The sequence below is a fragment of the Nonomuraea sp. NPDC005730 genome, from assembly GCF_040630865.1.
Taxonomy (GTDB): Bacteria; Actinomycetota; Actinomycetes; order Streptosporangiales; family Streptosporangiaceae; genus Nonomuraea.
Map to the genome: position 1 here is coordinate 56,244 of NZ_JBEXYK010000001.1, position 56,847 is coordinate 113,090.

The 56,847-nt window shown below is 71.1% G+C and carries 51 protein-coding genes (2 of these 51 running past the window's edge); 32 read left to right on the plus strand and 19 right to left on the minus strand.

Going from position 1 to position 56,847, the window contains the following annotated elements; all coding sequences use genetic code 11:
- The 4 genes in view from ABZ444_RS00265 to ABZ444_RS00280 are tightly spaced (at most 49 nt apart) and all read left to right on the plus strand, a layout consistent with a single transcriptional unit that may run on beyond the window.
- Positions 1-39: the 3' end of a phosphomannomutase/phosphoglucomutase gene (locus ABZ444_RS00265; RefSeq protein WP_357990498.1), read on the plus strand. Its footprint begins 1,311 nt before the window's first position; only the last 39 of its 1,350 coding nucleotides appear in the window; its start codon lies off the left edge, out of view; the stop codon is at positions 37-39.
- Positions 36-203 (plus strand): Trm112 family protein, encoded by a 168-nt coding sequence (locus ABZ444_RS00270; protein WP_357990501.1) that lies wholly within the window; start codon positions 36-38, stop codon positions 201-203. The genes ABZ444_RS00265 and ABZ444_RS00270 overlap by 4 nt, the downstream gene beginning before the upstream one ends.
- The gene (locus ABZ444_RS00275; protein ID WP_357990504.1) at positions 200-1,306 is read left to right on the plus strand and encodes an SIS domain-containing protein; all 1,107 of its coding nucleotides are present in this window, start codon (positions 200-202) and stop codon (positions 1,304-1,306) included. Before ABZ444_RS00270 ends, ABZ444_RS00275 begins: the two co-directional genes overlap by 4 nt.
- 49 nt (positions 1,307-1,355) lie before the next feature.
- Positions 1,356-2,282, plus strand: a complete 927-nt coding sequence (locus ABZ444_RS00280) for a cation diffusion facilitator family transporter (protein ID WP_357970234.1) — start codon at positions 1,356-1,358, stop codon at positions 2,280-2,282.
- Between the two features lie 120 nt (positions 2,283-2,402).
- Here ABZ444_RS00280 and ABZ444_RS00285 read toward each other — a convergent pair whose 3' ends face one another.
- Complete coding sequence (locus tag ABZ444_RS00285) at positions 2,403-2,738, minus strand: MerR family DNA-binding transcriptional regulator (RefSeq protein WP_357970237.1); 336 nt, start codon at positions 2,736-2,738, stop codon at positions 2,403-2,405.
- Positions 2,739-2,840: 102 nt separating this feature from the next.
- Between ABZ444_RS00285 and ahcY the strand changes: the two genes are divergently transcribed.
- Together ahcY and ABZ444_RS00295 are read left to right on the plus strand one after the other, a co-directional pair.
- Complete coding sequence (ahcY, locus tag ABZ444_RS00290; RefSeq protein ID WP_357990508.1) at positions 2,841-4,268, plus strand: adenosylhomocysteinase; 1,428 nt, start codon at positions 2,841-2,843, stop codon at positions 4,266-4,268.
- A 64-nt stretch (positions 4,269-4,332) separates the two neighbouring features.
- Complete coding sequence (locus ABZ444_RS00295; RefSeq protein ID WP_357990511.1) at positions 4,333-5,568, plus strand: adenosylhomocysteinase; 1,236 nt, start codon at positions 4,333-4,335, stop codon at positions 5,566-5,568.
- A 6-nt stretch (positions 5,569-5,574) separates the two neighbouring features.
- On the opposite strand, the gene ABZ444_RS00300 is transcribed toward ABZ444_RS00295, so the two are convergent.
- A complete protein-coding gene (locus tag ABZ444_RS00300; protein WP_357990514.1) occupies positions 5,575-6,207 on the minus strand; it encodes a DUF305 domain-containing protein in 633 nt (210 codons plus the stop codon).
- 168 nt (positions 6,208-6,375) lie between these two features.
- On the opposite strand from ABZ444_RS00300, the gene ABZ444_RS00305 reads away from it, so the two are divergent.
- Positions 6,376-7,782: a hypothetical protein gene (locus ABZ444_RS00305; RefSeq protein ID WP_357990517.1), complete on the plus strand. Its 1,407-nt coding sequence runs from the start codon at positions 6,376-6,378 to the stop codon at positions 7,780-7,782.
- A 25-nt stretch (positions 7,783-7,807) separates the two neighbouring features.
- On the opposite strand, the gene ABZ444_RS00310 is transcribed toward ABZ444_RS00305, so the two are convergent.
- A complete protein-coding gene (locus tag ABZ444_RS00310) occupies positions 7,808-8,785 on the minus strand; it encodes an RDD family protein (RefSeq protein WP_357990520.1) in 978 nt (325 codons plus the stop codon).
- Between the two features lie 51 nt (positions 8,786-8,836).
- On the opposite strand from ABZ444_RS00310, the gene ABZ444_RS00315 reads away from it, so the two are divergent.
- Complete coding sequence (locus ABZ444_RS00315; RefSeq protein WP_357990522.1) at positions 8,837-9,829, plus strand: stage II sporulation protein M; 993 nt, start codon at positions 8,837-8,839, stop codon at positions 9,827-9,829.
- On the opposite strand, the gene ABZ444_RS00320 is transcribed toward ABZ444_RS00315, so the two are convergent.
- From ABZ444_RS00320 to ABZ444_RS00340, 5 genes are read right to left on the minus strand one after another with little or no spacing between them, the layout of a single operon-like run.
- Positions 9,826-11,199 (minus strand): DUF58 domain-containing protein, encoded by a 1,374-nt coding sequence (locus ABZ444_RS00320; protein ID WP_357990525.1) that lies wholly within the window; start codon positions 11,197-11,199, stop codon positions 9,826-9,828. The two genes, ABZ444_RS00315 and ABZ444_RS00320, sit on opposite strands and share 4 nt — an antisense overlap.
- 40 nt (positions 11,200-11,239) lie before the next feature.
- Positions 11,240-12,196, minus strand: a complete 957-nt coding sequence (locus ABZ444_RS00325; RefSeq protein ID WP_357970258.1) for a MoxR family ATPase — start codon at positions 12,194-12,196, stop codon at positions 11,240-11,242.
- Between the two features lie 13 nt (positions 12,197-12,209).
- Positions 12,210-13,394: a DUF4350 domain-containing protein gene (locus tag ABZ444_RS00330; RefSeq protein WP_357990527.1), complete on the minus strand. Its 1,185-nt coding sequence runs from the start codon at positions 13,392-13,394 to the stop codon at positions 12,210-12,212.
- Positions 13,391-14,017 (minus strand): DUF4129 domain-containing protein, encoded by a 627-nt coding sequence (locus ABZ444_RS00335; RefSeq protein WP_357990530.1) that lies wholly within the window; start codon positions 14,015-14,017, stop codon positions 13,391-13,393. The genes ABZ444_RS00330 and ABZ444_RS00335 overlap by 4 nt, the downstream gene beginning before the upstream one ends.
- Entirely contained in the window at positions 14,014-15,321 is a 1,308-nt protein-coding gene (locus tag ABZ444_RS00340) for a glycerophosphoryl diester phosphodiesterase membrane domain-containing protein (RefSeq protein WP_357990532.1), read from the minus strand. Before ABZ444_RS00340 ends, ABZ444_RS00335 begins: the two co-directional genes overlap by 4 nt.
- A 268-nt stretch (positions 15,322-15,589) precedes the next feature.
- Between ABZ444_RS00340 and mtrA the strand changes: the two genes are divergently transcribed.
- From mtrA to ABZ444_RS00370, 6 genes are all read left to right on the plus strand, one after another.
- Positions 15,590-16,267, plus strand: coding sequence for an MtrAB system response regulator MtrA (gene mtrA / locus ABZ444_RS00345; protein ID WP_043620615.1), 678 nt, complete (start codon positions 15,590-15,592; stop codon positions 16,265-16,267).
- 18 nt (positions 16,268-16,285) lie between these two features.
- The gene (mtrB, locus tag ABZ444_RS00350; RefSeq protein WP_357990535.1) at positions 16,286-18,022 is read left to right on the plus strand and encodes an MtrAB system histidine kinase MtrB; all 1,737 of its coding nucleotides are present in this window, start codon (positions 16,286-16,288) and stop codon (positions 18,020-18,022) included.
- Positions 18,009-19,733, plus strand: a complete 1,725-nt coding sequence (locus ABZ444_RS00355) for an LpqB family beta-propeller domain-containing protein (RefSeq protein ID WP_357990538.1) — start codon at positions 18,009-18,011, stop codon at positions 19,731-19,733. Before mtrB ends, ABZ444_RS00355 begins: the two co-directional genes overlap by 14 nt.
- A 93-nt stretch (positions 19,734-19,826) precedes the next feature.
- Positions 19,827-20,507 carry a ComF family protein gene (locus ABZ444_RS00360; RefSeq protein ID WP_357990541.1) on the plus strand — a complete coding sequence of 227 codons (681 nt, stop codon included), beginning with the start codon at positions 19,827-19,829 and terminating at the stop codon, positions 20,505-20,507.
- Between the two features lie 626 nt (positions 20,508-21,133).
- Entirely contained in the window at positions 21,134-21,799 is a 666-nt protein-coding gene (gene raiA / locus ABZ444_RS00365; RefSeq protein WP_357990544.1) for a ribosome-associated translation inhibitor RaiA, read from the plus strand.
- A 264-nt stretch (positions 21,800-22,063) separates the two neighbouring features.
- Entirely contained in the window at positions 22,064-22,762 is a 699-nt protein-coding gene (locus ABZ444_RS00370; protein ID WP_352326269.1) for a response regulator transcription factor, read from the plus strand.
- Positions 22,763-23,102: 340 nt separating this feature from the next.
- Here the strand turns inward: ABZ444_RS00370 and ABZ444_RS00375 are convergent, their stop codons facing one another.
- Both ABZ444_RS00375 and ABZ444_RS00380 read right to left on the minus strand, forming a co-directional pair.
- Entirely contained in the window at positions 23,103-24,296 is a 1,194-nt protein-coding gene (locus tag ABZ444_RS00375; RefSeq protein ID WP_357990547.1) for a crosslink repair DNA glycosylase YcaQ family protein, read from the minus strand.
- A gap of 527 nt (positions 24,297-24,823) precedes the next feature.
- Positions 24,824-25,084 (minus strand): HGxxPAAW family protein, encoded by a 261-nt coding sequence (locus ABZ444_RS00380; RefSeq protein WP_357970282.1) that lies wholly within the window; start codon positions 25,082-25,084, stop codon positions 24,824-24,826.
- Positions 25,085-25,309: 225 nt separating this feature from the next.
- On the opposite strand from ABZ444_RS00380, the gene secA reads away from it, so the two are divergent.
- Positions 25,310-28,099, plus strand: coding sequence for a preprotein translocase subunit SecA (gene secA, locus ABZ444_RS00385; protein ID WP_357990550.1), 2,790 nt, complete (start codon positions 25,310-25,312; stop codon positions 28,097-28,099).
- Between the two features lie 80 nt (positions 28,100-28,179).
- Here secA and ABZ444_RS00390 read toward each other — a convergent pair whose 3' ends face one another.
- The 3 genes from ABZ444_RS00390 to ABZ444_RS00400 all read right to left on the minus strand — a co-directional run bounded on the left by ABZ444_RS00390 (position 28,180) and on the right by ABZ444_RS00400 (position 31,660).
- On the minus strand, positions 28,180-29,454 hold the full coding sequence (locus ABZ444_RS00390; protein WP_357990553.1) for a PTS transporter subunit EIIC: 1,275 nt from the start codon (positions 29,452-29,454) through the stop codon (positions 28,180-28,182).
- Positions 29,455-29,533: 79 nt separating this feature from the next.
- A complete protein-coding gene (locus tag ABZ444_RS00395; protein ID WP_357990555.1) occupies positions 29,534-30,850 on the minus strand; it encodes a PTS transporter subunit EIIC in 1,317 nt (438 codons plus the stop codon).
- 69 nt (positions 30,851-30,919) lie between these two features.
- On the minus strand, positions 30,920-31,660 hold the full coding sequence (locus tag ABZ444_RS00400) for a GntR family transcriptional regulator (RefSeq protein ID WP_352349295.1): 741 nt from the start codon (positions 31,658-31,660) through the stop codon (positions 30,920-30,922).
- A gap of 177 nt (positions 31,661-31,837) precedes the next feature.
- Between ABZ444_RS00400 and ABZ444_RS00405 the strand changes: the two genes are divergently transcribed.
- The 10 genes from ABZ444_RS00405 (at position 31,838) to ABZ444_RS00450 (ending at position 39,859) form a co-directional block, all read left to right on the plus strand.
- Positions 31,838-32,872, plus strand: coding sequence for an SIS domain-containing protein (locus tag ABZ444_RS00405; protein WP_357990558.1), 1,035 nt, complete (start codon positions 31,838-31,840; stop codon positions 32,870-32,872).
- Between the two features lie 51 nt (positions 32,873-32,923).
- The gene (locus ABZ444_RS00410) at positions 32,924-33,160 is read left to right on the plus strand and encodes a PTS glucose/sucrose transporter subunit IIB (RefSeq protein ID WP_352349299.1); all 237 of its coding nucleotides are present in this window, start codon (positions 32,924-32,926) and stop codon (positions 33,158-33,160) included.
- Positions 33,161-33,170: 10 nt separating this feature from the next.
- Positions 33,171-33,617, plus strand: a complete 447-nt coding sequence (locus ABZ444_RS00415) for a PTS glucose transporter subunit IIA (protein WP_357990561.1) — start codon at positions 33,171-33,173, stop codon at positions 33,615-33,617.
- 179 nt (positions 33,618-33,796) lie between these two features.
- Positions 33,797-34,060 (plus strand): HPr family phosphocarrier protein, encoded by a 264-nt coding sequence (locus ABZ444_RS00420; protein WP_357970294.1) that lies wholly within the window; start codon positions 33,797-33,799, stop codon positions 34,058-34,060.
- Positions 34,057-35,721: a phosphoenolpyruvate--protein phosphotransferase gene (ptsP, locus tag ABZ444_RS00425; RefSeq protein ID WP_357990564.1), complete on the plus strand. Its 1,665-nt coding sequence runs from the start codon at positions 34,057-34,059 to the stop codon at positions 35,719-35,721. Before ABZ444_RS00420 ends, ptsP begins: the two co-directional genes overlap by 4 nt.
- A gap of 59 nt (positions 35,722-35,780) precedes the next feature.
- On the plus strand, positions 35,781-37,082 hold the full coding sequence (locus ABZ444_RS00430) for a glycoside hydrolase family 3 protein (protein WP_357990567.1): 1,302 nt from the start codon (positions 35,781-35,783) through the stop codon (positions 37,080-37,082).
- 125 nt (positions 37,083-37,207) lie between these two features.
- Complete coding sequence (locus ABZ444_RS00435; RefSeq protein WP_357970302.1) at positions 37,208-37,855, plus strand: HAD family phosphatase; 648 nt, start codon at positions 37,208-37,210, stop codon at positions 37,853-37,855.
- Between the two features lie 31 nt (positions 37,856-37,886).
- A complete protein-coding gene (locus ABZ444_RS00440; protein ID WP_357990569.1) occupies positions 37,887-38,396 on the plus strand; it encodes a hypothetical protein in 510 nt (169 codons plus the stop codon).
- Positions 38,397-38,430: 34 nt separating this feature from the next.
- Positions 38,431-39,057, plus strand: coding sequence for an HAD hydrolase-like protein (locus ABZ444_RS00445; RefSeq protein WP_357990572.1), 627 nt, complete (start codon positions 38,431-38,433; stop codon positions 39,055-39,057).
- Between the two features lie 94 nt (positions 39,058-39,151).
- On the plus strand, positions 39,152-39,859 hold the full coding sequence (locus ABZ444_RS00450) for a haloacid dehalogenase-like hydrolase (protein ID WP_357990575.1): 708 nt from the start codon (positions 39,152-39,154) through the stop codon (positions 39,857-39,859).
- A gap of 45 nt (positions 39,860-39,904) precedes the next feature.
- Here ABZ444_RS00450 and ABZ444_RS00455 read toward each other — a convergent pair whose 3' ends face one another.
- The gene (locus ABZ444_RS00455; protein ID WP_357990578.1) at positions 39,905-41,512 is read right to left on the minus strand and encodes a penicillin-binding transpeptidase domain-containing protein; all 1,608 of its coding nucleotides are present in this window, start codon (positions 41,510-41,512) and stop codon (positions 39,905-39,907) included.
- 86 nt (positions 41,513-41,598) lie between these two features.
- Here ABZ444_RS00455 and ABZ444_RS00460 point away from each other — a divergent pair, with 86 nt between their 5' ends.
- The 3 genes from ABZ444_RS00460 to ABZ444_RS00470 are packed head-to-tail and all read left to right on the plus strand — an operon-like array spanning position 41,599 to position 45,402.
- The gene (locus tag ABZ444_RS00460; RefSeq protein ID WP_357990581.1) at positions 41,599-42,528 is read left to right on the plus strand and encodes a LysR substrate-binding domain-containing protein; all 930 of its coding nucleotides are present in this window, start codon (positions 41,599-41,601) and stop codon (positions 42,526-42,528) included.
- Positions 42,525-43,382, plus strand: a complete 858-nt coding sequence (locus ABZ444_RS00465) for a serine hydrolase (protein WP_357990583.1) — start codon at positions 42,525-42,527, stop codon at positions 43,380-43,382. Before ABZ444_RS00460 ends, ABZ444_RS00465 begins: the two co-directional genes overlap by 4 nt.
- 58 nt (positions 43,383-43,440) lie before the next feature.
- Positions 43,441-45,402, plus strand: coding sequence for an acetoacetate--CoA ligase (locus ABZ444_RS00470; RefSeq protein WP_357990586.1), 1,962 nt, complete (start codon positions 43,441-43,443; stop codon positions 45,400-45,402).
- 10 nt (positions 45,403-45,412) lie between these two features.
- Here ABZ444_RS00470 and ABZ444_RS00475 read toward each other — a convergent pair whose 3' ends face one another.
- Positions 45,413-46,048, minus strand: coding sequence for a GNAT family protein (locus ABZ444_RS00475; RefSeq protein ID WP_357990589.1), 636 nt, complete (start codon positions 46,046-46,048; stop codon positions 45,413-45,415).
- A 657-nt stretch (positions 46,049-46,705) separates the two neighbouring features.
- Between ABZ444_RS00475 and ABZ444_RS00480 the strand changes: the two genes are divergently transcribed.
- On the plus strand, positions 46,706-47,362 hold the full coding sequence (locus tag ABZ444_RS00480; RefSeq protein WP_357990592.1) for a L,D-transpeptidase family protein: 657 nt from the start codon (positions 46,706-46,708) through the stop codon (positions 47,360-47,362).
- Between the two features lies 1 nt (position 47,363).
- On the opposite strand, the gene ABZ444_RS00485 is transcribed toward ABZ444_RS00480, so the two are convergent.
- The 4 genes from ABZ444_RS00485 to ABZ444_RS00500 all read right to left on the minus strand — a co-directional run bounded on the left by ABZ444_RS00485 (position 47,364) and on the right by ABZ444_RS00500 (position 52,932).
- A complete protein-coding gene (locus tag ABZ444_RS00485) occupies positions 47,364-48,902 on the minus strand; it encodes an FAD-binding oxidoreductase (RefSeq protein ID WP_357990595.1) in 1,539 nt (512 codons plus the stop codon).
- An 86-nt stretch (positions 48,903-48,988) separates the two neighbouring features.
- Entirely contained in the window at positions 48,989-50,596 is a 1,608-nt protein-coding gene (locus tag ABZ444_RS00490; protein WP_357970328.1) for an NADH-ubiquinone oxidoreductase-F iron-sulfur binding region domain-containing protein, read from the minus strand.
- Between the two features lie 31 nt (positions 50,597-50,627).
- Positions 50,628-51,452, minus strand: a complete 825-nt coding sequence (locus tag ABZ444_RS00495) for a hypothetical protein (RefSeq protein ID WP_357990598.1) — start codon at positions 51,450-51,452, stop codon at positions 50,628-50,630.
- Positions 51,453-51,507: 55 nt separating this feature from the next.
- Entirely contained in the window at positions 51,508-52,932 is a 1,425-nt protein-coding gene (locus tag ABZ444_RS00500; protein ID WP_357990601.1) for a DUF1996 domain-containing protein, read from the minus strand.
- A gap of 153 nt (positions 52,933-53,085) precedes the next feature.
- On the opposite strand from ABZ444_RS00500, the gene ABZ444_RS00505 reads away from it, so the two are divergent.
- From ABZ444_RS00505 to ABZ444_RS00515, 3 genes are all read left to right on the plus strand, one after another.
- Positions 53,086-53,640, plus strand: a complete 555-nt coding sequence (locus ABZ444_RS00505) for a sigma-70 family RNA polymerase sigma factor (RefSeq protein ID WP_352321706.1) — start codon at positions 53,086-53,088, stop codon at positions 53,638-53,640.
- Complete coding sequence (locus ABZ444_RS00510) at positions 53,640-53,837, plus strand: zf-HC2 domain-containing protein (protein WP_352321708.1); 198 nt, start codon at positions 53,640-53,642, stop codon at positions 53,835-53,837. Before ABZ444_RS00505 ends, ABZ444_RS00510 begins: the two co-directional genes overlap by 1 nt.
- Before the next feature lie 256 nt (positions 53,838-54,093).
- Positions 54,094-56,847, plus strand: partial view of an NAD-glutamate dehydrogenase gene (locus ABZ444_RS00515; RefSeq protein ID WP_357990605.1) — the 5' portion only. Its footprint extends 2,115 nt past the window's final position; only the first 2,754 of its 4,869 coding nucleotides appear in the window; its start codon is at positions 54,094-54,096; its stop codon lies beyond the right edge, outside the window.

Sequence of the window (56,847 nt, forward strand, 5' to 3'; positions counted from 1 at the left end):
GACGAGGTCCTCGCCATCGTGGGAAGGGTGTCACTGTGAAGATCGACGACTGGCTGCTGGAGATCCTGGCCTGCCCGGCCTGCAAGGCGCCCCTGCGCGCCGAGGCCGAGTCCGAGGAACTGGTCTGCACGGGCTGCGGTCTGATCTACCCCGTGCGCGACGACATCCCCGTCCTGCTGGTCGATGAGGCAAGGAAGCCGTGACCTGGGAGCCCGGGCGGCTCGATGACCAGCAACACCTCACCGCGGCCGATCCGGGCGGCATGCTGCTCGCGGTCGCGGCCTCGGCCGCCCAGGTGCGCACGGGTCGCCGTGCCGCGGTCGAGGCCGGCGTCGACCGGCTGTCCGCCCAGGGCCGCCCGCGGGCCGTCGTGGTCGCGGGCATGGGCACGGCGGGCCTGACCGGTGACATCCTCGCGGCGGTGTGCGGCAACGGCGTGCCGCTGCCGATCGTGACGCTGCGGTCCTACCAGCTGCCGGGCTGGGTCGGCGCGACCGACCTGGTCATCGCCGTGTCCGCCACCGGCGACGACGACGAGACGGTCTCCGTCGCCGTCCAGGCCGTCCGGCGGGGGTGCGGGCTGCTGGCCGTCTGCCCGCCGGGCTCGCCGCTGGAGGCCGTGGCCGTGCAGGCGTCGGCGATCCACGTCCCGGTGCGGGTCGAGGGGCAGCCGAGGTCCGGGCTGTGGCTGCTGACGGTTCCGGTGATCATGGCCGCGTCCGCGCTCGGGCTGGTCACGGCCGGGCCCGAGGTGTTCGAGCGGGTGGCCGCGATCCTCGAGGACATCGCCAACCGCTGCCGTCCCTCCAGCGAGTCCTTCGTCAATCCGGGTAAGTCCCTCGCCATGGACCTGGCCGGAAGCATCCCGATGATCTGGGGTTCCTCGCCGGTGGCCTGCGCGGCGGCGTACCGGCTGGCCTGCCAGCTCAACGAGACCGGCAAGTACCCCGCGGTCTTCGGCCAGCTGCCCGAGGCCGGCCACAACCAGGTGGCGGCCCTGGAGGGGCCGCTGGCCGAGCGGGACATCTTCGCCGACGAGGCCGGGCAGACGCTCAGGCTCGTCATGCTGCGTGACGTCGAGGAGCATCCCCAGGTCACGCGGCAGCGCGAGGCGTCGTTGCGGCTCGCGCACGACCGCGACGTGCCGGTCACCGAGCTGACCGCGGAGGGCGTACATCCGCTCGAACGGCTGGCCACGCTCGTCGGCCTGGCCGACTACGCCGCGACCTACCTTGCCCTCGGCCACGCCGTCGATCCGACGCCTGTGGCCACGATCACTGAGCTTAAGGCCAGGATTTCGCAATAGGATCCCATGTCAGGCCTTTGTAGGTGATCTTTATGAGCGGAGACGTCCGGTGAGCGCGAGTGGTGGCACCAAGGCAATCATTGCGGCGCTGAGCGCCAACCTGGCGATCGCGGTGGCGAAGTTCGTGGCGGCGTTCTTCACCGGGTCGTCCTCGATGCTGGCCGAGGGCATCCACTCGGTCGCCGACTCGGGCAACCAGCTCCTGCTGCTGCTCGGCGGGAAACGGGCCCAGCGGGCCAGCGACAAGACCCACCCCTTCGGCTACGGGCGCGAGCGTTACTTCTACGCGTTCGTGGTCGCCGTCGTGCTGTTCACGATCGGCGCGGTCTTCTCGCTCTACGAGGGCTGGCACAAGATCTCCGAACCGGCCGACGTCGAGTCGCCGATCTGGGCGTTCGCGGTGCTGATCTTCGCGATCATCGCCGAGGGCTTCTCCTTCCGCACGGCGGTCAAGGAGTCCAACCCGCTGCGCGGCAAGCAGTCGTGGTTCGCCTTCATCCGCCGTTCGAAGTCGCCCGAGCTGCCCGTCATCCTGCTGGAGGACCTGGGCGCGCTGCTCGGTCTGATCTTCGCGCTGTTCGGCGTGACGATGGCCGTCATCACCGGCGACGGCGTCTGGGACGGCATCGGCACCCTCATGATCGGCGTGCTGCTGGCGATCATCGCGGTCGTGCTGGCCGTCGAGACCAAGTCGCTGCTGCTCGGCGAGGGCGCCTCGCCCGAGGTCGAGGAGCAGATCCGGGCCGCGCTGGAGGGGGCGCCCGAGGTGGCCAGGATCATCCACATGCGCACGCTGCACCTCGGCCCCGAGGAGCTGCTGGTGGCCGCCAAGATCGCGGTCGAGCACGACGACACGGCCGGCGAGGTGGCCCGCGGCATCGACGAGGCCGAGCGCCGCATCCGGGACGCCGTGCCGATCGCGCGGGTGATCTACCTGGAGCCCGACCTCGACCGGCTGCGCACGACGGCCGGCTGACGCTCGTCCCGGAGGCCGGCCGCACGACGGCCGGCTGACGCTCCTCCTGTAAGCCGGCCGCGCACGACGGCCGGCCGGCACTCGGCCCTGAGGCCGACACGCACCACGGCCGGCTGAGGCTCAGCCCCGGGGGCGCAGGAGCCTCAGGGCCTTCTCCTTCTCGAAGTCCAGGGCCCTGCGCGGCACCTGGATGCGGCCGATGCGCACGCCCAGATCGCGCACGGCCGCGGCCACCTGCGGCTCGCTCAGCACGCGCAACGCGAAGGCCAGCTCGGCGGGCGAGACGTCGAACTGTTTCTCCAGCTCCACCCCCTGCGCCACGGCGGCCAGCTCCTCGGGCCCGAATCTGCGGTGCGCGCCCCGCTCACGGACCGGCGGCAGCAGGCCCAGCGCCTCCCGGTATCGGAGCATTCGTGGGGACATGCCGAGCCGCTTGGCTGCTTCCGTGATGCGCATCCTTACATTCTTACGTCAGTTTCGCTGTCTCGGAGATGCGAGGGCGCCCGAGAGCCGCCTAAACTCGTCCGCGACAGCAATCGTGACGCGAGGGGAATCCCGATGGACTTCAAGGTCGCCGACCTTTCACTTGCCGACTTCGGCCGTAAGGAGATCCGGCTCGCCGAGCACGAGATGCCCGGCCTCATGGCGATGCGCAAGGAATACGCGGCCTCCCAGCCCCTCCGCGGCGCGAAGATCATGGGCTCCCTGCACATGACGATCCAGACGGCCGTGCTCATCGAGACGCTGGTCGCGCTCGGCGCCGAGGTCCGCTGGGTCAGCTGCAACATCTTCTCCACCCAGGACCACGCCGCCGCCGCGGTCGTCGTCGGCCCCGAGGGCACCGTCGACGACCCGAAGGGCGTCCCCGTGTTCGCCTGGAAGGGCGAGACGCTGGAGGAGTACTGGTGGTGCACCGAGCAGGCCCTCACCTGGCCCGGCGGTGACGCCCCCAACATGATCCTCGACGACGGCGGCGACGCCACGCTCCTCGTCCACAAGGGCGCCGAGTACGAGAAGGCCGGGGCCGTGCCCCCCGCCGGCGCCGACGACCCGGAGGAGTGGCACGTCATCATCGACCTGCTCACCCGCACGGTCGGCGCGGACAAGCGCTGGACCCGCATCGCCGAGAGCATCAAGGGCGTGACCGAGGAGACCACCACCGGCGTGCACCGTCTCTACGAGATGCACAAGAACGGCCAGCTGCTCTTCCCGGCGATCAACGTCAACGACTCGGTCACCAAGTCCAAGTTCGACAACAAGTACGGCTGCCGCCACTCCGTCATCGACGGCCTCAACCGCGCCACCGACGTGCTCATCGGCGGCAAGGTGGCCGTGGTCTGCGGCTACGGCGACGTCGGCAAGGGCTGCGCCGACGCGCTGCGCGGCCAGGGCGCCCGGGTCATCGTCACCGAGATCGACCCGATCTGCGCCCTCCAGGCGGCCATGGACGGCTTCCAGGTCACCACGCTGGAGGAGGTCGTCGGCATCGCCGACATCTTCGTGACCACCACCGGCAACTTCAACATCATCACCGCCGCGCACATGGCGCAGATGAAGCACCAGGCGATCGTGTCCAACATCGGCCACTTCGACAACGAGATCGACATGGCCGGCCTGGCCAAGCTGCCCGGCATCGTGAAGAACAACATCAAGCCGCAGGTCGACGAGTGGGTCTTCGCCGACGGCCACTCGATCATCGTGCTGGCCGAGGGCCGCCTGATGAACCTGGGCTGCGCCACCGGCCACCCCAGCTTCGTCATGTCCAACTCCTTCACCAACCAGGTGATCGCGCAGATCGAGCTGTTCACCAAGACGGCCGAGTACCCGATCGGCGTCTACACGCTGCCCAAGCACCTCGACGAGAAGGTCGCCCGCCTCCACCTCGACGCGCTCGGCGTCAAGCTCACCGAGCTGACCAAGGAGCAGGCGTCCTACATCGGCGTGCACGTCGAGGGCCCGTACAAGTCCGACCACTACCGCTACTGATCGGCTGGGCGGCTCCGGGAGGGTGGTCCCTCCCGGAGCCGTCCTTTTTCGCGAGGGGCTGGGCATGGATCTCTGGGAAAGCGGCGAGCGGCAGATCTCCTGGGCCGCGCGCTCGATGCCGGTGCTGACCGCCATCGGCGAGCGGTTCGCGCTCGAACGCCCGCTCGACGGGCTCAAGATCGCGGCCTGCCTGCACGTCACCGCGGAGACGGCCGTGCTCATGGGCGCCTTGAAGGCGGGGGGCGCCGAGATCGCGCTGGCCGCCTCCAACCCGCTGTCCACCCAGGACGACGTGGCCGAGGCCCTGCGGGCGTACGGGATCGCCGTGCACGCCCGGGCGGGGGTCGACCGCGCCACCTACTACCTGCACATCCACCAGGCCCTCGACCTCGGGCCCGACCTCGTGCTCGACGACGGCTGCGACCTGGTGAACATCCTGCACACCGAGCGCACCGACCTGCTCGAAGGCGTGAGCGGAGGGTGCGAGGAGACCACGACCGGCATCATCCGGCTCCGGCAGATGGCGGCCGAGCAGGCGTTGCGCTTCCCGGTCGTGGCCGTCAACGACACCCGTACGAAGCGCATGTTCGACAACCGGTACGGCACCGGGCAGTCCACCCTCGACGGGATCATGCGGGCCACCAACACCATGCTCGCCGGCCGTACGGTCGTGGTGGCCGGGTTCGGGTTCTGCGGGCGCGGCGTGGCCGAGCGGGCCAAGGGGCTCGGCGCCCGGGTCGTCGTCACCGAGATCGACGCCGTCAAGGCCCTCGATGCCACCCTGCAGGGCTACGAGGTGCGTCCCATGGCCCAGGCGGCGATGATCGGCGACCTGTTCATCACCGTGACGGGCAACCGGGACGTCATCAGGGCCGAGCACCTGTCCGTGATGAAGGACGGCGCGATCCTGGCCAACGCCGGCCACTTCGACGTCGAGATCGACGTGCGGGCCCTCGACGAGATGGCCCGCGAGGTGCACCGGGGGGTGCGCCCGAACACCGACGAGTACGTCATGCCCGACGGCAGCCGCCTGCTGCTGCTGGCCGAGGGCCGCCTGGTCAACCTGACCGCCGCCGAGGGCCATCCGGCGGCCGTCATGGACATGTCGTTCTCCGCGCAGGCGCTGGCCGTGGCCTGGCTGGCGGGGCAGCGGGCGGGCCTCGTGCCCGGCGTGTACGACGTGCCCGAGGAGATCGACCACGAGGTGGCCAAGCTCAAGCTGGCCGCCGCCGGCATCGGCATCGACACGCTGACCCCGGAGCAGGAGGACTACCTCCACTCCTGGCGGGTCGGCTCCTAGGGGAGGCTAGAGCGCCGCCTGCATCTCCTGCATGCGGCGGATCTCGGCCGTCTGGGTGACGCTGACGTCCGTGGCCAGCTCCTCGATCTTGATGTGCGAGCCCGTGGTCAGCACCCGGTCGGACATCTCGAGGGCGCCCAGATGGTGTTTGATCATCAGCTCCAGGAACCGCCGGTCGAAGTCCTTGCCCGTGGCCGCCTTCAGCGCCGCCATCTGCTCGGGCGTGGCCATGCCGGGCATGTCGCCGTGCGCCGCGTGGTGGTCGGGCACCTTCTGGTCCTGCTCCTTGAGCCAGGTGGTCATGAACTGGATCTCCGGGCCCTGGGCCGTCTTGATCCGGTCGGCCAGGCCCTTGAGCTTGACCGAGTCCGCCCTGGTGGGAGCCAGGATCGCCATGTCGAGGGCCTGCCGATGATGGACGATCATGTCCTGGACGTACGTGATGTCGGCGGCGTTGGCCGTGGGCCCGGGGACGGCGGTGGCCGCCTCGCCCGGGGCCAGCGTGCGGGCCTGCTCGCCCGGACGGCCCGGGGCGAGCACCGGCGCCGTGGAGTCGGCCCGCGGTGCGGAGGACGCGCCGTAGGAGCAGCCGGACAGGGCAATCAGCGTGCCCGCGATGACGATGAGCGCGCCGCGCACTCGGCCTCCTGACTGGCTCGGGACGAGAATGCGGACTCTAGGCCATGTATCGCCCGAACGAAAGAGGTTGAAACGGAACAAGATTTGACACATTGGACACTGGCCAGGTCCTGGGGCCGTGAGCGACGATGACGGAGATTTATGCCCCCTTTATAGGAGGACCACGGAGTGTTCACCCCCCGCAGGGCCCTCATCCTGGTCGCCGCCCTCGTGGCGGCAACGGCCGCCACACTGCCCGCCCAGGCTGCGGACATCCCGGCTCCCGGCGAGATCGTCATGAGCTCCAACATCACGCACGTCACGAACGTGCCCAAGCCGCAGGCGCTGTCCGACATCCACACCGACATGGCCTTCCAGGGCGACTACGCCTTCGTCGGCAACTACTACGGCTTCTCGATCTACAACATCAAGCAGCCGAAGAAGACGTCGCTCGTGAGCTCGGTCGTGTGCCCCGGCGGCCAGATGGACATGTCCGTCTACGGCAACCTGCTGTTCGGGTCCGTCGACTCCTCGCGTAACGACGACTCGTGCAGCAGCACCTCCCAGAGCGCCTCCGTCAAGGAGTCGTGGGAGGGCATGCGCATCTTCGACGTGAGCGACAAGTCCAACCCCAGGTACGTCAAGTCGGTCGAGACCAACTGCGGCTCGCACACGAACACGCTGGTGCCCGACCGCGCCGGCAAGAACGTCTACATCTACGTCTCCTCCTACGGCCCCAACGCGAACTACCCGGACTGCAAGCCCCCGCACGACCTGATCTCGATCATCAAGGTCCCGCTGGACAACCCGGCCGCCGCGGCCGTCATCGCGACGCCGAACCTGTTCCCCGACGGCGGCAACCCCGGCCTGCCGCTGCCGTACCCGAACGGCAAGTCGGCCACCACCGGCTGCCACGACATCACCGCCTACCCCGAGAAGGGCATCGCCGCGGGCGCCTGCATGGGCGAGGGCGTCCTGCTCGACATCTCCGACCCCGAGCAGCCCAAGGTCACGGCGAAGGTGCGCGATGACGTGAACTTCGCGTTCTGGCACTCGGCCACGTTCAACAACGAGGGCACGAAGGTCGTCTTCACCGACGAGCTGGGCGGCGGCAGCCGGGCCACCTGCAACGCGGCCATCGGCCCGAACAAGGGCGCCAACGCCTACTACGACATCGTCGGCGGGCAGCTCGTGTTCAAGGGCTACTTCAAGATCGCCCGTCACCAGGCCGACACCGAGAACTGCGTCGCGCACAACGGCTCGCTGATCCCGGTCAAGGGCCGCGACGTCATGGTGCAGGCGTGGTACCAGGGCGGCATCTCGGTGGTGGACTTCACCGACTCCGCCCACCCGCAGGAGATCGCCTACTTCGAGCGCGGGCCGGACGAGACCGCTCCGCCGCTCGACGGCGGCTTCTGGTCGGCGTACTACTACAACGGCTACATCTACGGCTCGGACTTCAACCTGGGCCTGGACGTGCTCAAGCTCAACGACCCGCGGACGAACCAGGCCAACAGCGTCAAGATGGGCCAGCTGAACGCGCAGACGCAGGGCTCGTACCCCGAGCACGGGCGCGGCGTCCCCGGCGGCAACTGACCCGCCGGCTGACCGCGCCGCCGGCTCACTGCGGCGGCGCGAACCCGCCCGGAGTCGCCCTCGGCGGCTCCGGCGCGGGCCCCGGCTGAGGCCGGTGCGGAGCTCCCAGCGGATGTGCCTGCGGATGCGGCGCCTGTGGATGCGCCTGCGGGTACGGCCCCTGCTGCGGGTACGGCCCCTGCGGCGCATACGGCCCCGGCTGTGGGTACGGCGCGTACGGCGTGGGCCGCGGCGCGCCGCCGGCTGTCAGGGCCGCGGCCTGGCGCGCGAATCGGGCCTCCTCCCGCCGCCGGCGCTCGGCCAGCACCGCGCTCAGGTACGCGTGCGGCGGCACCCCCGCGGGCGCGGCCGGCGACACGAAGGCCGCCGTCTGCGTCGCGATGCGCACCCCCATGTCGTGCTGGACCTGCGGCGTCAGGTCGTGCCAGCGCATCAGGTACTGGCGGGCGGCCTGCGCCACCTCCTCGGGAAGCTGGGAGAGCTCCAGGGTGGCGGCCCACGCGGCCAGCGGCGGCGGCATGAGGATGGCCTGCCCGCTCTCGCGCGGCCCCCGGTCGGAGATCACGATGGTCCCGGCGAAGATGTCGCCGAGCCGCTTGCCCCGCTGGGAGACCAGCGAGGAGATCAGCGCGGGCGCGCCGGAGAACATCCAGAACTCCACCAGCCCGGCCAGCCCGCGGAACAGCGCCTGCCGGAAGCGTTCTGGGCTGCCGTCGTCGGCGACCACCCGCAGGCCGAGCGCCAGCTTGCCGAGGCTGCGCCCCCTGCTGAGCGTCTCGAAGAGCACCGGGTAGCCGATCATGACCAGCACCAGCAGTACGATCATGGCCGCGCCGAGCATGGCGCCGTCCGTGACGACCGCGAACGCGCCCAGGAGCATGTACGCGCCGATCAGCACGACGAGCTGCACCGTCATGTCGATGACGAACGCCATCGCGCGCGAGGGCATCTGGGCCACCCGCACCTCGACGACGACGGCGTCCCCGGTCACAACCTCTGACATATGTGGAGCCTAACGGCAATGCCGCACTGATCGAGCGGCCACAATGGTCGGGTGGACATCGATGCGTTCGTCACGGCACACCGCCCCGTCTGGGACCGGCTCGACCACCTGGTCAAGAACCGCTCCTCGCTGACCGGCGCGGAAGTGGACGAACTGGTCGACCTCTATCAGCGGGTGTCCACGCACCTGTCCATCGTGCGCTCCTCCTCCCGTGACGCGGTGCTGGCCGGACGGCTGTCGGCGCTGGTCGCCAGGGCCAGGTCGGCGGTGACCGGCGCGCACACGCCCGCCTGGCGGGAGCTGGCCCGTTTCTTCACGGTCTCCTTCCCCGTGGTGGCCTACCGGGCGCGGTGGTGGTGGCTGGCCACGGCGCTGGCCAGCATCGCGGTCGCGTGGGTGCTGGGGGCGTGGGTGGCCGCCAACCCCGACGTGCAGGCGGCGATCGCCTCGCCGGACGAGATCGCCCAGCTCGTCGACCACGACTTCGCCGACTACTACTCCGAGCACCCCGCCGCCTCCTTCGCCAGCCACGTGTGGGTCAACAACGCCTGGGTGTCGGCCCAGGTCATCATCTACGCCATCCTGCTCGGCATCCCCATCCCGTACATCCTCTACAGCAACGCCGAGAACGTCGGCGTCTCGGCCGGGCTGATGGCCTCCAGGGGCAAGCTGGACATCTTCTTCGGCCTGATCACGCCGCACGGCCTGCTGGAGCTTACCGGCGTCTTCCTGGCCGCGGCCGTCGGCCTGCGCCTGGGCTGGACGGTGATCGACCCCGGGCCGCGCAGGCGGCTGGAGGCGCTGGCCGAGCAGGGCCGGGCGGTGATGAGCGTGGCGCTCGGGCTGGTCGTGGTGCTGTTCGTGTCGGGCCTGATCGAGGGGTTCGTGACGCCGTCCGGGCTGCCCACGGCCGTGCGGGTGGGCATCGGCGTGCTCGCCGAGGCGGCCTTCCTGGCGTACGTGATCGTCTTCGGCCGCCGAGCCCTGCGCGAGAACGAGACCGGCGACGTCGAACGCGCCCCCGACGTCGCCCCCACGGCCTAGAGCCGGCCCGCGGCCTTCAGCGCCAGGTAGGCGTCCGCCAGCGCGGGCGCGATGTCCTCGGGCGGCGCGTCCACGACCTCGACGCCGTGCCGGCGCAGCCTGGCCGTGATGCGCCGGCGCGCGAGCTGGGCCTGCTCGGCCGCCGCCGCGTCGTAGACCTCCTCGGTGCTGCCGCGCCTGGCCGCCATGGCCGCCACCCGCGGGTCGGACACGCCCGCGACCAGCACCAGGTGCCGCGAGGACAGCTGCGACAACACCGGCATCAGGCCCTCGTCGAGCGCCGCCGCGTTGAGGTCGGTGAGCAGCACGACCAGGCAACGCCGCTTGGCCCGGGACAGGACGGCGGCCACCATGCCCTGCCCGTCGGCCTCGACCAGCTCGGCCTCGATCGGCGCCATCACGTTGACCAGCGACGACAGCAGCTCGGTACGGGACGCGCCGCTCACCCACGCGCGCACCGCACGGTCGTAGGCCAGGAAGTCGACCTGGTCACCGGCCCTGGCGGCGAGCGCGGCCAGCAGCAGCGCCGCGTCCATCGACCAGTCGAGCCGCGGCCAGCCGGGGGCGGGCCGCGGGCCGGGACGTACCAGCAGCCCCGGGCCCTGCGCGGCGGCCCCGGCCAGGGGCACCGGCGCGTCGCCCACCCGGCCCGCCGACGTGCGGCCGGTGTCGAGCACGATCAGCACGCGCCGGTCGCGCTCCGGCCGCCACGTGCGCACGACCACGTCGTTGCGGCGCGCGGTGGCCCGCCAGTCGATGGACCGCACGTCGTCGCCCACCACGTACTCGCGCAGCGAGTCGAACTCGGTGCCCTGCCCGCGCACCAGCGCCGGATGCCGGCCGTCGAGCTCGCGCAGCCGCGCCAGCCTGGACGGCAGGTGCTTGCGCGACAGGAACGGCGGCAGCACCCGCACCGACCAGGGCGAACGGTGGCTGCCCTGGCGGGCGGCCAGGCCGAGCGGCCCGACCGAGCGCACGGTCACCGCCACCGACGACCGGTCCCCGCGCCTGGTCGGGTTGAGCGTGACCACGATCCTGCGCCGCTCGCCGCCCGGCACGTCGAGCTCGGCGACCCGGGGGGCGGCCCCCGCCGAGGGCGGCCAGGCGTCCCTGATCCGGCCGCGCACCCGCCGCCGGCCCGGGTTCTCCACGATCAGCTCCACCGTGGCCGTCTGCCCCAGCCGTACGAGCGTGTCGCCCGAACGGTGGAGCCGCAGCGGCCGCACGGCGCCCGCGAACACCAGGTCCACGATGACCGCGGCGGCCAGCAGCAGGCAGACCCCGGCCAGCGCGGCGCCGGGCTGCGGCGCGAGCAGCACGACCACGATCCCGGCCGCGGCGAGCAGCCCGGCGCGTCCCGTCAGAGCCATCGACGCCTCCCGGCCCTCTCGCGTGCGTCGGAGCGGGCCATCAGCGCGGGACCGGGACCGAGGCCAGGATGCCGTCGAGCAGGCCGTCGGCGGTCGCGCCCTCCAGCTCGGCCTCGGGCCGGAGCTGGACGCGGTGCCGCAGCGCGGGCCTGGCCAGCGCCTTCACGTCGTCGGGCGTCACGTAAGGGCGCCCGGACAGCCACGCCCACGCCCTGGAGGCCGCCAGCAGCGCCGTCGCCCCTCGCGGCGAGACGCCGAGCTGCAGCGACGCCGAGCTCCTGGTCGCGCGGGCCACGTCGACGATGTAGCCGAGCACCTCGGGGGCCACGTGCACCTGGGAGACCGCCTCGCGGCCGGCCGCCAGGTCCTCGGCCGTGGCCACGGGCTTGACGTCGGACAGGTCGCGCGGGTCGAAGCCGCGGGCGTGCCGTTCGAGCACCGAGATCTCGTGGTCGCGCGGCGGCAGCGGCACGGTCAGCTTGAGCAGGAACCGGTCGAGCTGGGCCTCGGGGAGCTGGTAGGTGCCCTCGTACTCGACCGGGTTCTGGGTCGCGCAGACCACGAACGGGTCGGGCAGCGGCCGGGCCGTGCCCTCCACGCTCACCTGCCGCTCCTCCATGGCCTCCAGCAGCGCCGCCTGCGTCTTGGGCGGGGTGCGGTTGATCTCGTCGGCGAGCAGCAGGTTCGTGAAGACCGGCCCCTCCCTGAACTCGAACTCGCTGGTCTTCGCGTCGTAGATCAGCGAGCCGGTCACGTCGCCCGGCATCAGGTCGGGCGTGAACTGCACGCGCTTGAAGTCGAGCGACAGGGCCGCTGAGAGAGTGCGCACCATCAACGTCTTGGCCACGCCCGGCACGCCTTCGAGCAGCACGTGCCCCCGGCACAGCAGGGCGATGACGAGCCCGGTGACCACGGCGTCCTGGCCGACCACGGCCTTGGACACCTCGGCCCGCAGCGCGCCGAGCGCCTCCCTGGCCGCCTCGCCCGAGGGGGCCACGCGGAAAGTCTCCTCAGAGTTCACTGACCTGCCTTTCGATGGAGTCCAAGTACCCGGCCAGCGCGACGAGCGCGGCGTCGTCGGCCGGCGGGGGGCCGTACAGTGCGGCGCCGACCACCTGCGGGTCGTCGGCGATCCGCGCCGCGAGGGCCGCGACCAGCTCGTGCGGCCCGGCGCCCTGGGCCAAACCCAGGCGGGGCGTGAGCCGGTCGACCGTGCCGGCGCGCAGCGAGTCGGCGGCCCGCTGCCTGGCCCTCCTGGCGCGGTAGAGCCTGCCGCGGCCCTCGACCGTCTCGGCGGCCCGCACGACGACGGGCAGCTTCTCGGTCACCACCGGCCCGAGGCGGCGCCCCCGCCAGAACGCGACGAGCGCCACGGTCAGGCAGGTCATCAGGATCGCCCACGGCACGCTCGGGGGCATCAGCTCGTACATCGACCTGCCCTCGGAGCCGGGCAGGTCGAGCGGGGGCGGATTCTCCGGGCGTACCAGCCAGGTGACGGGCCTGCCGGTGCCGACGAGGTTGAGGGCGAGGGCCGCGTTGCCGTCCTCGGGCAGGCGCAGGTTGGTCATGAACGCGCCGTCGCCGACGACCGTGGTGGTGGCGCCGTCGGGGGTGCGGTAGCTGACCAGGGAGTGACCCTCGCCCGCCGGGTAGCAGGCGGCGGCACCCGGCGGGCCGTTCAGCACCAGGCCGCCGACGTACGCGCTGCCGGCCCGCGCGGCGGCGGGCAGCGCGCACCCGGGGTCGCGGGAGCGCACGCGCGACGGCTCGCGCTCGGTGCTCGTCCCCGGGGCCAGCACGTCGAGACCCGGCAGGTCGCCGACGATCAGCCGGTCGCCGGGGATCTCGGCGAGCCGGTGCTCGTCGAGGTAGGTCAGGTCGGTGACCAGCAGCAACCGCCCGCCGCCCGCGGCCTTGGCGGCGGCCGCCTCGACCGAGTCGACCCGGTCGACCTGGACGCCCCGCGCCCGCAGCAGCTCCGCCAGCGCCTTCGACCCGGCGAGCGAGGTGTCGGCGGGGTCGAGGAAACGCGAGGGGCCACGCTGCGGGCCGAACAGCACCGCGGCCACCGCGACCAGGACGACGACCAGGCCGAGCAGGACGATCATGCGGCTCGCCCGCCAGGTGGAGCGGGCGGTGAGGGAGGTGGACGCGGAGGGCCCGGCGGCCCCCGGCGCGGAGGTGGTGACGCTCACGACGGCCCGCCTCCCACGGCGAGCGGGACGGGCCGCGCCTGGCGCAGCCGCTCGTCCAGATCGCTCATCGCCTGGTACGCGGCCTGCGTGCCGGGCACGCCGCCGTAGCTGACGTCGTCGAACGAGCGCGCGGCGGCGGCCAGCTCGGCGGCGAAGCCGGGCAGCGCCCTGCCCGCCTCGGCGGCCAGCTCGTCGGCCGTGCGGCCCGGCATGCCGTCCACCAGCGCGCGTTCCTCCAGGTCACGGGCGATGGCGCGGAGGCGTTCGCGGATGGCCTGCGTCCAGTCGCCCTCGGCGGCCAGGCGTTCGGCGGCCCTGCGGTGCTCGGCGGCGTTGAGCACGCGCTCGCCGTAGAGGCCGCCGGGGGCCATGGCGTTCCTGCGGGCGGTCCTGCGCAGCCGCCAGGCGACCAGCAGGATCACGCCCAGGAGGATCAGCGTGATCACGACGGCGGCGATGATCCCGCCGACCGGACCGCCGCCCGTCACGGCGTCGGTCAGGTCGCCGATGAACTGGACGAAAAGCCGGTAGAGCCGGTCGAACAGGGATTCCGTCTCGTATCCGGGCTTGAGGAGCTCCTCGGCCGCTCTGCGCGCCGCCTCCTCCCGGCCGGCCGGGCTCACGACCTGGCTGAGTTGGACGGGTGCCAGAGGTCGTCGGCCGAGGCGTGCACCCATCCCTGGCGCTGCTGCTCGATCGCCGCCGTCTGCAGCACGAGGTCGAACGCCTCGCCGCGCATGCGCCGGTCGGCGTAGAGCAGGCCGGAGACGCCGGCCTGGAAGGGGTAGGAGAACATCGCGCTCAGCGTCGCGCCGACGGCGATGAACACCGCCGCGACCACGGCCGAGCCCGGCGAGCCGGCGCCGAGCATGCCGATCAGCGTCCCGCCGAACGAGAACGGCACCGACAGCACCCCCGACACCAGGCCGACCAGCAGCGACGTCAGCAGCAGGATGCCGAGCACCCGCCAGAAGTCACCGGTCACCAGGTGCCACGAGCGCCGCATCGCGTCGATCGGCCCCCTGCCCTCCAGCACCACGGCGGGCGCGGCGAACGCGAAGCGCGTGGTGATGAACAGGTAGTACGGGATGAACAGCAGGACGAACAGCCCCATCACGCCGAGGGTCAGCCCGACGCCCTCGGAGGAGGAGACGTTCATCGCCAGCGCCACCACGACCAGCGTGAGGACGATCAGGGGCACGACCATCATGACGGCCATCAGCCCGACGACCCCGAACAGCGCCGGGAGCCGGCCCTTGCTGAGGCGCCAGGCCTCGGCGGCGGTGATGTTGCCGCCGAAGACGGCCCGGCCGAGGATGCGCGTCAGCACGCCGGTCAGCACCGTGACCACGACGAACTGGATCGCGTACGAGACCAGCATGCCGCCGTACTGGGCGACGATGCCGTAGAAGCTGTCGAGACCGGCGGAGGCGGCCTGCGGGTCGTCGAGGATGTCGCCCATCGAGCCGAACATGACCGCCTGCCCCACGGCCAGCGGCACCGCGCCGAGCAGGGCGGCGACGGCGGACAGGCCGAGCACGGCCTTGGGGTTGGACCTGATCAGCTTGATCGTGCCGTCGAGGATGTCGCCGAGCCCCAGCGGCCGCAGCGGGATGATGCCGGGCCGCAGCGCGGGCGGCGGCATGTAGCCGTAGCCGGGCTGCTGGTAACCGGGCTGGGGATGGCCGGGCTGCGGATGACCGGACTGCGGGTGGCCCGGCTGGGGGTAGGGTGGCTGAGGCCCCGGCGGGCCGTAGGGCGGCGGCTGGGGGGCTTCGCCCTGCGGCTCGTACGGTTGGCCGTACGGCGTCTGCGTGGGCGATCCCGGCGCGGTCCACGGTGAAGCCTGCGGGGCGCTGTAGGGCGGGGGCTGTTCAGCAGACCAGCCTGGGGGCGTCTCGGGCGTGCGTCCGTGACCGTCTGACATATCCCAATCCTGGCACGCTGGGCGGGTGGCTGGTGTCACCGAGGTGATTCGCCGGCTCATCTTGCCCTCATTTATCGGCGAAACGGGGCAAGGAAGGCAGCCGGGGATGGCCGAAAGTCGCTCCGTTACCGCAGACTGGGTTTGTGGTTGCGGGGGGAACCTAAAATTCGCCTTTCGTAGGCCTCATGTCCCACACATGGGCCGACCAAGGGTAACCTTCAGCGATCGTGCGGGTATGTCCCACAATGCGTAGAACGAATGAGGGGCCATGAAAGGTCGCGTGCTGGTCGTCGACGACGACGCCGCTCTCGCCGAGATGCTCGGCATCGTGTTGCGCGGAGAAGGCTTCGAGCCGTCCTTCGTCTCCGACGGCGACAAGGCCCTCGACGCGTTCCGGGATACACGCCCGGACCTTGTCCTGCTCGACCTGATGCTGCCGGGCGCCGACGGTATCGACGTGGCGCGCAGGATCAGGGCGGAGTCGGGGGTGCCGATCGTGATGCTCACCGCCAAGAGCGACACGATCGACGTGGTGCTCGGGCTGGAGTCCGGCGCCGACGACTACATCGTCAAGCCGTTCAAGCCCAAGGAGCTCGTGGCGCGGGTGCGGGCGCGGCTGCGCCGCACCGACGAGCCGACGCCCGAGATCCTGCAGATCGGCGACATCACCATCGACGTGGCCGGCCACTCGGTCAAGCGCGGCGAGGAGACGATCAACCTCACGCCGCTGGAGTTCGACCTGCTCGTCGCCCTGGCCCGCAAGCCGCGCCAGGTCTTCACCCGAGAGGTCCTCCTGGAGCAGGTCTGGGGCTACCGGCACGCCGCCGACACCCGGCTGGTGAACGTGCACGTGCAGCGACTCCGCGCCAAGATCGAGAAGGACCCCGAGCACCCCGAGATCGTCGTGACGGTCCGCGGCGTGGGCTACAAAGCCGGCCCCGCCTAGCCTTCGCCCCGCCCCGCCATGCCCCCGACCAAGAAGCCTCGCCGCCGGACGATCCGCCAGATTCTCGGCGGCGTCCGCCGGAGGGTGCGCCGTGCGGCGGGCCGGGTGCGCAGCGTGTGGCGGCGCTCGCTCCAGCTCCAGGTGGTCACCAGCACGCTGGTGATCTCCGTGACCGTCGTGGTCGTCCTCGGCACGTTCCTGTCCGACGAGATCAACAGGTCCGTGGTCGAGAGCAGCCAGCAGTCGTCGCTCAACGAGGCGTACGCCGACCGGCTGCAGATCGCCGACGCGCTGATCCCGCCCTCCGACGACGGCGCCAAGGCCCCCGACACCGACCAGAAGGTCAACCCGCTCGACGAGGTCATGGACACCGTCACCGGGTCGGGCGAGGACGGCTCCAAGAAGCGCTACGACGTGCTCATACTCAACGAGGCCACGCCCGGCATGTCGCGGGCCTCGGGCCGGGTGGTGCAGGCCGACGTGCCCGCCTCGCTCCGGCAGCGCCTGCAGAAGTACATGAACCGGGCCGAGTACGGCAAGACCGAGGCCCAGATCGAGTCGATCAGGTTCGCCGGGCAGGGCCAGGCCACGCTGACGTACGTGGTCGGCGGCGTCGTGCACGAGCCCATGACCGGCGAGGACTACCAGGTCTACCACTTCTTCCCGTTCAGTGAGGAAGAGGAGCTGCTGTCCAACGTCCGGCTGGCCATCGTCGTGGTGGGGCTCGGGCTCGTCCTGCTGCTGGCCGCCATCGCGTACCTGGTCGCCCGGCAGGTCGTCACGCCCGTGCGGCTGGCCCGCCAGGCCGCCGAGCGCCTGGCCGCCGGCAAGCTGGACGAACGCCTCAAGGTGCGCGGCGAGGACGACCTCGCCCGGCTGGCGAACTCGTTCAACGAGATGGCCGCCAACCTGGCGCTCAAGATCCACCAGCTTGAGGAGCTGTCGCAGGTCCAGCGCCAGTTCGTCTCCGACGTCTCCCACGAGCTGCGCACGCCGCTGACCACCGTCCGTATGGCCGCCGACCTGCTGTACGACGCCCGCGAGGACTTCGACCCCATGGCCGCCCGCTCGGCCGAGCTGATGCAGGCCCAGCTCGAACGGTTCGAGTCGATGCTGGCCGACCTGCTGGAGATCAGCCGCTACGACGCCGGCGCCGCCACGCTCGACATCGACTCCGTGGACATGCGCGACGTCGTCCACCGGGCCATCGCCGACTCCGAGGCGCTGGCCGAGCGCCACTCCACCCGCTTCGACATCCGCCTGCCGCACGAGCCGTGCATGGTCGAGGTCGACAACCGCCGCGTCGAGCGCATCCTGCGCAACCTGCTGTTCAACGCCATCGAGCACGGCGAGGGCAGGGAGATCGTGGTGACCGTGGGGGCCGACCGGGACGCCGTCGCCGTCGCCGTGCGCGACCACGGGATCGGGCTCAAGCCGGGCGAGGAGACGATGGTGTTCGACCGGTTCTGGCGGGCCGACCCGTCCAGGGCCAGGACCATCGGCGGCACCGGGCTCGGCCTGGCCATCTCCCGCGAGGACGCAACGCTCCACGGCGGCTGGCTGCAGGCGTGGGGGCAGCCGGGCGAGGGCTCGCAGTTCCGCCTCACGCTGCCCAGGCTGGGCGGGGCCGACCTGAAGGGCTCGCCGCTGTCGCTGGTGCCGCCCGAGATCGAGATGCGGCGCACGTGGCGCAGCCACATGACGCCGGTGCTGCTCCCGGCCTCGGGGGACGGAGGCGGCCATGAGGAGGACTAGACGGGTCGGGGCCGCGGTCGCCCTGGCCGCGGCCGTGGCCTGCGCGGGCTCGGGGTGCACCGTGATCCCGGTGAGCGGGCCGTACACGGTGAGCGACACCGGGGGCGGCGATCCGCTGAACAAGCCGTTCCAGCGCATGATCGCCATCCCGCCGCGCGACGACTGGGACCCCGAGCTGCTCATCAAGGGGCTCCAGGCGGCCATGGCGGCCTACCCCGACGACCCCGCCGTGCTGGCCAGGTACCTGACGCCCAAGGCCCAGGCCAAGTGGAAGGCGTCCGGGCCGGTGACGGTGATCGAGGACGCGTACCAGGTGGAGTACCCGGGGGAGGGCGACGAGGCGGAGACGTACGGGCTCAAGGGCAAGCAGGTCGCCCGCATCGACCCCGACGACGCGTACGTGCCGCTGTCGGGGAACGCGCCCGAGCGGCTGTTCGTGCTGAAGAAGGACGCCCGGGGCGTCTACCGGGTCGACGACCTGCCGGACGGGCTGCTGCTCACCAAGTCCGACGTGGCGCGGGCGTACCGGCTGACCAACCTGTACTACCTCAACAGCGCCCGCGAGCGCCTGGTCGTCGACCGGGTGTGCCTGCGGCTCAAGCCGACCGAGACCTTCGCCCAGACCATCGTCAAGCGGCTGCTCAAGGGGCCGAGCAGCGCGCTGCGCGGCGCCGTGGGCACCGTGTTCCCCGAGGGCACGCGGGTCGAGTCGGTCGGCACCGGCGAAGACCGCGTCCTGGTCAACTTCTCGGGCCCACTCCTGCCGCTCGACCTGGGCGAGAAGGCCGCCCTGGTGGCGCAGCTCAAGTACAGCCTGACCAACAACAAGGTCGCCAACAGCCGCACCATCGAGGTGCAGGTCGACGGCGAGCAGTACTGGACCGAGCCGCCCAACCTGGAGGCCCACTGGCTGGACAACGGCGGTGGCACGCCGTACTACACCAGCAAGGGGTCCGTGCACGTCATGAGCAACGAGGGGCCGGGCGTCGCCGTGTCCGGGCCGGCGGGGGAGGGGAACACCGACTTCAAGGCGTTCGCGCTGTCCACGCAGCAGACCGGCGCGATCGTCGCGGCGCGCACCTCCACCGGCATCTCCGTCGCCGGGCTCACCCCCGAGGGCCGCTGGCAGCAGGTCATCGAGGGCGCCGACCTCACCGACCCCACCTGGCGCCGCGACGGCTCCCTGTGGACCTTCGACCAGCACAACAAGGTGGTCCTGCGGTACGACCCCAACGGCGGGCGCGGCCCCGAGCGCGTCTCGGCCCCCGGGCTCGACGGCCTCGACGTCACCGCGTTCCGGATCGCCAGGGACGGCGTGCGGGTGGCCCTGCGCACCGGCAAGAACACCGTGCAGCTCGGGGCGCTGAGCGAGGGGCTCAACGGGCCCATGCTCGGCAACCTCCAGACGCTGACCTCGACGGAGGTCGAGTACGAGATCGAGGACATCGCCTGGGAGGACGACGAGCACCTGCTGGTCCTCATCAAGAGCAAGGCCGGGCAGATCCTGAACGAGATCGACGTCGGTGACGGCGAGACCATCGGGATCCCGCTGAAGGACCGGCTGGCGGGGGTGACGGCGCTGAGCGGGCGGGTGCTCGCGGAGGCGAGCACCGACAAGGGCCCCAAGATCATCGAGCTCAACCAGGACCGGCAGGGCTGGACCAGCAAGATCGAACCCAACGCCAAGAACCCGTTCTTCCCCCTGGGCTGAGAACACCTCCTCCCTTCCGCTGAGCCGGGGCGCGTTCCGTAAGCCGCGGAACTGTCGGTGGCGGGGGGCATGCTGGGCGGCGTGTTGGCGGGGGTGCTTGATGTGTTCCTGCCGCAGTCCTGTGTGGGCTGCGGCGGTGTCGGGGCGCGGTGCTGCGCCGGGTGCGCGGCCTGGATGGCGGCCGCCCCCGCCAGGCGCGGGCCTGAACCGAGGCCGCCCGGCCTGCCCGAGTGCTGGTCGGCCGCTCCGTACGAGGGCGCGGCCCGCGCGGCGGTCCTGGCGTACAAGGAGCGGGGTGCGGTGGGGCTGGCCGGGGTGCTGGCGCAGGTGCTGGCGTTCACCGTGCTCACGGCGCTGGGCGCGGCGGCGGGGGCCGGGGCCGGGTGGGCGCGGGGGCCGTTCGCCGTCGTGCCGGTGCCGAGCGCGAGGAGGGCGCTGCGGGTCCGGGGGCACGATCCCATGGGCCGGTTGGCGGTGCTCGTCGCCCGTCACCTGGTCGCGTCGGGCGTGCGGGCCGAGCCGTGGGCGGTGCTGCGGCAGACTCGGCGGGTGTCCGACCAGGCGGGCCTGAGCTCCACGCAGCGCGCCGCGAACCTCGCCGGGTCCCTCTGTGTGGCCGGGCGCGCGAAAGGCCCTCCAGCGCCGTCTGCGCTGCTGCTGGACGACGTCCTGACCACCGGCGCCTCGCTCACCGAAGCCGCGCGAGCACTGCGCGCCGCCGGCCTGCGGGTGCCGATGGCGGCCACCGTCGCCGCGACACGCCGAAGATCTTGAAATGCTCGGCATCACTGTCGGTAAAGAAAGATCCAATTCTTGGGGACGTCTTGAAGGGGGGATGTCTCTTCCCGGGAAGAAGAGGCGGCACAGCTCAGGCGGCCGGAAGTCGCGTGGCCACAGGGGTCGGCGTGCGGTGGCACCGGGGTCATTCGGGCGTCCGGAACCCCGGGAAAATCACGGAAAGTGATCCTTTGGCAGAGCCTCCGGCTGACATTCGCCCAGGATGCGGATAGCGTTCTGACATGGCACCCGTCCGGGTCCGTGGTTGCGCAGAGTCGGTGTCCCCGGCTCTGCTAGCCGAGGCCAGCCGCAGGCAAAACGGTCCACGTAAGGCGACTCTTTGTCGACCGATCACGGTGCGGCTTAGGGGTAAGTCCTGCCTTCCCGAGGGTCCAGATGTCCCTCGCCAGAAGAGAAGGGCAGTAGTGGCAACAGAGCTGCGAAATCCTCAGCAGGCGAATGTGGGGTCGAAGACCAGGTCGGCCGGACGGGTGCCACCCGAGAACCCGGTGACGTCGTGGCGGAAGAGGGTAGCGGTGACAGAGAGGCGGACAGGAAACCCCGTCCGGTACGCACATCGTCGGGCGCTCTTGCTCAGTCGTTAGACGAAGGGGGGCTGTTGCATGGACATCATCGTCAAGGGTCGGCACACAGGAGTGAGTGACCGGTTCCGAGACCAGGTGACGACCAAGCTGGCCAGGATCGAACGTCTGGACAACAAACTCATCCGAGTCGATGTGGAGGTGTCCAAAGAACGCAACCCTCGCCTCGCCGACCAGCGCGAGCGCGTCGAACTCACCATCCATTCGAAAGGCCCGGCCATCCGCGCCGAAGCCTCGGCCGACGACCGGTTCGTAGCCCTCGACCTAGCCCTCGACAAGCTGGAAGGCCGTCTGCGCAGGCTGGCCGACCGGCGCAAGGTCCATCACGGCAACCACTGCCCGCCCTCGGTGGCGGAGCTCACCGCGACGCTCCCTGACGTCGCCGGCCCGCCGCGCCGGGGAACCAAGTCCGTCCCCGAGCCGGCCGAGTCCTACGAGGACCTGCCGGTGCAGGAGGAGAAGCTCGACGACGACATCGTCCCGATCGAGATGGACGGCGACGGTCCGCTCGTCGTGCGGGAGAAGTTCCACAGAGCGGAACCCATGACCATCGACCAGGCCATGCTCGAGATGGAACTGGTCGGGCACGACTTCTACCTGTTCCGTGACAAGGAGAGCGGCCTGCCGAGCGTGGTCTACAACCGGCGCGGGTACAACTACGGCGTGTTGCGGCTCGTAGAGCCCTGATCGCACACCGGAAGATCTTCTCGACCACCCGAGGACCGTGCCATACGTGCCATCATGGCGGTCCGACGGCTCTGGCCCCCCGACGAGGAGGAGACGTGAGCGAGCTCAGTCAGGTTCAGATGAGCGAGCGAAGCGAGGGTACTGACGGGACAACCGCCATGCGGACCGCCGCTACGGCCCCGACCGGGCGTGACAGCGGAGCGGCCGTCCGATGAGCAGGTTCCCCGTGAGCAAGGCAGGCGCAAGCCGGACCGAGGAGGGCTCGTGACCGAGTCCGGCGAGGTCCGCACGGCAGACAGCGAGCCGATCCGCGTGCTGATCGTTGACGATCACGAGCTGATCCGGCGAAGCCTGGCGTTGACGCTGGCCGCGGAGCCCGACATCGAGGTGGTCGGTGAGGCGAGCGACGGGCAGGAGGCGGTCGAACTGGCCGATCGCCTCATGCCCGACGTCGCGCTGATGGATGTGCGCATGCCCCGGCAGGACGGGATCGAGGCGACCAAGAGCATCAGGGCGTCCGTCCCGAGCACCCGCATCATCATGCTGACGGTGAGCGACGAGGAGGAGGACCTCTTCGAGGCCATCAAGGCCGGCGCCACCGGTTACCTGCTGAAGGACGTGCAGATCAACGACGTGCCCGCCGCGGTGCGCGGCGTGCACGAGGGCCAGTCCTTAATCAACCCGGCGATGGCCGCCAAGCTCATCAGCGAGTTCGCGAACATGAGCCGCAAGGAGGCCGAACGCCCGCCGCAGCTGCCCGTGCCCCGGCTGACCGACCGCGAGATGGAGGTCCTGCGCCTGGTCGCCAAGGGCATGAACAACCGTGAGATCGCCAAGCAGCTGTTCATCTCCGAGAACACGGTGAAGAACCACGTCCGCAACATCCTCGACAAGCTCCAGCTGCACTCGCGGATGGAAGCGGTGGTCTACGCGGTACGCGAACGCATGCTGGAGATCACCTGACCCTGGCCCGAGCCCGTGCGGAGGCCGCCGACCGCGCCTCCGATCACGTGGTGCGCTCCCGTGCGGAGGCTGCTGACCGCGCGATCACCTGACTGTGGCGCGGGCTCGTGCGGAGGCCGCGCGATCACTCGGCCGTGGTGCAGGCTCGTGCGGAGGCCGCCGGTCGCGTGATCACGTGACTGTGGTGCGGGTCCGCGCGGAGCATGCCGGCCGCGCCGCCGAAGCCGTTCTTCGGGGACGGTGACCCGGCGCGATCGTAGTCCCGCGTCCCCTGTTCCCCTTCTCCGGCCGTGGCGGGCGCGGCCGCAGGCGCCGGCCCGCCGCCCACCCCGCTGATCGTCTACGGCCGGGGCGCGGCCAGGAGATGGGCGAGCTCCGGAGGGTCGGTGCGTTCGACGCGTACGGCGTCGCAGCCCACCCACTCGGCGGCCGACCACAGGGCGTCGCGCAGGGCGTCGGCCCACTTGGCGGGGGACAGGCCGGGCTCCAGGTGGACCTGGCGGGCGACCAGGGTGGTGCCCTCACGAGCCGGGTCGACCCGGCCGATCAGGCGGCCCCCGGCCAGCACGGGCATCGTGAAGTAGCCGTGGACGCGCTTCTCCTTGGGCACGTAGAGCTCAAGCTGGTACTTGAAGCCGAAGACGCGCTCGGTGCGGCCGCGGTGCCAGATCAGGGAGTCGAACGGCGACAGCAGCGTCGTGCGATGGCGGCCGCGCGGCTCGGACTCCAGCGCCTGCGGGTCGGCCCACGCGTCGGCGTGGCCCCTCTTGGCCGGCCAGCCCGCCACCTTGACCGGCACCAGCCCGGCGGCGCCGCTGAGCAGCGCCTGGTCGAGCATCGCCGCGTACTTGCCCTTGAGCCGCAGGAAGTCGAGCAGGTCGGTACGGTTGGCCACCCCGAGCGACCGGCCCGCGATGGCGGCCAGCAGGACGACGCACTCCTCGTCGGACAGGTCGTCGGCCAGCAGGTCGGCGGGCACGACGCGCTCGGTCAGGTCGTAGACGCGGCGCCAGCCGACCCGGCGCACGCAGGTGATCTCACCGATGTCGAGCAGCCACTCCAGCCCGATCTTGGAGTCGGACCAGTCCCACCACGGGCCGCCGTTCTTGGCGCCGCCGACGTCGGACGTCGTGAGCGGGCCCGAGTCGCGCACCTGCTGCAGCAGCTTGTCGACGCTGTCGGGCACCTCGTGCCAGCGGTAGCGCCGGTCGCGGTAGGCGCGGCGCCGGAAGGCGTAGAGCGGCCAGTGCTCGATGGGCAGGATGCAGGCGGCGTGACACCAGTACTCGAAGCTCTGGGCGGGATCGTGCCAGTAGGCGCGCTCGACCGCGGGCCTGCCCACCGCGCCGAGGCGCGCGTAGGCGACCAGCTCGTGGGAGCGGGCCAGGACGGAGATCGTGTCGAGCTGTACGGCGCCGAGCCGGCGAAGCATGCCGCGTACCCCGGCCTTGCGCGCGTCGGCGCCGATGAGCCCTTGGGCACGCAGGATGACCCGGCGCGCCTCGTCGGCGGTCAGGTCGGTCACGTTCGTCATGCGGCGAACCCCGGACGGCTTTGGGGGACGGTAGGGCTATCCATGGGAGGAATTTAGCGGCGCCCACCGACAAAATCGGCCCGCCCCCGGTACACCCCGGACGCGGAGCGGGCCGCGAGCAACGCGCTGAGCGCGGCGGCAGGCGGGGGGCAGGGACAGGCGGGGGCCGGAGCGAGGGGCAGGCATCGGGAAGAAGGCGAGTGCGGCGCGAGGGGCAGGGGAAAGGGCAGGCCGAGCCGAGCGAGGGGCAGGGGGCAAGCCGGGCCGAGAGGGGGCACGGGCAGGCGGGTGCGGCGCGAGGGGCAGGGGGCAGGAGCGGGCCCGCCGAGCAAGGCGCAGGCCGGACCGAGCGAGGGGCAGGCGTAGGGGCAGGCAGGCCGGGGCCGAGAGGGGCAGGGGCAGGCGGGGGCGACACGCCGATGTACCGGGTTTGGGGAATTGGATGCCGAGAACAAAGAGTCAGGAGCGGGCCGGGCATGGGAACGGCGGGCGCCCGGTTCGTCGGGGCCCGCCGTGTGCCGGGTGGGTCAGCGGTGGTCTTCGGCGCGCATGCCGACGCGGGGCGCGTCGATCACCACGTCCGTGAAGATGTCGAAGACGAGGGCGAGGATGCCGCCGACGACGAACACGCCGGCACCGACCCAGACCAGCGTCCAGTTGTCGGCCGTCAGCCCGAAGCCGGCCACGATGGTGCCCACCACCATGACAGTCACGGCCAGCCACGAGGAGGCGCGCCCGCCGTGGTTGCCGAGATTCTCGGTGTGCTCGGACTTCTTCCCCTCAACCATGACTAAATCCTTCCTTTGCCGGATATCCCGCTATTGGTGCGAACCGGCGCTCAACCGGCATACCCTCTGCCTTGGCCCCATTCTCCCAGACGTGTCCGGCGCCCTCGTCGTCACGGTGGCTGTGTCTGGTTGCGGAACCGCCTACGATGGCAACCGGGGAAGTTTGTCTCGGCCTCTCCTCCTGGCGGCGCCGCCGGGGTAGACCTGCGAGGAGCTTTACATAAAGTGGCAGCCATTCTCGACAAGATCCTACGTGCCGGCGAAGGCAAGACTCTGCGCAAGCTCAAGCGGATCGCCGATCAGGTCAACTCCATCGAGGACGACTTCACGAGCCTGTCCGACGCGGAGTTGCGCGCGCTGACCGACGAGTTCAAGCAGCGTTACGCCGACGGCGAGAGCCTCGACGATCTGCTTCCCGAGGCGTTCGCGACCGTGCGCGAGGCGGCCCGCCGCGTGCTCGGCCAGCGGCACTTCGACGTGCAGATCATGGGCGGGGCCAACCTGCACATGGGCAACATCTCCGAAATGAAGACGGGTGAGGGCAAGACCCTGACCTGTACGCTGCCGGCTTACCTCAACGCGCTGGCGGGCAACGGCGTCCACGTCATCACCGTCAACGACTACCTGGTCAAGGTCGGCGCCGAGAACATGGGCCGCGTCTACCGGTTCCTGGGCATGGAAGTCGGCATGATCCTCTCCGGCCAGGCGCCGGACGAGCGGCGCAAGCAGTACGAAGCGGACATCACGTACGGCACCAACAACGAGTTCGGCTTCGACTACCTCCGCGACAACATGGCGTGGTCGCTGGAGGAGTGCGTCCAGCGTGGCCACCACTACGCCATCGTCGACGAGGTCGACTCGATCCTCATCGACGAGGCCCGCACGCCGCTGATCATCTCCGGCCCCGGCGAGCAGTCGGGCAAGTGGTACAGCGAGTTCGCCAAGATCGTTCCCAGGCTGCGCAAGGGCGTCGAGGCGAAGAACCCGGGCGAGGAGAGCACCGGCGACTACATCGTCGACGAGAAGAAGCGCACGGTCGGCGTCCTGGAGGCCGGCGTCGAGAAGGTCGAGGACTGGCTCGGCATCGACAACCTCTACAAGCCCGAGCACACCCACCTGGTCGGCTTCCTCAACAACGCGCTCAAGGCGAAAGAGCTGTTCAAGAAGGACAAGGACTACATCGTCGCCGACGGCGAGGTGCTCATCGTCGACGAGTTCACCGGCCGCGTGCTGCACGGCCGGCGCTACAACGAGGGCATGCACCAGGCCATCGAGGCCAAGGAAGGTGTGAAGATCAAGGACGAGAACCAGACTCTCGCCACGGTCACCCTCCAGAACTACTTCCGCCTCTACGCCAAGCTGTCCGGCATGACCGGTACGGCGGTCACCGAGGCCAACGAGTTCCACCAGACGTACAAGCTCGGCGTGGTGCCGATCCCGACCAACCGGCCGATGGTCCGCAAGGACCAGCCCGACGTGGTCTACAAGACCGAGGACGCCAAGTTCAACGCGGTGGTCGAGGACATCAAGGAGCGCCACGACGCCGGGCAGCCGGTCCTCGTCGGCACGACCTCGGTGGAGAAGTCCGAGCGGCTGTCCAAGGCGCTCAAGCGCCGCGGCGTGGTGCACGAGGTGCTCAACGCGAAGAACCACGCGCGTGAGGCCGCGATCGTCGCCGAGGCGGGCCGCAAGGGCGCCGTCACCGTCGCCACGAACATGGCCGGTCGAGGCACCGACATCATGCTCGGCGGCAACTCCGAGTTCCGCGCCGACCTCGAGCTGCGCCAGCGCGGCCTCGACCCGGTCGAGACGCCGGAGGAGTACGAGAAGGCCTACCCCGAGGCGCTGGAGAAGGCCAGGGCGGCCGTCAAGGCCGAGCACGACGAGGTCACCCAGCTCGGCGGCCTCTACGTGCTGGGCACCGAGCGCCACGAGTCGCGACGCATCGACAACCAGCTCCGCGGCCGTTCCGGCCGTCAGGGCGACCCCGGTGAGTCGCGCTTCTACCTCTCGCTCGGCGACGACCTGATGCGCCTGTTCAACGCGGCCAGGGTCGAGATGATCATGAACAGGCTGAGCATCCCCGACGACCAGCCGATCGAGTCGGGCATCGTCTCCAAGGCCATCGCCTCCGCCCAGCACCAGGTCGAGCAGCAGAACTTCGAGATCCGCAAGGAAGTTCTGAAGTACGACGAGGTCATGAACCGGCAGCGCAAGGTGATCTACTCCGAGCGCCGCCGCGTGCTGGAGGGCGCCGACCTGCACGAGCAGGTGCGCGGCTTCGTCGGCGACGTGATCGACGGCTACGTCGCGGGCGCCACCTCCGAGGGCTTCGCCGAGGAGTGGGACCTCGACAGGTTGTGGAAGGCGTTCGGCGATCTCTACCCCGTCACGGTCACGATCGACAACCTCGTCGAGGAGGCCGGCAGCCGCGAGGAGCTGACCGCCGAGTTCATCTCCGAGAAGATCAAGGCAGACGCCCTGGAGGCGTACGCCAGGCGCGAGGAGCAGCTCGGGGCCGAGGCCACGCGTAACTTCGAGCGCCAGGTCATCCTGTCGGTGCTCGACCGCAAGTGGCGCGAGCACCTCTACGAGATGGACTACCTGCGCGAGGGCATCGGCATGCGGGCCTACGCGCAGAAGGACCCGCAGATCGAGTACCAGCGCGAGGGCTTCGAGATGTTCTCGGCGATGCTGGAGGGCATCAAGGAGGACTCCGTCGGCTTCCTGTTCAACCTCGAGGTCGAGGTGCAGGAGAACCCGATCGTCGAGGAGGAGGACGCCGCGGTCACCGAGACGCGGTCGATCATCTCCACCGCCCTGCGCGCGCCGCAGCGCCCGACCGAGCTCGAATACTCCGCCCCCGGCGAGCAGGGCGACGTCGAGCACACGCGGGTAGCCACCACGTCGGCCGAGCGGGCCGCGTACGGGAACGTCGAGCGCAACGCGCCCTGCCCCTGCGGGTCGGGCAAGAAGTACAAGCGCTGCCACGGCGACCCGAAGAACGCCGTCTGACACGCTGAGGCGAGCCTGAGCGGGCCCCCGCCCCCTGCGCGAGCAGGGGGACGGGGGCTTCGTCGTTCGCGCGGGGGCGACTAGGGAGCCGGCGGGGCGGGGGGTTCGTGACCGGGGGTGGGGATGTTCAGTCGGCGGATCAGGAACGCGAAGATCAGATAATAGAGAACGAAATACAGCAGCCCGAAGCCGATGATCAGCCCGAGCCGGTGGGTGTTCGATTTGCTGGCGTTCAGCAGCATGTCTATGGCCCCGCCGGAGAAGGTGAAGCCGAGCCGCGCGCCCAATTCCGCCATCAGGGCCATCGACAGCCCGGTCAGCAGGGCGTGCACCACGAAAAGCACCGGCGCCACGAAAATGAAGGCGAATTCCAGCGGCTCGGTTATGCCGGTGATGAATGCCGTCAGCCCCGCCGACAACATGATGCCGCCCACGGACTTGCGGCGTTCCGGCGGAGCCGCCCGCCACATGGCGATGGCGGCCCCGAGCAGCCCGAACATCATGACGGGGAAGAAGCCGGTCATGAAGATGCCGGCGCCCTGCTCGCCGGCGAAGTAGCAGTTCAGGTCGCCGGCGGCGTTCCGGGTGGCGCCGTTCACGCCGGCGTGGCACTCGGGCAGGGTGAACCAGACGATGGTGTTGAGGAAGTGGTGCAGGCCGACGGGGATCAGCAGGCGGTTGGCCACGCCGTAGATGCCGGTGCCCGCGGTCCCGTGGGCCGAGAGCCAGTCGCCCACGCCGGACAGCCAGTCGCCCACCGGACGCCAGACCAGCCCGAACACGACGCCGAGCACCAGTGCGGCGACGGCGGTGATGATCGGGACCGAGCGGCGTCCGCCGAAGAAGGCCAGCCACGGGGGCGGTTTCAGCCGGTAGAAGCGCTGCCAGAGCAGCGCCGCGGTGATGCCGATGACGATGCCGCCGAGCACGCCGGTGGGGTTCTGGGCGCCGAGGTTGAGCATCGGGCCCTGAGGGGTGGTGACGATGACCTTGTCGTAGACCGCGCCGTGGCCCGCGTCGTAGAAGAGCGTGCGGCTGACGCGGTCGAACACCAGGTAGCCGACCAGGGCGGCGAGGGCGGTGGAGCCGTCGGACTTGCGCGCGAACCCGATCGCGACGCCGATCGCGAACAGGACGGGCAGGTTGTCGAACAGGGCGCCGCCGGCCGCGGCCAGGACGTTGGCGACGGGCAGCATCCAGGGCAGGAGGCCGCCGAGGCCGTCCTTGCCGAGCAGGTCGTCCTGGCCGAAGCGGAAGAGCAGGCCGGCGGCGGGCAGTACGGCGATGGGCATCATGAGCGAGCGGCCGATGCGCTGCAGCACCGCGAACGTCGCCGACCAGGGCGACGCGCCCATGGTCCTCACCCCCGCTCGGTGGTCCGTCAGCGGGGGAATGCCAGGTTCCTACCACGGCGGGCGTGGCGGAAAACGGGCGCTAGGTCTCGCCGGAGTCGAGGTCGGGCTCGGGTTCCCGGCCCGGTGTCATGATGTCGAACCTGCGGATGAGGAAGGTGAACACGACGTAGTACACGACGCCGTAGATCAGGCCGAGCAGCAGGATGCCGGGCAGGTTCTGGGTGTTGGACTTGCTGACGTTCAGCAGCATGTCGAGCAGGCCCGCGGAGAAGCCGAAGCCGAGCTGCCCGCCGATGAGCGTGGTGAGCGCCATCGCCAGGCCGGTCAGGACGGCGTGCGCGACCAGCAGTGCGGGCGCGACGAAGATGAACGCGAACTCGATCGGCTCGGTGATGCCGGTGACGAACGAGGCCAGCCCGGCCGAGAGCATGATGCCGCCCACCGTGGCCCGGCGGTGCGGGGGCGCGGCCCGCCACATGGCCAGGGCGGCGGCGGGCAGGGCGAACATCATGACGGGGAAGAAGCCGGCCATGAACTGGCCGGAGTGCGGGGCGCCGCCGAAGTAGCAGTTCCAGTCGCCGCCCAGCACGTGACCGCCCACCTCGCACTGCGGCACGACGTACCAGACGACCGAGTTCACGAAGTGGTGCAGGCCGAGCGGGATGAGCAGGCGGTTGATCAGGCCGTAGATGCCGGTGCCGATCGGGCCGATGGCGGCCAGGGCCTCGCCGGCGTGCCGGATCCACTCGCCGAGGACCGGCCAGAGCCAGCCGAACAGCACGCCGAGGAGCAGCGCGACGATGGAGGTGATGATCGGCACGAACCGGCGTCCGCCGAAGAAGGCCAGCCACGGCGGCAGCTTGATGCGGTGGAAGCGCTGCCACAGGAGCGCGGTGACCAGGCCCATCACGATGCCGCCGAGCACCTTGGTGGGGTTCTGCATGCCGTAGTTGATGACCTCTTTGATGCCCTGGTCCTGCACCTGGCGGATGGCCACGGTGTCGCGGATGTCGGAGCCGAAGAACATCACCTTGGTCACCCGGTCGAACACCAGGTAGCCGACGACGGCGGCGAGCGCCGTGGTGCCGTCGGCCTTGCGGGCGAAGCCGATGGCCACGCCCACCGCGAACAGCAGCGGCAGGTTCTGGAACAGCGCGTCCCCGGCCGCGGCCAGCACCTCGGCGACCTGGCTCATCCAGGCGAACCCGGGCACGTCGGCCAGGCCGCCGGGGGCGGGGCCGTTGGAGCCCAGCATGTCGGGCTGCCCGAACCGGAAGAGCAGCGCGGCCGCGGGCAGGGCCGCGATGGGCAGCATCAGCGAGCGGCCCAGCCGCTGGAGCACGTTCATCACGCGTGCGAACGGCGAAGGCCGGGCGGCGGCGGTGGTCTCGTTCACCGGGCGTTCCTCCGGGGGGTGGGAGTCAGGCGTCCGCCGGGCAGGCCGTCCGGGCCCGGCGGAGTGGCCTTAGCCCCGTCTAACGGGCATTTCGAGGATGGTCCGCAGCTGATAGCGGTCAGCGCGGTAGGTGGACACGCCGAGCTCCGCGCAGACGCCGCCGGAGAAGGACCTGCGCTGGAGCAGCAGCACGGCGCCGCCGCGCGGCAGCTTCAGCAGGTCGGCGTCACTCGGGTCGGCGATGCCGCCGTCGATGGTGAGCTCGCCGGCGTCCATGACCAGCCCGTAGCGGCTCTCCAGCAGCTCGTACAGCGATTTGTCCGACAGGTCGTCATCGGCCAGGTCGGGGGCGAGCTTGACCGGGATGTGTGCCCGTTCGATGGACAGCGGCTCGCCGTCGGCCGTGCGCAGGCGTTCGATGAAGTGCACTTCCTCACCCGGCTGGATCCCCAGCTCCTTGGCCAGGTGAGCGCTGGCCCGCACGATGCGGCGGTCGAGGTCGCGCGAGCCCGGGATCATCCCGCGCGCCCTCATGTCGTCGGTGAAGGACGTGAGCTGCAGCGCCAGCTCGATCTTGGGCCTGGCCACGAACGTGCCCTTGCCCGGCACGCGGTGCAGGCGGCCCTCGGAGACCAGGTGGTCGACGGCCTGCCGTACGGTCATCCTGGACAGGCCGAACCGCTGGCAGAGCTCCCGCTCGGACGGGATTGCCGCGCCGATGCTGAGCTCGTTGCTGTCAATGAGGTCCAGCAGGATCTCGCGAAGCTGGAAGTACTTGGGCACCGGGCTATCCGGATCGATGTGCGCCACGGATCCTCCCCTCGATCGGCAAAGAAGAAATCTGGATCTGGTGGTGCGGCAGTCTATGGGCAGATTTCTTGTTTGGTGGTCATGGGCTATGGTTCGTACTGGTCTAGTCCGGACTAGACCACATGTCGCGAAAGACGGTCAAGTCCGACGCCGGATGAATCGAGGGATGAGCTCAGGATGACCACCAAGATGCGCAGTGAGATCGCCGAGCAGCCGCAAGCGCTGCGGGCCACGCTCGACGCCCTGCTCCCCAGGGTGGGCGAGGTGAAGGCGGTGGGCGAGCAGACTCGCCAGCTGCTGTTCATCGCGCGTGGAACCTCCGACAACGCCGCAGTCTACGGCCGCTACCTGGTCGAGTCCCACGCGGGCCGGATGGGCGCGCTGGCCGCGCCGTCCATCGCGACCACCTACCGGCGCAAGCTCGACCTCGACGGCGTGCTGGCCGTCGCGATCTCCCAGTCGGGCCGTACGGAGGAGATCGTCGAGACCCTGGCCTGGGCCAAGGACTGCGGCGCGAAGACGGTCGGCATCACCAACGGCGGCGAGGACAGCCCGCTGGCCCAGGCGGCCGACGTTGCGCTGTGCACGCTGGCCGGCGAGGAGAAGGCCGTCCCGGCGACCAAGACCTACACCACGCAGCTCGCCGCGCTGGCCGTGCTCGCGCTGGGCCTCGGCGCCGACGTGAACGCCGAGGACCTGCGGCGGGTGCCCGACGCGGTCGAGAAGCTGATCGCCGAGCCGGGCGACCTGGACGCGGTCGTCGAGGGGCTGCTGGACAAGCCGGGCGTGGTCGTGTCCGGACGCGGGCTCGCCTTCTCCACGGCCCTGGAGACCGCGCTCAAGCTCAAGGAGGCCTGCTACCTGCACGCCATGGGCCTGTCCTACGCCGACCTGCTGCACGGCCCGATCGCCGTGGTCGACGCCGACACCCCGGCGCTGCTGGTGGCCGCCGAGAACAGCCCCACGCTGTCCGGCACGGTGGCCCTGGCCGAGCGGGTCGTGGCGGCGGGCGCGGCGGCGTACACGATCGGCGGCGGCGACGCGCTCGCGCAGGCCGGCACGGCCGCGCTGAACGGCCCCGACCTGCCCGAATGGGTGGCGCCGATGGGCCTGATCATCCCCGGCCAGCTCCTCACCGAAGCGCTGGCCCGGCGTCTCGGCATCGACCCCGACTCGCCGCGCGGCCTCAACAAGGTCACGCAGACGGACTGAGCGGGGCACCTCGTTTAGCCTGGTCACGGAGTTGGAACGAGGGAGGACCGGATGGCGGCGGATGTGAATGCGATCATCGCCGGTCTCGGCGGTGCCGACAACATCATCGAGATCGAGCCCTGCATCACCCGGTTGCGCACCGAAGTGCACGACGCGTCCAAGGTCGACCAGGCCGCCCTCAAGGCGGCGGGGGCGCACGGCGTGATGGCCGCGGGGAACGTGGTCCAGGTCGTCGTGGGGCCCGAGGCGGACACGATCGCCAGCGACATCGAGGACATCATCGGCTAAGGGCGAGACCATGACGACTGTTCTCGCCCCGGTCGAGGGGGCGGCTGTGGGGTTGGCCGCCGTGCCCGATCCGGTTTTCTCCGCGGGCATGGTGGGACCGGGAACGGCGATCGACCCGCTGCGGGGGCCCGGCAAGGCCGTAGCCCCCATAGCGGGAAAGATTATGAAACTGCATCCGCATGCCTACGTCATCGTGGGGGACGACGGCAGGGGCGTGCTGGTGCACCTGGGCATCGACACGGTCCAGCTGAAGGGGAAGGGGTTCCAGCTGCTGGCGGCCGAGGGCGACAGGGTCAGAGCGGGGCAGCCCGTCGTGGCGTGGGACCCGTCCGTCGTCGAGGCCGGCGGACGATCCCCGGTCTGCCCCGTCGTGGCCCTGGACGCCCTCTCGGAGTCGGTGACCGGCATCGTGCAGGGGGCGGTGCACGTGGGGGACGAGCTGTTCACATGGATGTAGACACCGTCGGCGCGGTCCCCGAGATCGGCGTACGGCGCCTCATCGGCACGGTCGTACCGGCAGAAGACGCCACAATAGGCGTGCCCCAGCCATGCCGGCGCCCGGCCCGACCCCGAGCGGCCGGCCGCCATACACGCAAAAGTCCAGCTGGTCTGGACCGGGTACAGAAGGAGAGGCTCATGGGTGAGCGCAAGGTCACGGTCGCGGCGGAGGTGGGTCTGCACGCCCGTCCCGCGGCGACGTTCGTGAAACGGGCCCAGCTGGCCCCGATGGACATCAGCGTCGCCAAGGCCAGCGGCGGCGGGGCCCCGGTCAACGGCAAGAGCATCCTCGCCATCATGGCGCTCGACGTCCGGCAGGGCGAGACCGTCGTGATCCGGGCGGAGGGCGACGGCTCCGAGGAGATCCTGGACGAACTGGCCACGATCGCCGGAGCGCCATGAACCTGCGGGGGGTTGGGGTCAGCCCGGGAATCGGGCACGGCCCCGCGTACGTTCTGACCGCCTCTGTGCCCGAACCCCCCGAGGGCAGCACCTACACCGGTGAGGCGGAACAGGAGAAGGAGCGGGCCGCGGCCGCGCTCTCCCAGGTCGCGGGCGAGCTCGAGGCCCGCGGCAACCAGGCGGGCGGCGAGGCCGAGGAGATCCTCAAGGCCCAGGCGCTGATGGCCGAGGACCCCGGTCTGGTGGTGAAGGTCAGGACCTTCATCGACCGGGGTCTCGCCGCTCCCCGGGCGGTCTTCGAGGCGTTCACGAAGTACCGGGACGTGCTCACCGGGGCCGGCGGCTACCTGGGCGAGCGGGCCGCCGACCTCGACGACATCAGGGACCGGGTGATCGCCCTGCTGACCGGGCACCCGATGCCGGGTCTGCCGGTCGCCCCCGAGGTGCCGTACGTGCTGGTCGCGGCCGACCTGGCGCCCGCCGACACGGCGCTGCTGTCCAGGCGGGACGTGGCCGGGTTCGTCACCGAGCAGGGCGGCCCCACGAGCCACACCGCGATCATGGCACGGGCGATGGGCGTGCCCGCCGTGGTCGCCTGCCCGGGGGCGACCGGCATCCCCGCCGGCGTCCCGGTCCTGGTGGACGGCACGACGGGCGAGGTGAGCCTGGAGCCGTCCGACGATCATGTGGCCGGGGCGCGGGACGCGGCGGCGGCGAAGCGGGCGGCGATCGGCGCGGCCAAGGGGCCGGGCCGGACCGCCGACGGGCACGCGGTGCCGCTGCTGGCCAACGTCGCCGGCCCCGCCGAGTTGGAGGAGGCGCTGGCCGCCGGGGCGGAGGGCGTCGGGCTCTACCGGACCGAGTTCCTCTTCCTCGACAGGGCCGAGGCCCCGGCCGTCGAGGAGCAGCAGCGGGCCTACCGGGCGGCGCTGGAGGCCGTGCCGGGCGCCACCGTGGTCGTGCGCACGCTCGACGCCGGCGCCGACAAGCCGCTGCGGTTCCTGCCCGCCCCCGCCGAGCCGAACCCGGCGCTGGGGGAGCGCGGGCTGCGCCTGTTCAGGCGCTTCCCCGAGGTGATGGACGCCCAGTTGCGCGCGCTGGCGGCGGCGGCCGAGGACGCGCCGGCCGAGCTGCTGGTGATGGCGCCCATGGTGGCCACGGCCGAGGAGGCCAGATGGTTCGCCGACGCCTGCCGGGCGCGCGGGTTGTCCAAGGTGGGCGTCATGATCGAGATCCCGTCGGCGGCGCTGCGGGCCGGGCAGCTGGCCGGGGTGGTGGACTTCGTCTCGCTCGGCACCAACGACCTGGCCCAGTACGCCTTCGCCGCCGACCGCCAGCTCGGCACGGTGAGCGGGCTCCAGGACCCGTGGCAGCCGGCGCTGCTCGACCTGATCGCCATGTCCTGCGGCCACGGCAAGCCGGTGGGCATCTGCGGTGAGGCGGCCGCCGACCCGGCTCTGGCGTGCGTGCTGGTCGGGCTGGGGGCGACCACGCTGTCGATGGGGGCGGGGGCGCTGGCGGGCGTACGGGCGGCGCTGGCCGCGCACACGCTGGAGCAGTGCCGGCTGGCGGCGCGCAACGCGCGGGCCCAGGTCACGGCGGCGAACGCGCGCGCGGTCGCGCGCACCCACCTGCCGGGGCTCGCGGCGCTGGGGGTGTGAACGGGCCGTTTTCGGGTCGCCGGGCTCGTACGGGCCGCGGCATGGATACCTTGGAAGGCATGTTCAGACGGATCGGCCCCGCAGGGCTCCTGGTGTTGGCGCTGACCGCGTGCGGCGGCGGCGGTGGCGCCCCGGCGAGCGCGGCCCCGGCGGGCGACGGGGCCACCCCCGCCACCCCCGCGGGCAGCACGACACCACAGAGCCCGCCCCAGGCCGCGTCCGACCCGGTGCTGCGGGCCCTGCGGCGGATGACGCTGGAGGAGAAGGTCGGCCAGCTCTTCATGCCCGTCCTGTACGGCACCGCCGCCGACACCGTCTCCGGCGAGAACCAGGCCCGTTACGGCGCCCAGACCCCGGCCAAGGTGATCGCCCGCTACCACCTGGGCGGCGTGATCCTCTTCCCGGCGAACGTCAGGTCCACGGCCCAGGTCGTCCAGCTCACCAACGGCCTGCAGGAGGCGTCCAAGAAGGTCCCGCTGCTGGTCGGGACCGACCAGGAGAACGGCCTGGTCTCCCGCATGTCCGCGCTGATGACCGACTTCCCGGGCGCGGCCGAGATCGGCGCCACGAAGGACCCGGCGATGTCCAGGGCCGTGGCCAGGGCGACCGGCGAGGAGCTGCGGGCGCTCGGGGTCAACCTCGACTTCGCGCCCGTCGCCGACGTCAACGTCAACCCGCGGAACCCGGTCATCGGCCGGCGGGCCTACGGCAACGACCCGTCCGCGGTGGCGAAGATGGTCGCGGCGGCGGTCAAGGGCTTCGGCGACGCCAAGGTGGCGGCCACGGCCAAACACTTCCCGGGCCACGGCGACACCTCCGTCGACAGCCACACCGGCCTGCCGGTGATCAAGCACACCATGGCCCAGTGGGAGAGGATCGACGCGCCGCCGTTCAGGGCCGCCGTCGGCGCCGGGGTCGACGCCGTGATGAGCGCCCACATCGTCTTCCCCAAGCTCGACCCGTCGGGCGACCCGGCGACGTTGTCCAAGCCCATCCTGACCGGCCTGCTGCGGCAGAGGCTCGGCTTCAAGGGCGTGATCTCCACCGACGCGCTCAACATGGAGGGCGTGCGCAAGAAGTACGGCGACGGCGAGGTGGCGGTGCGCGCGGTGCTGGCCGGGGCCGATCTGCTGCTCATGCCGTACGACCTGGGCAAGGCGTACCAGGCGGTGCTGGCGGCGGTGAGGTCGGGGCGCATCTCCGAGGACCGCCTCGACCAGTCGGTCGTCCGGCTGCTCAGGCTCAAGCAGAAGAGGGGCCTGCTGTCCGCGGCGCCCGTCGCGTCGGCGCAGGAGGCGGCCGGCGTGCTGCGCTCGCCCGAGCACCGCAGGCTGGCCGCCAAGGTGCGGGCCGCGGGTTAGGACGGGCCATGGCCGAATCGCGCCGGCCGTTCAAGGGGATTTATCCGTAAATAAAGAGCTGGGCCGGGCAAAAGCCGATTCCGTGGGGTTCTATCCTAGAACCGGATTCGAGCGAGGAGGCGGTCGTGGTCGCAGGGGTGCTCATCGACTGGGGTGGCGTGCTCACGACCAGCCTGACCGACTCCATCGCCCGGTGGCTCGCGGCCGACCGGATCGACGCCGAGCACTACCGCTCGGTGATGCGCGAGCTGGTCGACCACGCCTACCGGGGCGGCGAGGGGCAGAACGTCGTGCACGCGCTCGAACGCGGCGAGCTCGACGGCCCGGCCTTCGAGCGCGACCTGGCCGCGCGGCTGCTCACCGTGGACGGCGTGCCGCCGGTGGCCGAGGGGCTGCTGGAGCGCATGTTCGCGGGCTTCGAGCGGGTTGACGCCATGTACGACATGCTCCGCGACGTACGGAAGAATGGTGTTAAGACGTGTTTGTTGTCTAACTCCTGGTCGAACACCTACCCCCGCCACGAATGGGACGGTCTCTTCGACGCCGTCGTGATCTCCGGCGAGGTCGGCATGCGCAAGCCCGAGGAACGCATCTTCCGCCACGCCCTCGACCAGGTCGGACTGCCCGGCGAGCAGTGCGTGTTCATCGACGACATCGAGGCCAACATCCTGGCCGCCCGCGCACTCGGCATCACCGGCATCCACCACCGCGACGCCGACACGACCCTCACAGAGTTGGAGACCGTACTCCGGCTCACGCTGCGACGGGCATGATGGTGCCCTTGCGATTTCGGAAAGGTTCGTGATGCGCGTCTATCTGCCGTGCACCCTCCCCGCCCTCGCCCGCGCGGTCGAGGCGGGGGAGCTGGGTCCGGCCCCCCTGACCGGTTACGCGGTGACCCCCGCGCTGACCGAGTGGTACGCCTCGGGCGACACCGAGGAACTGGAGTACGTCGCGCTGACCGAGGCGGCCCGCGCCTCGCTGCGCATGCTGGCCGCCGACCGCGCCGACGGCGTGGCCGCCGCGCACCGGCGGGTGGTGGTCGCCGCCGAGGTGCCCGACGGCTCGGTCTCGGCCGGCGTCGACCTGGAGGAGCGGGCCCGCGTGCGCCTGGCCGCGGCCGTCCCGATGGCGAAGGTGGCCGCGGTGCACGTCGACGACCACGACGCCGTCGGCGACATCGAGGCCGCCGTCGAGGCGCTGCCCGCCGCCGACGACGGCGACGACGACGCCCGCTTCACGGTCGACGGCGCCGAGGCCCACGAGCTCATGTGGTACGCCACCCAGGAGATCCCGGACCTGCTGGGTTCATAGGATCGTCATACCTGTCGAATAAGCTTGCTGGGACATGACAAAACACATCATCTGGGATTGGAACGGGACGCTCTTCCACGACGTCGAGGCCGTCGTCGGTGCCACCAACGCCCTGTTCAAGCCGTACGCGCTGCCTGAGCTGACCGCCGACGGGTTCCGTGCGGTCTACACCCGTCCCATCTGGGTCGCCTACGAGCGGCTGCTCGGCAGGCCACTGGCCGAGGGGGAGTGGGAGCTGCTGGACGACGGGTTCCACGAGCACTACTTCAGGCTCAGCGCCGCCTGCGGGCTGGCCCCCGACGCCGAGGTGGTGCTCGGCGGCTGGGCCGGCACCCAGTCGCTGTGCTCGATGGCCCCCCACGCCCACCTCGTGCCGGTCGTCGAGTCGTTCGGCATCACCCGGCACTTCTCCCGGATCGACGGGCTGGTCGGGAGCACCGGCGGCGAGAAGGCCGTGCACATGACCGCGCACATCCAGGCCCTCGACCTCGACCCCGGCGAGATCCTGGTGATCGGCGACAGCGTCGACGACGGGCTCGCCGCGCGGCACGTGGGGGCGCGGGCGGTGCTCTACACCGGCGGCATGACCACGCGGGCCGAGCTGGAGGGCACCGGCCTGCCTGTGGTGGACACGCTCGCCCAGGCGCTCCAGTACGCCTGAGGGGACATACCGGATCCGCCGGGGGGCAGCCTCCGGCCGGGCCGGGGCCGTACCCTTGCCGGGAACCCCTCAGGAGGCCGCCATCAACCGCCTTGTGCTCTGGAACGTCGATCTCACCCTGGTCGACGTCGCCATCGTGACCCGGGACGCCTACGCCGAGGCGTTCCGCGCCGTGACCGGCCGGCCGCTGGTCAAGCTCGTGCCGCCGCTCGGCCGTCCCGACTCCGAGATCGTCTTCGAGACGCTGGCCGTCAACGGCATCCCGGCGCAGGACGACCACCTGCCCAGGTTCCTGGCCGCCCTCGCCCTCGCCTTCGCCGACCGGCGCGGCCGGCTGGCCAAGGAGGGCCGGACGATGCCGGGGGCCAAGGACGCGCTGAAGTCGGTGGCCCGGCTCGACGGCGTCGTGCAGTCGGTGCTGACCGGCACGATCAAGGGCAACGCCGTGCACAAGCTCAAGGCGTTCGGGCTGGACAGGTACGTCGACTTCGAGCTGGGCGGCTACGGCGAGGAGGTCTATCCCAAGGCGACGCTGTTGCAGGTCGCGCAGGGGAGGGCCAAGCAGCGGCTGGGCACGCCGTTCACGGCGGCCAACACGGTGGTGATCGGCGACTCCACGCGCGACGTGCAGGCCGCCAGGATCGGCGGGGCCGCCGTGATCGGGGTCGCCTCCGGGCGGTCGACGGCCGCCGAGCTGCGCGAGGCGGGCGCCGACCTGGTGCTGCCCGACCTGTCGGACGCCTCGGAGGTGGTGGCCGCGGTGGCCGGCCTGACCTCCCCGCTGGACCGCAAGGCCGGCTGACACCCCTCGGTCCCGCCCGGCTGACGCGCACCTCCGGGCGGCGCATCAGGGCAGGGCGGCGAGGAAGCGGGCGGCGATGGGGGCCGCCACGGCCGAGCCGGCGCCGCCGCCCTCCACGATCACCGCGAACGCCACGTCCCCCTTGTAGCCGATGAACCACGAGTGCGCGGGCGGCTCCTTGCCCGAGCCGTACTCGGCCGTTCCGGTCTTGCCCGCGGTGCCCGCCGGGAAGTGCGCGCCCTTGGCGGTGCCGTCCGTGACGACGGCGGGCATGAGCTTGCGCAGGGCCGACACCACGCCCCGCTCCAGCGGGCGCGGGCGGTCGTCGGGGACCATCTCCCTGGACACGATCCGCGGCGGGATCCAGGCGCCCGAGGCGATGGCGGCGGCGACGGAGGCCATGTTGAGCGGGCTGGCCAGCACCCGGCCCTGGCCGATGGAGGCCGAGGCCAGGTCGGTGTCGTCCTTGGGGTCGGGGAACTCGGCCCGCACGGCGGGCACGCCCGGCTTGATCGGGGTGCCGAAGCCGAAGCTCCTGGCCACCTCGGCCAGCCTGCCGCCGTTCAGCTCGGCCACGCTCATCTCGCCGAACGTCGTGTTGCACGAGTGCGCGAAGGCGTCCTGGAAGGAGAGCGTGCCGTAGTCCTTGAAGCCGGCGTTGTGGAAGGGGAAGCCGCCGATGTTCTTCTCGGCCGGGCAGGTGACCGTCCTGCCGGGTTCGACCCCGTCCGCGACCAGCGCCGAGGCCGTCACGACCTTGAACGTCGAGCCGGGCGGGTACTTGCCGAGCAGCGCCCGGTTGAAGCCGCCGGGCTTGTTGACCACGGCCAGGATCTCGGCGGTCGAGGCGCGCAGCGCCACCAGCGAGGCCGGCTTGGTGACGCCGTCCAGCGCCGCGGCCCCCGCCGCGTGCACCTTCAGGTCGATCGTGGTGCTGAACGGCTTGGTGCCGCCCGGCTTGGCCAGCGTCTCGACCAGCTCGTCACCCTCGTAGAGGCCGATGATCGAGTCGCCGCCCGGGTTGAAGCGGTCGGGGTAGGTCTGCTTGATGCCCTCGACCAGTTGCTGCACCGAGCCGGGGGCGTCCGCGCCGCCGATCTCGGTGCCGTCGGCGGCCAGGACGCTGGTGGGCTCGCGCTTCAGGGTGACCAGGCGCAGCGAGAGGTCCTTCCTGAGCTTGGGGTGGATGGCGGCCGGGGTCCAGGCGACCTTCCACGCGCCGTCCCGCTCGACGAGCTTGAGCCGGCTGCTGTACTTCCAGTCCCGGGGGCCGGTCAGGCTGACGTTGAAGCCCAGGTAGCCGTCGTCGTCCGGGCCGTTGTCGGCGAAGGGGCCGGTCGACCGGGAGCGGGAGAAGGTGGCCTGCTCGACCTTGAGGTCGGCGCGGAAACGCCGGTGCCAGGCCTCGAAGTCGGTGGGCGGGTCGGCGACGAGCCCGCGCATCTTCGCATAATCCTGGGCGGACCAGGCCGAGAGGTATTCGTCGGTCGTCTGCTCGGGTGAGCCCTTCGTGCGCAACAGCCAGACCGCGGCCCCCGCCGCCACGATCAGCACGACAAGGACGGTCAGGACCAGCGGCCATCTGCGCCGCCGTCCGCGACGTGGTCCCGCCGGCCGGGCGCGCCCGTACAGTGTCCCCGTTTGTGATGCCATGGCCCGAGGACACCAGAGGCGGAGGAGTATCGTCCAATATTGATATGAGGGCTGTATAGATATAAATCTGGATATAGTGGCTGGTCATGGACTTGGTCCGGCATCTCCGCTACTTCGTCGTCGTGGCGGAGGAACTGCACTTCGGGAACGCCGCGATCCGCCTCGGCATGGCGCAGCCGCCGCTCAGCCAGCGCATCAAACGTCTGGAGGAGGAGCTCGGCGTGCAGCTGTTCGACCGCTCCGCCCGGCAGGTACGCCTGACCGAGGCCGGACGGCTGCTGCTCGGCGAGTCCCGCGAGATCGTCTCCAGGGTCGAGCGGCTGCGCGAGCTGGCCCGCCGCGGCGACGGCGGCGTGCTCAAGATCGGGGTACCGCCCGACCTGGCCGCCTCCGTGATCGCCGCCCTCGTCGCGGGCTTCCGCGCGGTCAATCCGGACGTACGGCTCGTCCCCGTCGAGATCTGGACGGCCGACCAGGTGTCCGCCCTGGCCGAGGGCACTATCGACGTCGGCCTCGTCCGCCATCCGGTCGCCGCCCCCGGGCTGGACTTCGGCCAGGTGCTCGTGCAGCCCCTCGGCGTGCTGCTGGCCGGGGACGACCCGCTGGCCGAGGCCGGTGAGGTGCACCTGACCGATCTGGCCGGGCGTGAGCTGCTGATGCCGCCCAAGGAGGGCGAGCCGGGCTGGCACGCCGAGACGCTGGCCGAGTGCCGCCGGCACGGGTACGTGCCCGGCCAGGTGCACCAGGGCGCCGGGCTCGGCCTGGTGCTCGCGGGCCAGGCGGTGGCGTTCGGGCCCAAGGCGGACGTCCCCGGGCCGGCCTGGCGGCCGCTGCTAGGCTCGCCGATCGCGTGCCGGATCTCCACGGCCTGGCGCGCCGCGACAGGCCCGAAGAAGGACTGGGTCGCCGAGTTCTCGGACGTCGCCGTACGCACGTTGAAGGAGAACGCCGGGATGACCGACGAGGGCACCGCGCCCGCACGGCGGATCAGCCGGAGGCCGGGGATGCTGGCATGAGCGATCCCGACTACGCGGCGCTGTTCCGGATGGCCGGGGTGACGGGCTGGCTGCACGCCTGCGACATCGACTCCGGGCGGGAGTCCGGCCACGGCGCCGACGAGCCGATGCCCCTGGCGTCGGTGTACAAGCTGCCGCTGCTGGTCGAGTTCTGCCGGCAGGCCGACGCCGGGCGGCTGGACGCGACGGCCCCGACGACCGTGACGTCCGGCCAGCGGGTCTCGGGGCCCACGGGCCTGTCGGCCATGCTCGACGACGTGACGATGTCGCTGCGCGACCTGGCGTACCTGATGATGGCGGTGAGCGACAACACCTCCGCCGACGTGCTGCTCGACCGGGTGGGCATGGACGCGGTCAACGCCATGCTGGACGCCTTCGGCCTCGACGGCACCCGGATGCTGCAGAGCGGCCGCGACCTGTACGAGACCATGGAGCTGGACACCGGCCACGGGTGGCCGTACCTGGATCCCGACGACATCTCCCGCATGCGGGCGCTCGACCCGGCGCACACGAACCGCAGCACCCCGCGCGAGATGACCCGCCTGCTCTCCATGATCTGGCGGGACGAGGCCGCCTCGCCGCAGTCGTGCTCCTGGATGCGCGGCGTGCTCAACATGCAGGTGTGGCCCCACCGGCTGGCCTCGGGCTTCCCGTACGACGACGTCGAGGTCGGCGGCAAGACCGGGTCGCTGCCGACGCTGCGCACCGAGGTCGGCGTGGTCGAGTACCCCGACGGCGGCCGGTACGCGGTGGCGGTGTTCACCCGTTCGTTCAGCACGGCGGTCATCCAGCCGCGCGCCGACGCGGTGATCGGCACCGCCGCCCGTATGGCGGTGGACCACCTACGGAGGTAGCAAGTTATGGGGGAGGTCAGGTATGACTTTCCACCTGACGGGCGACAGGATGGGGCACATGGTTGCTGAAGGTGCGCTTCTCTGGGAACCGACCGACGAGGTCGTGGCCGCCGCCAAGCTGACCCGCTACCTGGAGTGGCTGGGGCGGTCCGGCGCGAGCTACGAGGAGGTGTGGCAGTGGTCCGTCGACCGTCCTGAGGAGTTCTGGACGTCGGTCTGGGACTACTTCGACGTCATCGGGGAGCGCGGCGACGGGCCGGTGTTGTCGGGGGAGATGCCCGGGGCGACCTGGTTCACCGGCGCCGAGGTCAACTACGCCGAGAACGCGTTGCGGCGCACCGAGGGCACCGCCCTGGTCTTCGTCTCCGAGGACGGCGCCCGCCAGGAGCTGACCTACGCCGAGCTGCGCGACGAGGTGGCCCGCGTCCGCGCCGGTCTGGCCAGGCTCGGCGTCACCAGGGGCGACCGCGTGGCCGGCTACCTGCCGAACATCCCGCAAGCCCTGATCGCCTTCCTGGCCACGGCCTCGCTCGGCGCCGTCTGGTCGGCCGGTTCGCCCGACTTCGGGGTGCCGAGCATCGTCGACCGGTTCAGGCAGATCGAGCCCAAGGTGCTCATCGCGGTCGACGGCTACCACTACAACGGCAAGACCTACGACCGTTCCGACGCCGTGCACGAGATCGCCGCCGAGCTGCCCACGCTGCGCGCCACGGTCTGGATCCCCTACCTGTCGGCGGCCGGCGAGGGCCGGGCACCCCAGCAGGCCGGGCCGGCCGCCGGGCACGCCCGTTCGGTGCCGCACGGCGAGGTCATCGGCTGGGAGGGGCTGCGGGCCGAGGCGGGGCCGCTGGAGTTCGAACGGGTGCCGTTCGGCCATCCGCTGTGGATCCTCTACTCCAGCGGCACGACCGGGCTGCCCAAGCCGATCGTGCACGGGCACGGCGGCGTGCTGCTCGAACACCTCAAGTCACTCGCCTTCCACCAGGACCTGGGCGAGGGCGATGTGTTCTTCTGGTACACCACCACGGGCTGGATGATGTGGAACTACCTCGTCGGCGCCCTGCTGGTGGGGGCCACGCCGGTGCTCTACGACGGCTCGGCCACACATCCCTCGCCCGCCGCGCTCTGGCGGATCGCCGCCTCGGAGAAGGTGACGTACTTCGGGGTGGGGGCGCCGTACATCATGGCCTCGCTGAAGGCCGGGCTCCACCCCGACGGGCTGGAGCGGCTGCGCGGCATCGGCTCGACCGGCTCGCCGCTGCCGCCCGAGGGCTTCGCCTGGGTCGCCGCCGAGCTGCCCGGCACGCCGATCGGGTCGTTCTCCGGCGGCACCGACGTGTGCACCGGGTTCGTCGGGGCCACGATGCTCCACCCGATCAGGGCGGGGATCATCCCGTGCCGGTCGCTGGGGGCCAAGGTGGAGTCGTACGACCCCAAGGGCGAGCCGGTGGTCGGCGAGGTGGGCGAGCTGGTGCTGACCCGGCCGATGCCCTCGATGCCGGTGATGTTCTGGAACGACCCCGACGGGCGGCGCTACTTCGACAGCTACTTCGACGTCTACCCGGGCGTGTGGCGGCACGGCGACTGGATCAAGGTCAACGAGGACGGCAGCTGCGTCATCTACGGCCGCTCGGACTCCACACTCAACCGCGGCGGCGTGCGCATGGGCACCAGCGAGTTCTACCGGGTCGTGGAGCGGTTCGACGAGATCGCCGACAGCCTCGTGATCGACACCGGGCAGCTCGGCCAGGAGGGCAGCCTGCTGCTGTACGTCACGCTCGCCGAGGGCGCCGAGCTCGGCGAGCAGCTCGAACGCGCCCTGTGCGCGGCCCTGCGCCAGGAGCTGTCGCCCCGGCACGTGCCGAACGAGATCCGCGTCGTGCCCGGCATCCCCCGGACGTTGTCCGGCAAGAAGCTGGAGGTGCCGGTACGCAAGATCCTGCTCGGCACGCCGGTCGAGGAGGCGGCCAACCTCGACGCCATGGCCAACCCGGAGGTGTTGCGGCACTTCAGGCCGTGACGGCGAGGGCTCAGGGCTCCAGGCCGAACAGGGGCAGACAGGCGTCGAGGTTGCGGATCTCGACGTCGGGGGACGGCGACCAGTCCTCGCGGGCCATGCGGAAGCGCCGGGTGACGACCGGCTCGCCCTTGCGCGCGTGGACGGTGACGCCGTCCTCGCGGTAGCCGAGCTTCCTGGTCACCGCGAGCGAGGCGTGGTTGTCCTCGAAAGCCTCCGTCGCGGCGTACCGCGCGCCGAGGCCGGCGAAGGCGAAGTGCAGGACGGCCCTGCGCATCTCCGTGCCGATGCCCCGGCCCTGGAACCGCCGGCCCAGCCAGGAGCCCGTCTTGACCTCGCGGGCGACGGGGAAACTGGTCGCGGTGACGCCCTGGGTGCCGACGACCTGGCCCTCGTGCACGACGACCAGCTCCAGCGACCAGTCGTCGGCGGTGAACCCGGCCCAGCTGCGGAAGTGGTACTGCACCGTACGGCGGGCCCGCTCGGCCGGGTCCGCCTCGGTCCACGGGAACATGAACGGCATGAAACCGGCCTCGTGGACGCCCTCGGCCGCCCGGTCGGCCAACTCGTCGAGGTCGTCGAGGGTGGGGTGCCGCAGTTCCAGCCGCGGCGTGGTGATGGAGAGCTCAAAGAGCGGCCAGTTACGCATATTTCGGCATACTTCCAGCTTTGCCCCCGCGCACGCGACTCGTTTTTTGCCCGCGCCCGAGGATTCCGGGAAAGGTTTTGCGGAACGGTGTGCGTTCCCGGTGTCGCCTTGGCTAAGGTTGGGGCTGTTCGGAGGGGTGAACAGAGGCCGGGCGGGTGAATGCGCAGCTCGCTCCCCGGCCTCTGGAGAAAAGGCGGATGCGTCCATGGCGCATCCGCCTTTTCTTCGTTGCGCCGATTTCGCGGGTGTCTCGCCTCGGTCCACGCTTGCTAAAGCTTTGACCGTGTCGTCGCATAAAAGCGATATGCCTGTTTTTAGCGGGATTTGCCAGTGTCGTGAATTGTCGGCGATCTGGGTAGGCGTTGACCTATGATCACAAAGCTTCGGAGAGCGGTTGTTTTCGCCGCTCTCGGGTGTGGTGGGCTTCCCCTCCTGGCCGGTACGCCCGCCGTGGCGGACACGCCGGACAAGGCAGACAGGGCGGACACGCCCGCGGTGGCGGACAGAGCGGACAGGGCGGACAGGGCCGCCGTGGCGGAGAGGGCGGAGAGGGCGGACAGAGCGGACACGCCCGCCGTGGCGGACAGAGCGAACAGGGCGGAGAGGGCGGACACGCCTGCGGTGGCGGAGAGGGCGGACAGAGCGGACACGCCCGCCGTGGCGGACAGGGCGAACAGGGCGAGCAAGGCGGACAAGGCGGTGCCCGGCGGGGAGATCGTGCTGCGGCCGGGCGACCGCGGCGAGACCGTCAGGCGCCTCCAGGAGCGGCTGCACCGGAACGGCTACTACTACGGCAGGCTCAACGGCGTCTACGACGAGCAGACCAAGTTCGGCGTGTGGGCCTTCCAGAAGCACCGGCACCTGCGCCCCCAGGGCGCGGTCGGGCCGGAGGTGTGGCGGGCCTTCGACCGTCCGGTGCGGATGAAGCCGCTGGTCCCGCGCGGCGAGGCGGACCGGGTCGAGATCAACCTGCGCTACCAGCTCCTCGTCGTCTACCGCCACCGCCGCCCGGCGCTCATCTCGCACGTCTCGACGGGCGCGCGGGTGAGCTACTGCGAGAACGGCCACTGCGGCAACGCGATCACCCCGACCGGCGACTTCCACGTCACCAGCCGCGCCCCTGGCTGGACCGAAGGCCCGCTGGGCACGATGTACGACTCGCTCTACTTCGTCGGGGGCATCGCCATGCACGGCTCGTCGAAGGTGCCGCTGCGGCCCGCCTCGCACGGCTGCGTCCGCCTGCCGCTGCCCACCTCGAAGCGGCTGTTCGACATGGTGAAGATCGGCGAGCCCGTCTATGTGCGGGAGAAGTAGGTCAGACGCCTTGCGGCAGGCGGAACAGCCGGTCGGGGTCGTAGGTGGACTTCACCTCGGCCAGGCGGGCGGCGTTGGGGCCGTAGTAGGCGCCGCGCCAGCCGGTCAGGTCGGGGTCGACGTAGTTCACGTAGGCGTGCTCGCCGAAGTACGGGGTCATCTCGCCGTGCAGCCGGCGCAGCCACGTCCGGTCCGTGCCCTTCGCGTAGTACTGCACGCTGTAGAGCGCGGCCCGGTGCGGGAACGCCGTGGCCGCCGGCTTGACCCGGCCCACCGCGCCGCCCAGCGCGTCCAGCAGCACGGCGTGCCGTCCGCCGCGGGCCACCCCGTCCACCAGGCGGCGCACGCCGTCGGCGGGGAGCTCGGCGTAGGCCAGGTGCGACTTGGCGGCGAACGCCTCCCGCCGCGGCCGGCGGCACTGCGCCACCGACCGTGACGCGCATCCCGCCATGATCATCATGGCCTCCCGGTACGACGTCGTCCGCACCGACCTCGACGACGGCGTGCCGACCCGCGCGACCAGCGGGGCGAGCAGGCGGTCGAGTGACGCCTTCGGGCCCTCGTACGTGCCGACCAGGAGCACGTCCAGGTCGCGTTCCTCGCGCGCCAGGTGCAGCGAGGACCACAGCTCGTCCGGCGCGGACGGCGCCCACGACTGCCAGGCGCGCACCGCGGCCCCGGCCCTGGACCACGGCCAGTGCAGGAAGAACACGGTGAGGTCGCGCGTGGCGTGGGTGCGGAAGGTGAAGGAGACCGCGACGCCGACGTTGCCGCCGCCACCGCCGCGGCAGGCCCAGTAGAGGCCGGAGTGGTGGGTGGCGTCCGCCGTCAGCAGGCGGCCGTCGGCCGTGACCACGCGTACGGACTCCAGGGTGTCGCAGGTCAGGCCGTACTTCCTGGACACCACCCCGATGCCGCCGCCCAGCGCCAGCCCGGCGATCCCGACCGTGGGGCACGAGCCCGCGGGGATGCTCACGCCGTGCCGGGCCAGCCGGTCGTAGACGTCGACCAGCTTGGCGCCCGCCCCGATCGTGGCCCGGCCGGCGGCATAGGCGACCGTGTTCATCCGGGACACGTCGATGACCAGGCCGGTGCCGGTGGACCAGCCCGCGTAGGAGTGGCCGCCGGAGCGGGGGGTGACCGCGACGCCGCTCGCGCGCGCGAAGGCCAGGCACGCCGAGACGTCCGCCGGGCTCGCGCAGTAGGCCACCCCGCCCGGCGTGATCCGGTCGTAGGCCGGGTTGACCAGGCGGCGGGCGCTGTCGTACCCGGAGTCGCCGGGCAGCACCAGCGTGCCGGCCAGCCGCCCGCGCAGCCGCGCCCAGTCCGGCGGCGGCGCCGACCGCCCGGCGCCGAGCGCGCCGGCCAGCTCCGCACCGCGCGGACCCGAGCCGTGGGGACCCGGGCCGTGGGAACCCGGGCCGTACGGTCCGGCGCCGGACGGCCGGGCGCCGGTGGCCGGTGCGGCGGGCGTCCGCGCGTCGGCGGCGAGTGCCAGCGGCGCGAGCGCGGTGAGGTGGAGAAAGTCGCGGCGGTCCATGGGCGTCCCCCGTCGGTCGTGTCGAACCGATCGATGAGACGCCTGGCCCTCCGGACAAGTTGGTCACAACTACATCACTACCGACATCACCCCGCTGTCCCGCCGAATCCGAAGATGTTCGTAGTGGCGCCCACCCGCGTCAGCCCGGGAGCCTTTCGCAGCACGCCGTCCTTGACCAGCCGCAGCGGCGACGTGGGCGGCTTCGGCGCCTCCCCGCTCGTCTGGACGATCCGCAGGGCCAGCGCCGGGCACATCTCGACCGCCCGCCGCGCGTCCTTGACCATCCACCCCGGCACGTTCCGGAACGACGGGAACCCGTAGTCGTCCAGGTCCACGAACTCCGGCAGCAGGTGCGCGCACAGGCCGTGCCCCTGGCAGCGGGTCCAGTCCACCTCCAGCCGGTACTCGGGCTCCACCTCCGGCTCCGGCATCGGCAGCACGCCGCGCACCGGCCGGCCGCACGAGCCGTGCTCCAGGTGCAGCGCGATCTCGCTCTCGAACGCGTCCAGCGCCGACAACACGAACTTGGCCGTGCCGTCGGGATGGAAGCACGCGCCACGCCGCTCGACGGCCCGCACGCACCGGCGTACGGCGTCGACGGAGCCCGTGCCCTCGGCGATCGCGCACAGGGCACGCGCCACGTCGGGCAGCCCCAGACGGCAGGGACCGCACTGCCCGGCCGACTCGGCGGCCAGGTACGAGGCCACCCTGGCCGCCTCGCCCAGCGGACAGGTGGCCTCGCCGAGCGGCACGATGATCCCCGCGCCCAGCGTGGCGCCGGCCAGCTTCATGCCCTCCCGCGAGATCACCGCCGACCCGGCCACCTCGGCCGACAGCCACGCGCCGTGGTAGCCCCCGACCAGCACGCCGTCCCCGGCCTCGGCCTCGCACAGCGCGAGCACGTCGGCCAGCAGGACGCCGGTCGGCGCCTCGATCACCGCGCCGTTGGCCGCGCCGCCGCTCACCGTGAGCAGGATCGTGCCGGGCTCCTTGCTGGTGCCCACCTCGGCGTACTTCTGGGGGCCGTACTCGGCCAGCAGCGCGAACTGGGCGTAGGTCTCGGTGTTGGACAGCAGGGTCGGCAGCCCGTCCACGCCGCTCGTCGCGGCCCGCCGCTTCCTTCCCGGCGGGATGGCCTCCTCGCCGTTCACGCCGCGGACGAGCGCACCGCCCTCCCCGCTGATGAACCTCTCCGCCAGCCCGACCACCCGGATCGGGATGCGGCTCTCCGATCCGCCCGACACGTTCGCGGCCCGGCGTTCGGCCACGGCCGCCGCCACGGACGACTCGGCCACCTCGCCCTCGACCGTGGCCACGACCACTTCGCGGGCGCCCAGCGCCTCCGCCGCCAGGATGGCGCCGTCCAGCACGAGGTGGGGGTTACGGGTGAGCAGCATGGCGTCCTTGGAGCTGGCCGGCTCGCCCTCGGCGCCGTTGACCAGGACCACGCTCTCGCCCGTGCCCGCCGCGTCGGCCACGGCCCGCAGCTTGCGTGCGAACGGGAAGGCGGCGCCGCCCCGCCCGCGCATGTCGACCTCGTTCACCATGGAGATGAGCTCGGCCAGCTCGCGCGGACGTGGCTCGCCGTGCAGCGTCCGGTGCGCGGGCAGGTCGAGCCGCCGGCAGTGGTCGAGCCCGGCGGTCAGCCGCGCCGGGCCCATCCGCAGCACGCGCGGCACCCGGTGCGGGATCACGACCGGCTCCCCGGGGTCGCGCGGCGCGGGCTCATCCGGCCTCCCGGTACCTGCGCCGCGCGTCGGCCAGGCTCACCGGCGCGTCGGCTACCGCCGTGGCCGCCGCCGCCGTGGCCGTCGCCCGCGGCCGCTCGACGGGCACGTCCGCCGCCACCCCGGCCGTCACGGCGGGCGCCTCGACCCTCTCCGGTACGGCGGGCGGCCTGCGCAGCGTGGCCAGCACCCGCACGATCAGCGCGGACCCGACCGCGGCCAGGCACGCCACGTACGACCAGGCCACCCAGCCGGCCGGCGACCGGCCCGCAGTCAGCCCGTGCATGATCGCGATGGGCCAGGCCAGGTAGGCGGCCGAGTGCAGCAGCCGCCACAACCACGGCGTGCCCCGGACGGCGAAGCGGCCCCTGAGCATCCCCGTGGCCACCGCCACGATCATCAGGTCGAAGGCGAGCGCGCCGAACCCCACGTAGATCCCGGCGACCGGCACGACCGCCGCACCCGGCGGCGCGTGTCCCAGGCTGATCATGAGGACGATGTGCGTGACCAGGTAGGCGAGCCCGATGAGGGCGGTGGCGCGGTGCGCGAGCTGGGCCCTGACCCGGTTGGGCGGGGACAGGAACACGCGTTCGGTGGTGAGCAGGCCGAGCGCGACCGTCGCGGTCAGCAGCACCAGGGCGAACACGCCCGCGTAGAACTCTAGGAAACTCACTCCGCGGCCGAGCAGCGCGACGCCGCGTTCTGTCCTGGCCAGCGCGAACACCGACAACAGGACGGCCGTCAACGAGGCGCTCGCCCCCAGCCGGACATTCCTGGTGTCCAGCTTGGTGGGGGCGTGCCGGGGGTGTCGTCTGTGGAGCATCTATTTCCCTCCAAGGTCGGGTGAGGGTACGACTCGGAAGGCTGATGGGGACGTGTCAGCAGCGGCGACCCCGGTTGATGCACGAGACGACGAACTGCATCAGCCGATCTGGCATGACGTTGGCGAAGTCCGCGTGGTCGGTGACCGGGTTGTGCTTCTGTTCAGGGAACGCGTCCACGGCGAACGACGGACCCTGTGGAACCGTGTAGGCGAGGAGCATGCGCAGTTGCGGAATCGCCCTGGTGCCTTGCGGACAAGCGCCGTTCTGCCCGGGGAAGACCACGTGCGTGCGGTGATTGGCGCTGTCGGTGTTCTGACCGTCCCAGCAGCTGGGGAAATCCAGAATACGAAGAACCTGACTTCCGCGCGGGCAAAGCGGATATTTATCGAGACTTATGCGATTTGTGAATCCTGTGCAGCTCCAGCGGGCGCGGGCGTTCGCCCCGCCGTTCGTCCCCGCCTTGGCGTCGCCGGTGATCAGGCGCAGGAACCTCGGCATCGCGACGACCCTGGAGGTCGCGTTGCCCCGGAACTGCAGGCTCACCGTACGGGCGCGGATCACCTGGCCCACGTTGCCGTCGGGGTCCTGGACGTTCGCGTCCACTTTGCGGTCGCGCAGAACCGGCCAGAAGTAAGTGGATTTATCCCCTAGGCGGCAGGTGGTGCCGGCGGCGGCCAGGCTCTCGTCGGTGGAGAAGCCGTCCGTGGACAGGTTGCCGACGTAGTCGTGAAGGTGGTGGGCGCCGTTGCTCACGCCGGGGGCCACGATGAAGTTGTCGGGGTTGTTGTGACCGTTGCGGTTGGTGCCGCATTGAGCGACGAACGTGCCGCGTGAGCCGTTCCTGCCGATGCCGGCGTCCAGCCTCAGGGGCTGGACCTGGCGGATGTCCACGAAGTCGGTGACGAACGGGCCGAGGTCCTTGCAGTCGTCGTCCTGAGAGGCCGTGGGCGAGGGGGAGGCGGTCCGGGTCGGCCGGCCCCGCCGGTCCTGCGACTGGTCACCGGGGTCCTGCGGGTCCTGGGGGTCCTGGGGGTTCTGGGGGTTCTGGGGATCTTGGGGGTTCTGTGAGTCCTGGTCGGGGTTCTGGGGCGCGTCCGGGGCGGCCGTGGGGGTGCGCGGCGAGCGGTCGCGCCGGAACAGGGCGTCGCCGGAGTCCTCCGGCTCCGGCGACCGCGCCGGGTCGCGCAGCACGATCCCGCCGCCCTGCACCTGCTGATCGCCGTCCCGCCCCTGCCGGTCCGGCGCCTGCTGATCAGGGAACTGCTGGTCGGGCGCCTGCTGATCCGGCGCTTGCTGGTCCGGCGCTTGCTGGTCGGGCGCCTGCTGGTCAGGGGCCTGCTGGTCGGGGGCGCGGTCGCCCTGGCGGCGGGCGTTGTCCTGGCTCGCCTGGGCGGGGTCGCAGTGGTCGGCCCGCGCCGGCGCCACGCCGATGACGGCGGCGGACACCAGGCCGCCCGCCGCCACGGCAAGAGCGGTCATGGCCGCGGCCATGCGCCCGGTTCTCATGGTTGTCAGCCGTTGCATGGTGGGAGGTACGCGGGCTTACACCATCAGGTTCACCCATGACCGGAGATAGTTAGAAATAACTGGAGTTATCGGAGTGGCTGCCGGACGGATAACGAAGGTGTAAAGATGTGCCCCGTGCTAGGTCACCTCGACGGCAGGTTCGAGAGTGCGGATGCCGAGGCGGAACATCGCATCGCGGTGCTCTACCAGGAGTTCGGCGGCCCTCTGCTGCGCCACGTACGCAAATCGACCGGTAACGATCTGCAATGGGCCGAGGACGTCGTACAGGAGACGCTGGTCAGGGCCTGGCGAAACTCGGCAAGACTGCAATGGGAACCGAGCCTTTTATGGGCGTGGCTGCTGACAGTGGCCCGCCGCATCGTTATCGATGGACGCCGACGGAAGAGCGCCCGGCCTCACGAGGTCGAGCCGCCCGAAGTCGACCAGATGTCGGTGCCGGACGGCTCCGAGCGCGCCCTCTCGGCGATCGTCGTCGCCGACGCGCTGCGCAGCCTGTCCGCCGAACACCGCGAAGTCATTGAGCAGACCTACCTCCGAGACCGTACGATAAGTGAAGCGGCGGAGATTCTGGGGATTCCGCCGGGCACGGTGAAGTCCCGGCTCTACTACGGGATCCGGGCTCTCCGCGAACAGCTGCGGGACAAGGGGGTAGCCGGCTGATGCACGACGGGGTGGCCGCCTACGTCCTCGGTGTCCTCGACGAAGAGGAGCACGAGGCGTTCGAACGCCACCTCGACGCGTGCGAGCGATGTCAGGCCGAGCTCCTGGAGCTGGCCGAGCTTCCCGACCGGCTCGACGACCTCAAGACTGCCCCCTCGGCCTCCGGCGATGATCCCCCCATGTCGATGTCACGTTGACGTCTATGCCCTTTTCGGGTGATATCGGTACGGCGAGGCACACGCCCGGAACCAGGCCGGGCGTTCAGGGGGAGGTGTTCGGTGGGCATCGACGGTGATGCGCCCGTTCCCCCGCGTCGGCGGTCCGGCGGAGAAGGCGACCGGCTGTCGCCCATCTCCGCGGATGTACGCGTCTGCACTACTTCCCCTCGCTATGGGAACTAAGAGCCTGGCTATGGACAGCCATGGCAAACCCTCACAAAGGAGTGAGAGCGAAATGCCGCTCGACGAGGCCAAGGATGAGCTGCTGCAAAGAGCCGCGGAAAGTTGCGCGGTCGGCAGCGAGCACATGAGCGCGGAGGAGGCCCTCTCCTTCCTGCGGTTCTACTACCGCCATGTCGCACCCGAGGACCTGCTCGACCGCAACCCCGTCGACGTGTACGGCCCGGCGATGTCCCAGCGACAGCTCGCCGAGGTACGCCCCCAAGGCCGGGCCGTGGTCCGCGCCTACACCCCCACGCTGGAGGAGAACGGCTGGGACCCGGGGCACTCGGTCGTCGAGGTGGTCACCGACGACATGCCGTTCCTCGTCGACTCGGTCACCATGGAGCTCGACAGGCAGGACATCGGCACCCACCTCGTGGTCCACCCCCAGATGCGGGTGCGCCGCGACATGACGGGCCGGATGCTCGGCCGCGGCCAGGAGGACGTCACCGGCCAGATGCTGGTCGAGTCGTGGATCCACATCGAGATCGACCGCCAGGCCGACCCCGCGGTGCTCAAGCGCGTCGAGGCCGACCTGCAGCGGGTGCTCGCCGACGTGCGGTACGCGGTCGAGGACTTCAGGAAGATGCGGGCCCTGGCCGTCCAGACGGCGGAAGACCTGAGCATGAACCCGCCGCCGCTGGAGCCCGCCGAGGTCGAGGACAGCCTCGACCTGCTGCGCTGGCTCGCCGACGGGCACTTCACGTTCCTCGGCTACCGCGAGTACCGGCTGGAGCACACCGACGAGGGCGAGATGCTGAAGGCCCTGCCCGGGGCCGCGCTCGGCATCCTGCGCGACGACAAGGTGGGCTCCGACAGCTTCTCCGCGCTGCCCGCTGAGGTGCGGGCCAAGGCCCGCGAGAAGCAGCTCGTGATCATCACCAAGGCCAACAGCCGGGCCACCGTCCACCGTGCGACCTACCTCGACTACATCGGGGTCAAGCTGTTCTCGCCCGAGGGCGAGGTGATCGGGGAGCGCCGCTTCCTCGGCCTGCTCACGCACGTGGCCTACAACGAGTCGATCTCCCGGATCCCCGTGCTGCGGCGCAAGCTGGCCGAGGTGCTCAACGCCGCCGGCCACGCGCCCGACAGCCACGACGGCAAGGACCTGATCGAGATCCTGGAGACGTTCCCGCGCGACGAGCTGTTCCAGACCTCGGTCGCCCAGCTCCTCCCGATCGCGCTCGGCGTGCTGCGGCTGCGCGAGCGCAAGCAGGTCAAGCTGTTCCTGCGGCGCGACGACTACGGCCGCTACATCTCCTGCCTGATCTACCTGCCCCGCGACCGCTACACCACCAAGGTGCGGCTGAAGATGCAGGAGGTGCTGCTCAAGGCGCTCGGCGGCAGGTCGCTCGACTACAGCGCGATGATCGGCGAGTCCGTGCTGGCCCGGCTGCACGTGGTCGTGCGCGGCGAGCGGGGCAAGCAGCTCCCCGCGCCGTCCGTGGACGTGGAGGAGCTGGAGGCGCGCCTGGCCGCGCTCACCCGCTCCTGGGAGGACGACCTGGCCACCGCCCTCGACGAGATGACCTCCGAGGAGGAGGCCCCCGCGCTGGCCAGGAGGTACGTCTCCGCCTTCCCCGAGGGGTACAAGGCCGACTTCCCGCCCAAGGTCGCCGTGGTCGACCTGCGCCGCCTGGAGCAGCTCGTCGCCGACGGCGAGGAGGTGGCGATCAACCTCTACGAGCCGTACGACGCCTCCGAGGGCGAGCGGCGGCTGAAGATCTACAAGGTCGGCTCGCCGATCTCCCTGTCGGAGGCGCTGCCGCTGATCCAGCGGCTCGGCGTCGAGGTCGTGGACGAGCGGCCGTACGAGATCGACAGGGACGGCGACGCGAGCACCAAGAACGCCTGGATCTACGACTTCGGCCTGCGCTACACCCCCTCCGGCGAGGTGGACAGGAACGACTTCAAGCGGCTCTTCCAGGACGGTCTGAGCGCCCTGTGGCAGGGCCGCGTCCAGGCCGACAACTTCAACGCCCTCATCCTGCGGGCGGGCCTGACCTGGGAGCAGGTCGAGATCCTGCGGGTCTACGCCAAGTACCTGCGGCAGGCCGGCAGCACGTTCTCGCAGCTCTACATGGAACGCGTGCTGCTGGGCAACGTGCGGCTGGCCCGGCTGCTGGTCCGCCTGTTCGAGGCCAAGCTCGACCCGAGGCGCGGTGACGAGGTGCGGGTCGACCTCGTCGAGGCGCTCAACGAGGAGATCCTGGGCGCCCTCGACGAGGTGGCCTCCCTCGACGAGGACCGCATCCTGCGGGCCTACCTGGAGATGATCCAGGCGACCCTGCGCACCAACTACTTCCAGACGGTCGACGGGCAGCGCAAGCCGTACATCTCGCTGAAGGTCGACCCGCAGGCGATCAGCGTGCTGCCGCTGCCGCGGCCGAAGTACGAGATCTTCGTGTACTCGCCCCGTGTCGAGGGCGTGCACCTGCGCTTCGGCAAGGTCGCCCGCGGCGGCCTGCGCTGGTCCGACCGCATGGAGGACTTCAGGACGGAGATCCTCGGCCTGGTCAAGGCGCAGATGGTGAAGAACACCGTCATCGTGCCCACCGGGTCCAAGGGCGGGTTCGTGGTGAAGCAGCCGCCCGCGTCCGGCACCCGCGAGGACGTGCTGGCCGAGGGCGTGGCCTGCTACCGGATGTTCATCTCCGGCCTGCTCGACATCACCGACAACCTGGTCGACGGCAAGGTCGTGCCGCCGGCCGACGTGGTCAGGCACGACGGCGACGACACCTACCTCGTCGTCGCCGCCGACAAGGGC

What these genes read in the sequence shown, in the direction of transcription:
- ABZ444_RS00470 (WP_357990586.1), top strand. Translation starts at nt 43,441, where the DNA reads ATGGTTGCTGAAGGTGCGCTTCTCTGGGAACCGACCGACGAGGTCGTG.
- ABZ444_RS00455 (WP_357990578.1), bottom strand. Translation starts at nt 41,512, where the DNA reads ATGGCATCACAAACGGGGACACTGTACGGGCGCGCCCGGCCGGCGGGA.
- ABZ444_RS00405 (WP_357990558.1), top strand. Translation starts at nt 31,838, where the DNA reads ATGACCACCAAGATGCGCAGTGAGATCGCCGAGCAGCCGCAAGCGCTG.
- ahcY (WP_357990508.1), top strand. Translation starts at nt 2,841, where the DNA reads ATGGACTTCAAGGTCGCCGACCTTTCACTTGCCGACTTCGGCCGTAAG.
- mtrB (WP_357990535.1), top strand. Translation starts at nt 16,286, where the DNA reads ATGCCCCCGACCAAGAAGCCTCGCCGCCGGACGATCCGCCAGATTCTC.
- ABZ444_RS00355 (WP_357990538.1), top strand. Translation starts at nt 18,009, where the DNA reads ATGAGGAGGACTAGACGGGTCGGGGCCGCGGTCGCCCTGGCCGCGGCC.
- ABZ444_RS00445 (WP_357990572.1), top strand. Translation starts at nt 38,431, where the DNA reads ATGACAAAACACATCATCTGGGATTGGAACGGGACGCTCTTCCACGAC.
- mtrA (WP_043620615.1), top strand. Translation starts at nt 15,590, where the DNA reads ATGAAAGGTCGCGTGCTGGTCGTCGACGACGACGCCGCTCTCGCCGAG.
- ABZ444_RS00285 (WP_357970237.1), bottom strand. Translation starts at nt 2,738, where the DNA reads ATGCGCATCACGGAAGCAGCCAAGCGGCTCGGCATGTCCCCACGAATG.
- ABZ444_RS00505 (WP_352321706.1), top strand. Translation starts at nt 53,086, where the DNA reads ATGTGCCCCGTGCTAGGTCACCTCGACGGCAGGTTCGAGAGTGCGGAT.
- ABZ444_RS00440 (WP_357990569.1), top strand. Translation starts at nt 37,887, where the DNA reads ATGCGCGTCTATCTGCCGTGCACCCTCCCCGCCCTCGCCCGCGCGGTC.
- ABZ444_RS00460 (WP_357990581.1), top strand. Translation starts at nt 41,599, where the DNA reads ATGGACTTGGTCCGGCATCTCCGCTACTTCGTCGTCGTGGCGGAGGAA.
- ptsP (WP_357990564.1), top strand. Translation starts at nt 34,057, where the DNA reads ATGAACCTGCGGGGGGTTGGGGTCAGCCCGGGAATCGGGCACGGCCCC.
- ABZ444_RS00475 (WP_357990589.1), bottom strand. Translation starts at nt 46,048, where the DNA reads ATGCGTAACTGGCCGCTCTTTGAGCTCTCCATCACCACGCCGCGGCTG.
- ABZ444_RS00430 (WP_357990567.1), top strand. Translation starts at nt 35,781, where the DNA reads ATGTTCAGACGGATCGGCCCCGCAGGGCTCCTGGTGTTGGCGCTGACC.
- ABZ444_RS00415 (WP_357990561.1), top strand. Translation starts at nt 33,171, where the DNA reads ATGACGACTGTTCTCGCCCCGGTCGAGGGGGCGGCTGTGGGGTTGGCC.
- ABZ444_RS00295 (WP_357990511.1), top strand. Translation starts at nt 4,333, where the DNA reads ATGGATCTCTGGGAAAGCGGCGAGCGGCAGATCTCCTGGGCCGCGCGC.
- raiA (WP_357990544.1), top strand. Translation starts at nt 21,134, where the DNA reads ATGGACATCATCGTCAAGGGTCGGCACACAGGAGTGAGTGACCGGTTC.
- ABZ444_RS00310 (WP_357990520.1), bottom strand. Translation starts at nt 8,785, where the DNA reads ATGTCAGAGGTTGTGACCGGGGACGCCGTCGTCGTCGAGGTGCGGGTG.
- ABZ444_RS00390 (WP_357990553.1), bottom strand. Translation starts at nt 29,454, where the DNA reads ATGGGCGCGTCGCCCTGGTCGGCGACGTTCGCGGTGCTGCAGCGCATC.
- ABZ444_RS00500 (WP_357990601.1), bottom strand. Translation starts at nt 52,932, where the DNA reads ATGACCGCTCTTGCCGTGGCGGCGGGCGGCCTGGTGTCCGCCGCCGTC.
- ABZ444_RS00485 (WP_357990595.1), bottom strand. Translation starts at nt 48,902, where the DNA reads ATGGACCGCCGCGACTTTCTCCACCTCACCGCGCTCGCGCCGCTGGCA.
- ABZ444_RS00465 (WP_357990583.1), top strand. Translation starts at nt 42,525, where the DNA reads ATGAGCGATCCCGACTACGCGGCGCTGTTCCGGATGGCCGGGGTGACG.
- ABZ444_RS00320 (WP_357990525.1), bottom strand. Translation starts at nt 11,199, where the DNA reads ATGGCTCTGACGGGACGCGCCGGGCTGCTCGCCGCGGCCGGGATCGTG.
- ABZ444_RS00495 (WP_357990598.1), bottom strand. Translation starts at nt 51,452, where the DNA reads ATGCTCCACAGACGACACCCCCGGCACGCCCCCACCAAGCTGGACACC.
- ABZ444_RS00380 (WP_357970282.1), bottom strand. Translation starts at nt 25,084, where the DNA reads ATGGTTGAGGGGAAGAAGTCCGAGCACACCGAGAATCTCGGCAACCAC.
- ABZ444_RS00420 (WP_357970294.1), top strand. Translation starts at nt 33,797, where the DNA reads ATGGGTGAGCGCAAGGTCACGGTCGCGGCGGAGGTGGGTCTGCACGCC.
- ABZ444_RS00410 (WP_352349299.1), top strand. Translation starts at nt 32,924, where the DNA reads ATGGCGGCGGATGTGAATGCGATCATCGCCGGTCTCGGCGGTGCCGAC.
- ABZ444_RS00375 (WP_357990547.1), bottom strand. Translation starts at nt 24,296, where the DNA reads ATGACGAACGTGACCGACCTGACCGCCGACGAGGCGCGCCGGGTCATC.
- ABZ444_RS00510 (WP_352321708.1), top strand. Translation starts at nt 53,640, where the DNA reads ATGCACGACGGGGTGGCCGCCTACGTCCTCGGTGTCCTCGACGAAGAG.
- ABZ444_RS00340 (WP_357990532.1), bottom strand. Translation starts at nt 15,321, where the DNA reads ATGTCAGACGGTCACGGACGCACGCCCGAGACGCCCCCAGGCTGGTCT.